The organism is Flectobacillus longus, assembly GCF_030056705.1.
Lineage (GTDB): Bacteria > Bacteroidota > Bacteroidia > Cytophagales > Spirosomataceae > Flectobacillus > Flectobacillus longus.
Map to the genome: position 1 here is coordinate 1 of NZ_JASHIC010000010.1, position 57671 is coordinate 57671.

The following is a 57671-nucleotide window of genomic DNA, read 5'->3' on the forward strand; positions in this document are numbered from 1 at the left end:
GCAAAAAGAAATACCATTAATAAAATGGAAGAAAAAAACCTCGAAAGTAAGTCCTTCCGAGGCTAATATTAATCAAATTTTATAATCTAATCCTTGTCAACTTTTTTCAGGACTAGACAATGACATGTTTACATTGAGCCTTTTTGCAACTTAATCATAGTATTGACGTTATAAAACTTTCAAATAAAGGTCTTAGATATATATGCGAAGGTTAATCGTTGTTTTTCTGGTTTTGATAAATTTTCAAAGTAAAGCAAATGACTTTGACTGGAATCCAGTATTACAAAAAGCTTATACTTCACTTTGGAAAATGCGATTGCAAGAATGTCGAACCTTATTAGCTTTGCAAAAAAATACCTCTGGAATAAAGCTATATCTTCAAAGCTACACCGATTTAATAGAGTTGATGGTTACGGAAGATAAAGCCGATTTTGAGCAGTTTCTAGATGCTCAAGCTACACGGATAAGTTTATTGGAAGATTTTCCTGATACTTCTCCCGAAAAACAATGGATTATAGCCGAAATGTACCTTCATTTGGCTACTGCAAAGCTCAAGTTTGGTCATGAGGTAAAAGGGGCTTGGAATTTGATAAAGGCCTCTAAATTGCTTGAGAATAACTACAAGAAGTATCCCAATTTTATTCCACAACAAAAATCGCTTGGACTAATTCACATCATGGTGGGGTCGATACCACAGAACTTTTTGTGGATAGCCAAATTTTTAGGACTTAAGGGGTCTATGAAAAATGGTTTACAGGAATTGAGAAACGTAAGCAAAAATGAACCTCGCTATGCCACCGAAGCCAATATAATGTATTATTTGGCTTATGCCTATATTCTAGGTTTTACCCCCGTGATTTTGCAGGATTATGAGCAATTTTTAGTTAAAAATGAAGATAGTCTTTTAATTCAATTTTTAGGTGTAACCACCTATATGAAAGAAGGAAATAGCAATCAAGCTAATGTATTGCTCAAAAAATGTGATGCCTTGAATGCTCAAACAGGTTATTGGGCATTTCCATTTTTGCAGTACCTACATGGTGAAATAGAGATTCAGAAAGGGAATTATACCTTAGCAAGTCGACACTATCAAGTTTTTTTACAACAGTACAAAGGCTTTAACTTTATCAAGGATACCTATTACAAATTGTTTTTATGTTTATGGCTTAATAATGAAGATACAAAAGCGATTGCCTACTTAGAAAAAGTAAAAACACAAGGCTCAACCATTGTGGAGTCTGACCAGTCTGCGTTACGTTTTGCTGAAAAGGTTAGGATTTCTACCAAAAGCAATGCTTCAAAAGCCTTAATGAAAGCTAGATTAGCCTTTGATGGAGGTTATTATCAAAAAGCAAAAGAAGGAATTTTAGACTTGAAAGAAAGTTATTTTTTTGATAATGCCGAAAAAGCAGAATATAATTACCGCAAAGGACGAATTCACCAGAAACTACATGAAATACCCTTGGCAGAAGAGCATTTTGAAAGAGCTATTGTACTTAGTCAGGACACCTCGATAAGTTATGGGGCATTAGCATGTTTGCAGCTTGGATATATCTGTCAAGAGGATGGACAAAAGATAAAAGCCCAATATTACTTCGAAAAAGTACTGACTTATGCAAAACATGAATACAAGAACTCTGCTGACAACAAAGCCAAAGCTGCCCTTAATACTTTGAATTAGTACTGTGTGAAGGATTAAAAAAACATTCATTTCGGATATTGGATGTTAGTGGAGTACTATACTCTAAAGTTTACACATAAAAGTATGTTACTTCATTTTCGAAATCAAAAATCTCAAATTTACGGGCGTTTGAAAATCCTTTGTACAGTCCTAACTACACATACCGAATAATAAAAATACTCTACTAAAACAAAGGAAATCCTTGAATAATTTACTTGTAACTAATACATTTTGGTGCAATTAAAAAAAGGATATCTTATGACGAATCTCACATTCAAAATTCAAGCAGAAGAGCAAGATTTTCAACATCTTCAAGCTGAATCTGCTAACTATGAAATCAGAAAATCTTTTGTCATACAACTGAATCAGCGTGGAGAAACTAAGACACAAGAATTTATTCTTGACAGAGGAGAATTGATTGAGTTTCACTACGAAGATGGCACGAATTGGATATGTGATGAGGATACTTTAGAAGAATTATTTCCAGATTATTACACCAATCAACAAAAAGGATTTTTTGAAATTCCATTAGAAATTACCGAAGAAGGTATATCTAATAGGGGTATTTTTAAGAAAATTTTGCTAAAGATTGTTAATATTTTGGCTAAGAAAGTGATTGAAGTAGGGATTAAAGAACTTGCTGAAAGGTTTGATGAATCTCAGGTAGGTGGAAAAAGTGGTCTTTTTTTATTACAAAATAACTTCGAACTTCTCGATCTTCCGAAAAATTTTGATTTGTCAAAACCCTATTTGTTATTTATACATGGAACAGCTTCCAACACCATTGGCTCATTTGGTAAATTAAGGTTCAATAATATAGATACCCCAGAATGGAAATTTTTACAAAATTTATATCCTAACCAGATTCTAGCCTTCCAGCATGAAACTCTCTCAAAGAGTCCTTTATTGAATGCTTTGGAGTTAGTAAAACAATTACCCAACGGAATAGTCCTTGACTTAGTGACAAGCTCAAGGGGTGGGCTTATTGGTGATATCATTAGCCTTTATTCGGCTACCAATATTGGAGTATCAGGTTTTAATCTTACTCAAAAGCAATTATTAGAAAAAGAAAAAAGAAAAAATGATTTAGAGAGTATAGACAAACTAGACAAGCTTTTTTCAACTAAAAAAATAACAATTAACCGTTTTGTAAGAGTAGGATGTCCAGCCGCTGGTACATCTTTAGCATCAAAGAGATTAAGTACTTTTTTTAACATATTGACTAATGTTATTGGTTTTACAATTGGCAATAATACTAATCCTATTTTTGTGATTCTGAAATCATTGTTGACAGAAATTATAAATACAAAGAACGAACCTGACGTCTTACCGGGTATTGAAGCTCAAAGGCTTGAATCTCCTTTTATCAAAGCTTTAAACTGTCCTACAGTAACAGGGACCTCTGACAAATTATTTGTTATTTCTTCAAATGCTGTTCCTAAGTTTAATTTAAGAGGTGTATTAATAGTTGTTTCAAGAGCAGTCTTTAAAGGGAAGAATGATTTAGTAGTTGATACCGAATCTATGTATCAAGGAGCTAGAAGAAGCCAAAAAATTCATTATCATTTTGAACAAGAGACAGATATTTATCATCTTGATTATTTTCACAATGCTGATACAAGAGCTAAGCTTCAATCAGCTCTTGAGCCTATCATCAACCTAAGTATCTTCAAAGAATTTTCGCAAGACGAAATTCCTAATACAGATAGAAATGTAGCATTACGTTTATTTGGAGCGCCCGGTGGCGGAATACACAACGATACTGTATCTTATAAACGTCCAGTATTGATTCTCATTCCTGGTATAATGGGGTCTGTTTTAAGTGAAAATAATAGTGTTATTTGGCTAGATTTCTTTAAAATCGTGGGAGGTCAATTGAATAGATTAGCTATAGAAAATAAGGATATTCGTGCGACAGCTATTATTGAATCTAGCTATGGTAAATTCTTGGATGCTTTCTCTAAAAACTACGATGTGATTACTTTTGGGTTTGATTGGCGAAAGTCTTTACAAGAAAGTGCTAATCTTTTTAATACTAGAATAAACGAACTACTAAAAAGTAATTTAAAAATTCAGATTGTAGCTCATTCTATGGGAGGGTTATTGTTTCGCGACTTTATTCTAAATCATCCAGAAACGTGGCAGCGCTTAAATTCCTCTCATAATTTTCGAATTATTTATCTAGGTACTCCATTCAAAGGTTCTTATAGAATTCCAGCAGTCCTAACAGGAAAAGATGATATTATAAAATCGCTTAGTTTGGTAGATTTAATTAATTCAAAAGCTGAACTAATTAGTACTTTTTTAAAGTTTGAGGGAATTCATAATCTTTTACCACTGACTACAAATGAAGGAAATGATTTTGCTCGAAAAGAAACATGGCTAAAATTGCAAAATGCCGCTAATGAAGGAAGTGAGCTATCAATTATATCAGATCTAGATTTAAAGAAATTTAGGGCTTACCGGACAAAAGTACTATCCACAATTGATAGTATAGACTATTCAAACATGGTATACATTGCAGGGAAAGGAGATAAGACAGCTGATAGCTATGAAATTATTGAATTTAGTAATCAGAAAAAAGAACTGAGATTTGGCTATACTTCGAATGGAGATGAAAGTGTAACATGGGAAAGCGGTATACCTCAAAAAATAAAGAATAACAATGCTGTATATTATGTAGATGTAACACATGGCTCATTAGCGAATACCTCTGGATTATTTGATGGAATAAATGATATTTTACGAACAGGAAAGACAAATAAATTTTCAAAAACTAATATTGAAGTATCTAAAGATCGAAGTATAAAAACTTCAATTCAACCAGAAATGACCTTTTTTGATAAGAGCCAAGTCGGTATCGAAAGGGCAATTCTTGGGTTAACGAAAAGTCCACAATATATTAATACACTTACTTCAATAAATGTTTCAGTTAGTAAGGGTGATTTGATATATTCCTCATATCCAATTATGGTAGGTCACTTTAAGGGGGATGGCATTTTGAGTGCAGAGTCTGTCATTGATAATTATTTAGAGAATATCCTTACCGAAAAAAGACAATTTGGGTTATATCCTGAGGAAATAGGTCAAAGTGAAGTTTTTATTTCAGGTAATACAAATATAAGCTTCAAAGGAGCAATTATTATTGGGCTGGGTGAAGTAGGAGAATTTACTTCTTCACAGCTAAAGGAAACCGTTGAACAAGCCATTACTAACTATTTATTTAAAATATATTTCAATAAAAACTCGAAGAAGAACAAAGAAATAGGAGTTTCAACATTGATAATAGGAAGTGGCTATGGAGGTTTACCATTAGAAACCTCTATTTGCTCTATAATTGAAGGGGTAAATCGAGCTAACGAAAAATTTAGAGTTGTAAAAAAAGAGGATGCTCCTACGATAAAATATTTAGAATTTATTGAAAGAATGGAAGATAAGGCATTGAGCTGTTTCCAGATACTTACTAAAATTGAAAAAATCAACTCAGAAAGGCTTCCCATTACTATAAAAGAGAGAAAAATAAAATCATTAGTAGGAGGCATTCAGAAAAGACTGACTTTTGAAAGTGCTACCAATGATTGGTGGAACATAATTACAGTTACTAACGAAATAAAGAATGGTAAAGAAGGCATGGCGTTTTCACTTTCAACGCATGGTGCAAAAGAGGATAAACGTTCAGTATTTGTAAATTCATCGATAATAAATGATTTACTCAAAACTATTTCTATAAAAAATCAATTCGATAAAAAGATCTCAAAGGCAATTTTTGAACAACTAATTCCGAATGAGTTTAAAGATTACTTGATGAATAATATCGATTTGATATGGATGTTAGATGAAAAAACTGCGGAATATCCATGGGAGCTACTTCAGTCAAGTTTAGACGAAAACTCTACTCCTCTTTCAGTTAGCTCTGGGATGATACGAAAATTGATAACAAGAAATGCTAGTTTTAAAAATACTGTTATTTCTGAGAATATAGCTCTTGTTGTAGGGGATCCAATATTAGATAATCAAAAATACAGACAGTTAGATGGCGCCAAAGATGAGGCAATATTTGTGACTAAAAAATTTGAAGCAAACTCTATTAAAACAGTTTCTTTGATTAGAGATGAGGCAAGTACAATATTAGTAAACTTATCAATAGGAGGTTATAAATATCTTCATTTAGCGGGTCACGGTCAATTTAGTGAAGACTCAAGTCTTAAAACTGGGATGGTGATAGGAAATAGTATTTTAACTGTAGACCAAATTAATCAAATTAGACCTGTTCCCGAATTTACATTTATTAATTGTTGTGAACTAGGAGAAATAAATAGTGTTTCAGAACAAAAGGCATTTGACGCATTTAGATTAGCGGCTAATATTGGAACGCAATTAATATTAAATGGAGTAAAAGCTGTGGTCGTTGCAGGCTGGTCTGTTGGGGATCAACCTGCGTTAACTTTTTCACAAGAGTTCTATAATTTTATGTTTGAAGGATATACGTTGGGAGAAGCTACTAGAAAAGCTCGTGAAAAACTCTTTGATGCCTATGGGTATGAGAATAATACGTGGGGAGCTTATCAGTGTTATGGTGATCAATTCTATAAATTTAATAATGAGAAGCCCTCAGTTAACATTGAGTATGACTATGCAACACCTGAACAAGCAGAATATGATTTATATAATTTTTTAGGTGATTTAGAAAGGGGAACGACTTTTAAAAATATTGATGTTGCTAATAAAGCATTTGAAAATATACAAACAAAGATTAACTTTTCTAGTGTTCGATCACCACAATGTACAGAACTTGAAGCAAAGATTTATTTTGAATTAGGTGATTATAAAAACTCAATATTAAAATACGAAGAGTTGATCAAGAATGAATCATCAACTTTCACAGTAAAATCATTGGAGGAATATTGTAACATAAGATCAAAATATTGCGTAGAACTTTTAGAGACTTCATTGGATAACATCAATGTAACCAATCAGTTGGATAGTGTAATTAATGATTTAAAACAACTACTTTCCATTTCTGAGACCTACGAAAGATTTAATTTGTTGGGTAGTGCCTTTAAGAGAAAGGGGCTAATAAGTAAAGAAATTGAAGCCAAAAAAGAATGTTATAAAACAGCACTTGGATATTATACAAAAGCAAGTAGGAGTGAAAGTGTCTATTCTTTATCAAACATATACAACCTAACTTATTTTCTGGAGGCTGACAGTATACCAGTAAATATCCATTTTATTCTTGGCTCACTACTTTCAAATTTAGATACAAGGAATTTAAGCTATTGGGATTTGGTAAGCAGATTTAATTTACTGTTGACTAAATATATTATTTGTAAAGATGTTGATTTTTCAGAGGTAAAAAACGAATATGTCGCGTTGAGAAGATATGCTGGGACAATTGGTAAAAAGAAAGCAGAAAAAGAAAATATAGACATAATTATGGATTTGCTTAAATCTTTTAGCCCAGGTGATATAGCCATTCAAACACTAAATCAATTAATACAATAAACTATAGAAAACATGAAAAAGATATTTATTGCGGGTGGCTATACTAGAGAAAATGGAGATTCATATACAGAACAAAAGGAGTTTGCATTTTTGCTAGGTCGTGAAATAATGCTTCAAAATCATATTCTTTTAAATGCTTGTAAAACTGAATTTGATAGTGAAGTTTGTAAAGGTGCAGCAGATGCATGTACAAATCAACGAGAAATGCAAAGTAGAATTATCAGTTATGTGCTAAAAGGCGAAAAACCAATTCATAATTACGGGGATGTAAAACAATCTCTATTGTCTAATTGGGATTTAGACGGGGATGATATAGATATACCTGAACCCATAAAATATGCCGATGTTATAATACTTGTTGGAGGGTTTGTAGGTACTAAAAGAGCTGCAAACTGGGCAAGGTTAAAAAATAAGCCCATATTACCAATAACGAGATTTAATGGAGAGTCTGAAAAAATTTATCATACAGAGCTCGAAAATTTTGATAAAAAATATTCCACAAGGATCAAGCAGGAGGACTATGAAGATTTGAATCAAATAAATTCATCTTCAGAAGACTTTAGTTCAAGAGTTGTTTCAATTGCGGAGGAAATCTCAACTCCAAGTTTCGCCTTTACAATTATGCCTTTTAAAGATACGCCTGAGTTGACAGATGTCTTTGATACGTTCCAAGAAGCTTGCCGACAATATAGATATAACTGCATCAGGATGGATGAAGTAATTAATACACAAAATATTTTTCCTGAAATGATGAACCATATTGAAAAATGTGCATTTGCCTTAATTGATATTACAGAGTCAAGCCACAATGTTTACTTTGAACTTGGTTATGCGTATGGTTTAAAAAAAGATTTTATAATTACCGCGAAGAGAGGCACTACTCTACCATTTGATATTCAGGATTTGCAAATTGTATTTTGGCAAAGCCAAGTAGAACTTAGATCAAGTCTGCTTAAAAGAATATCAATAATTGCAAGTGAACAAGGAAGGATTTAACGAATCTAAATGAAGAAGAAACTTATACACTTTGTGGGAATGTGACATTCCCAAATTCAAGATTTTATTATTGGAAAGTTATTGCATGTAATAATACATGAATTCATTGCTCAAAATAGTTCTTCTATTAGAGTATAGTCAGCTGTAGAAAAATTGGAAAAACATAATAATCACTCATTTGCTTTACAAACACAAACTCAATAAAAAAAGGATATGTCTGTAAAATTCATATCCTTTTTTATAAATAAAGTAATGCTTATTTCAACATATTGAACAAAGCTGTTAGCTTATCTTTTAAATCTTTTCTATCTACGATAAAATCCAAGAAGCCGTGTTCTAACACAAACTCAGCACTCTGGAAACCTTTTGGAAGGTCTTTACCGATAGTTTCGCGAATAACACGAGGACCAGCAAAACCAATTAAAGCACCTGGCTCAGAGATATTGAAGTCGCCCAACATTGCGTACGAAGCGGTAACACCACCAGTAGTAGGGTCTGTCAACAACGATACGTAAGGGATTTTCGCTTCAGCAAGTAGCGCTAATTTGGCTGATGTTTTAGCCATTTGCATTAATGAGAAACCAGCCTCCATCATACGAGCTCCACCTGATTTTGAAATCATCAAGAATGGAATTTTGTGCTTTAGAGCATAGTCAATCCCACGAGCAATTTTTTCGCCTACTACCGAGCCCATTGAACCTCCAATAAATGAAAAGTCCATGGCAGCAACTACCACCTCAACGTCATTCATTTTGCCATGTGCAGTACGAACAGCATCTTTCAAGCCAGTTTTCTTTTCTGTAGCTTTGATACGATCAGGATAGCGTTTGGTGTCTTCGAATTTGAGAGGGTCGCCCGACGACATGAAGGCATCTAGTTCTGTATAACGTGATTGGTCGAAAAGTAGCTCGAAGTAATCTTGTGAACCGATTTTTTCGTGGTAGTTACACGACGAACAAGTCCAAGCAAATAGGCGATGTTCGCGCGTATGCATTACTTTTTTACAAGAAGGACACTGATACCATAGACCATCTGGTGCTTCTCTTTTAGCTTCGGTTGGGGTCAAAATCCCCTTATCTTTTCTGGTAAACCAAGACATATTTCTTTTTCAATTAAAGATTTTACGTGTTTTTTAGGAAAAGAAACACTAGGTAAAATACTCGTTGTGAGTGATAATGAATCGCAAAGATAAAACTTAAGCGATCGAGAATTAACAAAAACTTGAATTTTATCTAAGCTTTTTCGTTTTAGGAGTGGATTTTAAGTCCAGAAATTTACAGATAAAGTGTTGATTTTGATAACATTTTCCGTAATTTATTGGTCATAAAACTAAATAAACTAATATGAAAAAAATTAGTGCACTTCTGTTTATGCTTGGGATAGCAAATGTCGGTATTAGTCAGATATATCTTGAGCGTAAAGATGGTAGAATTATTTTTGATGGTCAAGCTGTAGAGGCAGAAGGTACTGTATTTGTGCCACAGGAATTTACAAAAGGATATGTTATTCAAAACGGTAAAAAACTTGATATTGCAAAAGTAAGATTAAATACCTACGATAACCGTTTGGAGTATCAAGAAGGCGATTTAGTAAAGTTATTTACGTTGCCTGTAACCGAGTATGGATTTGATGGTGAAGACGGAGGAGTACGACTCTTTAAGCGAGGTTTTCCAAAGGTGGATCGTCAGAATGAAGATACTTATTATGAGGTGCTGTATGATGGCAAATACAAGTTGCTAAAATACTACAAAGCTCATAAATTGGATGTTACGAGCTATAATTCGGCAACTAAGATGGTTAAATTTGAAATTGGAGAAACACTCTATATACTTAGACCAGACAATAGCGTCCATAAAATAAAGAAAGATAAAAAGTCTGTACTAGAAGCATTAGGAAAAGAAGAGGAGGCTGTGAAAAGTTGGTGGTTAAAAGAAAAACCTAATCCAAAAGACGAAGCAGGTATTGCTGCCATAGTAGGCTATGTAGATTCTCTTTAAGTTATCATGTTGTATTTATTTTGAGCTATGATATTTTATTGACAAACTACTTTAGTGGAAATATTATATCAGGTTAAGTCCATTCTGTACTCTTTAGTGAAATTTGTGGGGACTTAAGTACATCCCCACAAACTTAGAGCTTAATGGTAAGTAATTAACTTTTTGACAAGAACTTTGTCGCCGACTACCATACGAAGGATGTATGTCCCTGAGGCTTGTTTACTCAAATCTATAACCTGAGAAAACTGAGTACCAATACCTTCATACTGATTATTGGCAATTTCTTTGCCCGTTATATCTATTATGTCTAATTTGACTTGATTAGCAGGTTTTTCGAAGGTGGCTTTAAGTAAAAACTGTCCATTAGTACTTGGATTTGGGCTAATATTAACGAGTTGTGTTTCGTCAAATTCAGATCCAAGCACTATCACTTTGGGCGCGTTAGGGTTTGGTCCTTGTATATTAAGGTTGTCGACTGCCCATCCCCATCCATTAGCACCTACGTCTGCTAATAATCTAAAGCGAATCAACACTTGATCACCAGCCTTAAAATCACCAGATTTTAACATATCTATTTCACGAGCTTTGAACATTGCCTGTGAGCCATTGGTAAGTGAATTACCTTTCGAATCAACTGAGGCATTCCATGCTGCCTTCCATGTTGAATTAGTATTAGAGTCCCATCCATCTTGAAACCATTTCCAAGTAATACCTCCGTCTTTAGAGCCTTCTACAATTACATAGTCAAAGAAGTTTCGATTTGGAACACCGCCAGTTGCAAAGCTCACCCCGTTATCACCAGGCTCAACTAATACAATCTCATCAAAATAAATTTTTGCCGTGTCAGATCTTAATATAATAGGTTTTTGAAGATTGAATGTAAAATTAGAGTATTTATCTGCTGGATCTGTTTCTGTAAAAGCAAATTCTGTTCCGTCTTTATATGGGTGATCCGAGTGCATGGCCTTACTTGTGAATCCTGTAGGCTGTGCAACACCAAAGCCTTTGGTATAAAAATCGTCCATAGGAATATTATCAAAGTTAGTAATATAAGAATTAACAGGAGTCAGAATTTTTTGAACCCTAAATTCATAGTAACCATTACTTGGGGAGTATGCTGTATTTTTTGCTTTACTTTTATCTTTTACAACAATTCGATACTGAATATTTTCACCTCCCTTCAACAAGCCACTTGCAAACGTAAATTTTCCTGAAAAAGCATAGGCCATTGCACCAGAAGCCAACTCGGCTTGATTGGTGCGTTTGAGAGCAAAAGCAGATTGAGCTTTTCCATCAATTAAATACTCAACGTAGGCTGTGTCGATATCAATGTTGTCGTACGCTAGTAATTCAGGTAGAGAAACCTCCAGTTCGCTTGAACGGATTAATGATAGATTATGTGTATAATCTAAGACTGGTTTGGTCGTATCTGCACCAATTTTAAACTTATAATAAGTAATATTCTCTAGTGTACCCGGAGCTTGTGCAGGAGTGGAAAATGTTTTTTTCTTAGAATCGACTGCTGAAAAGTAATAGCTAATATTTCTATCAGAAGTACTCGCAGGTAGCACATAGGTATATTCATTAGAATTGCCAATTCGACTCATCGATACCTGAATGGGTTTGTCTTTGGTGATGTCGCCCAAGGTATAGAATAGTTTTACAGAAGTTGAATCAAATCCCAAATCGCCATAAACTTTTGTATTAAATGAAATAGCTTTTGTGTTGTCTTCTGAATCTTTGATTTTTTTGTGAATAATACTGCTTCCTACCCATCCCATGTCGTTGAATAGAGCCAACGTAATGGGACCGGGGTTATGTGTGACTTCTCCGTTGGCAATTTGAGGCGTCATGAGGGCATTGATGGTTCCTCGTCTGTAGGAAGACTCATCTAAATGACTATAACTCGAACTTTCCTGATAAGTAGATGGAGCATAAACTTTAGCACGTAGACTATCATTGTTGGCAAGAATAGCAGGCGAGTTCAAATACAGATTTCCACCCGTTAATTGTGTTTTAAGCTCTACAGAAGGGTTCTTAAAAACGTTGGTGTTGAGGAGGCGTTGCCCCGCAGTACTTTCTGCAAAAATATCGTATATCATAGGAATTCCTCCATCTGTTATTACCCCTAGAGTTGCGTCAGATGTAGCTTGACGTAGCGTGCCGTAAAATCCAAGTCCATGACCAATTTCATGAAGAACAACCGATACCAAATCAGCACGATTGGTAGGTGTGTTTCCATCTATGCCATAATACCAAGTAAAGTCACTATTAAAGCGAGCAAAAATATCAGGATTGTCGCTATTGAGATTGGTATGTGCTATTTTTTCTGCCAATGCAATCGGATACCATGTTAATGGGTACTGTGCCCCAGCATAATCTCTATAAACACTTGCTGAATAGGCAGACCCTAATACACTAGAGCCCAGACTTTCCCAACTGGCGGTTATGCGAATAGGTACATCAGAAATAATAATGGATTGCCATATATCTACCGCTCTTTGAAAAGCGGCCTTAGCATTTTCTGGAAAATTGATATAAGTGACAATAAATTGCGATTTATCGGCTTCGGTACGAGTATGTTTATTGAATTTTTGCAAAAAAAGCTCTGGAGGAGCTACATAGGAGTGTACATAAGGAGAACTGAAGTCTGGTGCAGGACAAACTATTTCTCTAGTCTTACCTATTCTAAAATCGAGTTTTTGTTGAGACAAACCACCGTTGATCGTCAATAACCATAGCGCAAGCAGTAAAATTTTTTTCATAAGTATGTTTCGAAATACGAGTAAAGGTTATTCATATAATTAGGGATATTATGGCAAAGAATTACATTTGATTACACTTAATCGTCATTGTAAGCATTTAATTCGATTAGCTTTATCAATAATAAGATAAATATCATGTATAGGTTTACATAAGAGTATAGGTGAATCATAGTCTTGTAGAATACCTCGTAAGTGTTTTTGTTAAGAAGTGCTTTTTATGAAAGATGTACTTGTATATCTAAATTTAGGTATTTTTAAAGATAAATCAAGATTTCGAAAATGAAATATTAGTTGATTATAGTTATAAAAAAAGCAGCCAGCCAATTCAATAATCTAAACATTACTGAATTGACTGGCTGCAAAAATACTGATTATGAAAATTACAAATTGATTCTAAAACCTAATCTTTTATAGTTCTCATTAGGCTTGATATCACTACCATTTCCTTCTAAAACAAGTACAAGTAATACATTTGTACCTGTAGCTGATGGCGCTCTCAAAATGTTAAATTTACAATCGCCAAAGCTTGAATTAGCTGCAAGTGTAACTACACCACCTTCTAAGCTGTAATGTACGCCTTCAACGGCAGTTGATTCTTTTGTATCTACCGAAAACTTGATAGATTCTTGATTAGGTCTTTGACGTCCTACAAGATTGATACGACGAGTTTGAAGACCAGCTCCATTAGCAACACTGATAATTGGATAAGTTTTTCCAAGTGATGTTGCTGGAGATGTAACGACAGCATCCTGAAACTCTACTAGATAAGTTGAGTCAAAAACGGATTGGCTATCTTTGAAGCATGACGACATAAACAAAGTAGTCATCAGCGCTAATACAATACCAAATATTTTTTTCATGATAATTCGTTGAAATATAAGTTCTTGAAATGAATTAGACATAATCGTCAAACTAGTATCCTGCGTTCTGCTTCAAGTTGGCATTTGCCTGAATTTCACGTACAGGAATATTAGCTAGAATACGGAAATCGCTAAATGTTATACTTTGAACAGGTGCTGCCTTAACAATGTCAGAACCTAAACGTTTTAAATCAAAGAAACGATGACCTTCAAAGGCTAATTCTAAACGGCGTTGCTTTAATATTTCATTTATCAAGCTAGCTCCTGTCAAATCAGTAACAGTTGGTAACCCTGCGCGATTTCTAATAACATTTAAGTCTGCTAGAGCTCCAGCTACGTTTCCTGATTTGGCGAGAGCTTCGGCACGATTGAGGTACATCTCAGAAACGCGAATTACAGGAATATTATCAAGGTTGACTTGACCACTTCTTCCCAAGAATTTAGTACATTCGATTTCAGCGGTACCACGTCCTGCAGTTCCTAATTCATACATTTGACGTCTTACATCTGGAATTGTTGCTCCTGAGGCATCTTTTTCAGAATCGAATAAATCTAACAACGCTCTTGTTGGAACTAAGTCTCCAAAGCCACCAGTAGTTGTACGATTGCCCGGTGCAACCAATGTAGTATAGGTGGTTTGTAAAGAAGTGTTTACACCAATATTTTCGTTGGTTTGATATTGAATCTCGAAAATAGATTCAGGTTGGTTTGCTGAACGCCATGAAGCCACATAGTTGGCTGTTGTCTGAAAACGGCCAATACTACCAGTAGCCATTGCATCAGTAGCATATTTAGCAGAGTTAGTCCAGTCACCACGATATAATGCTACTCTTGAAAACAAAGCTTGAGTAGCAGTTTTATTTGCAAAAGCTGCAGTCGCTGTTCTACCAGAGCTAGTAAACTTAGCGATAGCTCCTGTCAAATCAGAGTATATAAAGTCATAAACTTCATTGATAGAAGCACGTCCTTCTAGCTTAATTTGAGTAGCATCAATTACACCTGATTTTATGATAGGTACACCGCCTTTGCTTACCTGTGTTAATTCAACAGATGGTTCGTAAGCATAAGCTCGCATCAGCTCAAAATACAACAAACCTCTGATAAACAATGCTTGAGCCTCAACAAAGTCTTTGTTAGCCTGTGACATTTTATCTATTTTAGGTAGCGCATCTAATACTAAATTAGCCTGATTAATAGCAAAATATGAAGTTTGCCAGTGAGCAAAATGAGCACCTACCTGATTTTGATATTCAGCATTTAAACGTCCTGATTTGTTAGTTGCTCTACCGTTGTCTGCAAGGGCTTCAGGTATTGCAATTAAATCTCGACCGTATAAGAAAGTAGATTGTAATCTATCATAAATACCGTTTACGGCAGCATTAATAGCATCTTCGGTAGTAAGAGCGGTCACAGAATCAATTGATGCTCTTGGTTGGACATCAAGCAGGTCTGAACATGATGCTAATGTTAGGCCTATTCCAATGGTTGCTATTTTTAAAAAGTATATTCCTTTCATCTTCTTATCAAATTAAATCTTATTTGAAGTATTTAAAATTATAGACCAAGTTGTACTCCAAAAGTGATAGTACGTGGTTGTGGAATAGTACCGTTATTTCCACTACCCAAATTGATAAATTCTGAGTCAAAACCAGTCCACTTAGTCCATGTATACAAGTTGTATGCTTGTACATATAATCTTGCTCTTTCAATTTTGATTTGCTTCAATAATGAACTTGGAACATTGTAGCCGAATGTTACAGTTTTCAAACGAATGAATGAAGCATCTTCATAAAAGCGAGAGCCTGCTGTTATGCCAGAGCCCAATGTCTCTGCGTTTCCGTTGTATGGTCTTGGTACCGACGTAATTTGACCTGGGGCTGTCCATCTGTTCTCATAAATAGAACGCAATGTGTTAAATGCACGACCACCGTTTTCGGCCATAAATGCAGATTGGTTATTGAATACTGTTCTACCAAATTCGTAGTTGAAAAATACTTCTAAATCAAAACCTTTGTATGAAAACGAGTTGGTTAAACCTCCATAGTATTTTGGAATTTGACTACCAATAATTCTAGAATAAGAATTAACATCACCCGCTAAACGATAAATAATATTACCATTATTATCATACCACATCGCACGCCCAGTAGCTGGGTTTACACCTGCATATTGTGCTGTGTAAATAGAGTTTACAGGATAACCAATTTTGATCCATCCATCAACCGCACGACCAGGAAGTGTTGTCAATGTATCGTATAGCTTAGTAACTTTGTTGTCGATATATGTAAAGTTGAATGAAGTAGTCCATTTAAAACCTTTGTTATCTGCTGATTTATCTACTGCAACAAGTTTTACATCCAATTCCAAGCCTTTGTTTTGTAGTTCACCAACATTCTCAGAGATAGTACTATAACCACTCAACCATGAAACAGGACGATCTAAAATAAGGTCTTTACTTGTTCTAATGAAATATTCAACAGAACCTTGTAAACGGTTATTAAACAAACCATAGTCTAATGCCAAGTTAGTGGTTACGTTTTGTTCCCAACGTAGATTAGGGTTGCTTAACTGCGTTGGAGCAATACCACTCACACCATTGTAGTTAAATCCACCACCAAATAATCCTCTTGAATCGAAGTTACCGATTTGGTCAGCTCCTAATGATCCATAACTAGCACGTAATTTTAATTGGTTTACAATTGAACTTGTTTTTAAGAAGTCTTCTTGTGCTGCATCCCATCCTACAGAAACTCCAGGGAAGAAACCCCAAAGGTTGTTAGAGCCAAATCTAGAAGAACCATCATAACGTGCGGTCAATCCTAGTAAATATTTTCCTGAATAGTCGTAATTAACACGTCCGAATACACCAGATTTTTTGTAACCTGACCAAGAAGCGAAAGTTGTAATAGGGTTTGCCGCAGCACCTGCTACAATAAATTGTGGAGTTGGAATACCCTCTGCCGTTTGCTGCACATTCGAAGACTGGTCATCTCTGTACTCAGCACCAACCAATGCACTAATGTTATGAACATTGTCAATTTGAGTACTGTAGTTCAAAACAGCATTGAATAATATGTTGATGTTTTCAGTATTTTGATCTTGAATTCTACCTTTCACATTAAAAGCATCAGCTGTACGAGGGTCTTGGAAATTATAACCTTTAATAAAGCGATAATCAATACTTGCCGAAGGACGGAACGATAACTTGCTATTGATTTTGTAGTTGATAGAGGTTGAAGCAATAGCTTGATTTACACGTGAATAAATTTTATTTAGCTCACTTACTTGCAATACGTTTTGGTTCAAAATACCAGCAAGACCACCATCAGCAGGTGTTCCATAATAAGTACCATCTTCTTTATAAAATGGATTTACAGGAATAATCAATGGAGCAGAGAATGTTGGAGAACCTAAGAAACTACCACCACCAGGGCCACCAAATTGACCTCTCTGAACAAATGAACTCAAGTTGATTGAGTTATCAATTGTAATACGGTTGTTAAGTTTGCTACTGATTTTGGCGTTTAAGTTACCACCCTTATAGTCTACGTTACGAACGTTTGCATCTGTTGAGTTATAAGTACCCGACAAATAGAAAGTACTTTTGTCACTACCACCACTTAAGCTAATGCTGTAGTTGTTAGTTCTACCAGATACATAAGACTCTTTTTGCCAATCGTAAGTAGGCAATGCTGCAATTTGATCAGCAGTCAAATTTGGATCTAAACGAATACTTGATAGCGTACTTCTCAAAGCAGCTCCAGCCTCAGTACCTTGATTAGTTATAGCTTCTGCACGAACTTTAATCCACTCTTGTGTATTTAATACATTCAAGTATTTGGTCGGTTCTACATAACCTGTATAATAATCAAAATTTACTTTTGTTTTTCCTGCTTTCCCTTTTTTAGTTGTTATCAAAACTACACCGTTCGCCGCCGCAGCACCATAAATAGCAGCCGAAGCAGCATCTTTCAATACCTCAATAGATTCGATATCATTTGGGTTTAGATAGTTCAATGGGTTACTGCTTGTAAATGCAGCCGAACCAGCATTAGAGTTGATTTGAACTCCATCAACTACATACAATGGGTCTGTACCTCCTTTGATTGTACCAACCCCACGAACACGAATTTGAGCTGCACCACCTGGTGTACCATTGGCTCCTAATACCTGAACACCTGCGGCACGGCCTTGAAGTGCTTTGTCAAAACTGTTAGTTGGCATTGTAGCAATTTCAGAACCTTTTACCGAGGCTTGAGACCCAGTTAGAGTTTTACGAGATTGAGTACCATAACCTACAACAACTGCTTCAGCAAGTTCTTGTGAAGTTGACGTTAATTGAACATCAACTGTCGAACGATTGCCAACAGAAACCTGACGAGCTTCGAAACCAACAAAGGTGAAAACCAATGTTGCATTGCCAGAAACTGCAATTTTGTATGTACCATTCGAGCTTGTTGTGGTACCTCGGCTAGTTCCTTTTACAGAAACGTTAACACCTGGAAGTGGTGAACCATCGTCTGATGATGTCACTTTTCCTGATACAGTTTTATCCTGTGCAAAAAGTTGTACACACATAAACACTGTAAGAAGAATACTGAGTAGAGATTTTCTCATCACCTGTTTACTTAGTTTGTTAGAATAGTTAAAGAATGGTTAAAAAATAATAAATAAAGTCTTTGTGTAAAAACTGTAGTTAGAACCAATATTAATTCATGCACAAGACCAAAGAGCCTTATTTTGATGCAGAAACTAGAAAAATATATTTTGTTGAAACATAGAATTCTCAGACGAAAGCAGCTAAGTGCTTCGACAAGTACTAAAATCTGGATTTTTTTGGCCGAAATATCATAGCACTTAAAGGAATCTAGTGCTAGCCAATGGAATTACTGCTTATTGCAGATTTTGAATAATTATAGTTTTAAAAATGGACTAATTGAAATGATTACAGACTATGTTTTAATTTGTTGATATGTGTTTGTAAATAATTACAGCATATTTTAAAGAAATTTTAGTTTGAATGTGTTAAAAAGCAAATGTACATACAGAAAATTGTTATAACAAAATTTTATGTGCCAAAACCGTAATATGTAGCAGTAAAATTTTCTCATAATGAGATATGATGTATAAAAAAATATTCATAATCGACAAAATTGCCATAATTTCAATAACTGCTCATATCTGACTATTTATACGAAGAGCTTTTAAAGAATTTTTTTCAAAATGTAGATAAGAACCCAAATATAAATCTCATATACACTTCTCAGTCTAAGAGAAATAGCTTTCTGTATTACAATCTTGCGTATTAGAAAATTTATAGCTTAAAGTAATAATATTGAATATGTTATTGCAAAATATACTTATAATATTTTGGATACTTTTGAAAATGGAGCGAGTGCAGAATACATACAATGTATCATATTACTGTATTAACTATGGGCAGACGTTAAATTCTTGTAGCTGTTACGATTTTACTACTTATTGTTATAACTAATACTTTCAAAAAAAGTTTTGAAATATATTATAATTTAAGGTTTCAATCTTCTTTCATAATAAGCTACTTTTTGTCTGTTTTAATCGCTTCTATGTTAAAAGTACAACTAAAGTTTGGTATTGAAATATGGGAAAAGAGAGTAGATTTTACTTCGTATGACTAAGTTTTTTAGTGACTGCAAAACGTAATTAAAATCAACTCCATTTTACGTTATTTATGAGAAATAAGTAATACAAACTATTCAAAACTTGGAATACTTACTCTAATCAAGTAAATTCATGAAAGTAGAATAGTGTATTTTGTGATTAAATCAATCAATTCATAACTATTATTCTCACTTTAGTAAAGTGTCATCACACAAACCTTAACACATTCCATGAAAAAAATAGTACTTTCTGGTGCTTTGCTTCTAGGCGCCTTTATGTCATTTGCTCAAACAGTAGCGCTCAAAGCTAAAGTAGCACAAAAAGCACAATCTCTTGAGTCTAAAGTTGTAACGTGGCGTCGTGACTTCCACCAAAATCCTGAATTAAGTAACCGTGAATTTAAGACCTCCGAAAAAGTTGCGGCTCATCTTCGTTCGCTGGGTATTGAGGTACAAACGGGTGTAGCCAAAACGGGCGTTGTTGGAATTTTGAAAGGAGGAAAGCCGGGTCCTGTAATTGCATTACGTGCCGATATGGACGCCCTTCCTGTAAAAGAAAGAGTAGACATCCCTTTTGCTTCCAAAGCAATGGGTGAATATAACGGACAATCTGTAAGCGTGATGCACGCATGTGGACATGATTCGCACGTGGCGATATTGATGGGTACTGCCGAAATTTTGGCTAGTATGAAAAGTGAATTGAAAGGTACCGTAAAGTTCATTTTCCAACCTGCTGAAGAGGGTGCTCCTGAAGGTGAAGAAGGCGGGGCTGGTTTGATGGTCAAAGAAGGTGTTCTCGAAAATCCAAAAGTAGATGCAATTTTCGGTTTACATATCAGTGCACAGGCTCCTGTTGGAACGATTCGCTACCGTCCTAAAGGTACAATGGCCGCTTCTGACTGGTTCAAAATTAAATTGAAAGGCAAACAAGCACATGGTGCTACTCCTTGGCAAGGTATCGATCCTATTGTAACTGCCTCGCAAATCGTGATGGGCTTGCAAACGATTGTTAGCCGTAATGCTCCTCTTACTGAGTCAGCAGCCGTGGTTACTGTTGGACAAATCAATGCTGGTGTAAGAAGTAATATTATTCCAGAGGAACTTAATATGAATGGTACGATTCGTACATTAGATACACAGGTGCAGGATATGATTCATGCTCGAATGAAGCAAGTAGCCACAAACATTGCTGAAAGTGCTGGAGCTATTGCTGAAGTAAGCATTACAAAAATGTGCCCTGTCACTTACAATGACCCTTCTTTGACAGAAAAGATGGTTCCAACGCTGGAAGCAGTTGCTGGAAAAGAAAATGTGTTCTTGACATCGGCGGCTACTGGTGCAGAAGACTTTGCTTTTTACCAAGAAAAAGTGCCGGGATTGTTCTTTTTCCTTGGAGGTGCGCCAAAAGGTAAGAAAGAATCTGAAACAGCCTCGCATCATACGCCTGATTTCTATATCGACGAAGGTGGTTTTGTATTAGGTATGAAAGCCATGACCAACTTAACGCTCGATTATATGGAAATGAATGCTGGAAAAGTGGTTAATGCAACAGGAAAGTAAACCAGTAAATTTAGATAACTGATTAATAAAAAGGGGATAATGACATCATTATCCCCTTTTTGTAATTTATGATTTTTTTAATCGTAAAGTTCTGTAAACCAGATTTGGGAAGAAGCGTTTGAGATATACGCCCATAACTTCATACCATCCACCGATATATACTTCCGATTTTTTGGCAATAATCGCTTCTACAATTTGGCGTGCACATTCATCCGGAAGCATCCCTTTTGCCTGATTGGAGTCCATTTGGTTATGTTTACTACCGTCCCCAGAAAGCGCATTAAACGAAATCTGTGTTTTGATATAGCCCGGGCAAATAACAGTTACATTTATATTATCAGGAAAAACCTCTGCTCTTAAGGAGTCAAAAAAGGCAATTACAGCATGTTTGGTGGCTCCATAACCACCACGTAATGGAGTTCCAATTTTGCCTGCCACACTGCTGATTGCTACAAAATGCCCTGACTGTCTTTGGGTAAAATGTGGTAAAATTGCTTGTGTTAAAGCTACTATACTAAAAAAGTTAATCTCCATTAAATCTCGATATACCTGAAAAACGGTATCTTTTACCATCGACCGCTGCGATATACCTGCGTTTTGAACAACAATGTCTATTTGCCCAAAATATGCAATAACCTCCTGAACTTTCTGGGGCATTGTATCTATAGCCAGCATATCCATAGGTAGTATCAAAAGGTCTTTGGAGGATAATCTCGTCAGAGAAGCGACTCGTTCCAACTCTTCTTTTCGACGAGCCGACAAGACTAATTTGACTGGAAATTTCGCTAATTCCAGTGCTAGCGCTTCTCCAATACCCGAAGAGGCTCCTGTAATCCAAATGACTTTTTGGTCGAGATACATAAGTTTTATAATGATCGTAATAAACGTATTTTTGAATTGCTTTTTTTGCTATCAGGTGATGCTAATGGGGGCTGCTTTTCATTTCAAAATTAATGTTTTTTGACAAATTATTTAGCCAAGAACCTGATAGCCTATCTGTTACACTAAACTTAGAATAAAGGCATAATCTCTAGCAACTTCCTTAAATCTTTGGAAGCGTCCTGATGCGCCACCGTGCCCTGTCGACATATCGCAGTGCATAAGCAAGATGTTATTATCAGTTTTTAGCTCACGAAGTTTAGCAACCCATTTTACTGGCTCCCAATACTGAACCTGCGAGTCGTGCAAACCTGTTGTAACCAACATATTCGGATATTCTTGGGCTACGACATTGTCATAAGGTGAGTAAGATTTCATATAGTCATAATACTCTTTTTCTTTGGGATTTCCCCATTCTTCCCACTCTCCTGTGGTAAGTGGAATAGTTTCATCCAACATGGTTGTAACAACATCGACAAAAGGAACAGCGGCCAAGATACCTTTGTATAGGTCTGGACGATAGTTGATAATAGCGCCCATCAATAAGCCACCTGCCGAGCCACCGTTGGCAAAAAGCTTATCTTTTGACGTCCATTTTTCTTGAATTAAATACTCTGAAACATCAATAAAATCAAAGAAAGTATTTTTCTTTTGAAGCATTTTCCCATTTTCATACCAAGGACGTCCCATTTCTTGTCCCCCACGAATATGTGCAATTGCAAAAGCAAAACCTCTGTCTAACAAACTCAAACGTGCAGCCGAGAAATACGGGTCAATAGAATAGCCATACGAGCCATACGCATACTGCAACAAAGGTTGCGAACCATCTTTTTTGAATCCTTTTTTGTACACAATTGAAATTGGTACTCGTACTCCATCACGTGCAGTCGCAAAAAGCCTTTCGGTCTGATAATCTTCTTTATTGAATACACCAAGGACTTCCTGCTCTTTCATAAGCGTCTTTTCCTGTGTATCCATATTATAGTCAAAAACCGAACTTGGAGTGGTCAATGAAGTATAGTGAAAGCGAAGTAAATCAGTATCAAAGTTGGGATTGTATCCAACACCTGCATCGTAGGCAGGTTCGCCAAAATTCAAATAATGTTCTTTTTGTGTACGTTGGTTAATTACCCTCAAATGAATTAGCGCACTGCTACGTTCTGTTAATACCAAATGATGACGAAAAACATCTATGCCCTCCAAATAAGTATCTTCACGGTGTGCGATTACTTCTTTCCAATTTTCAATATCATACGACTCATTTTCAGAGGCTTCCATTAGTTTGAAGTTAGTTGCATTACCCTCATTTGTACGGATATAGAATTTGTCTTCAAAATGTTCTATCGAATATTGTAACCCATGCTGACGAGGGTAAAACGCTTTAAATTCACCTTCGGGGTTAGATGCCTCTAACAAGCGATATTCTGTAGAAACGCCGTTATGGTCAGAAACCGAAACAATATATTTTTTAGATTTCATACGCCCCAATCCCATATAAAATTGCGGGTCTTCCTCTGTATATACCAAAACATCCTCTGAGGCTGATGTTCCTAATTTATGGCGATAAACTTTTGAAGCCAATAAAGTTTGAGGGTCACGTTGTAGATAAAAAATGGTTTGATTGTCGGCTGCCCAAGCATAAGCTCCACCTTCTGTATTCTCAATAGTTTCTGGGTACAGCTCGCCAGTTTGAAGGTTTTTGAAATAAAGCGTATAGTTACGACGGCTGATAGTGTCAATACTATACGCTAATATTTGATTATTGTCCGAAATATCATAGCCACCAATCGAGAAATAGTCATTTCCTTCTGCAAGAGCATTACCGTCTAAAAGGATTTCTTCTTCCGCTTCCATCGAGTGTTTTTTTCGACAATACAGAGGATATTCTCCGCCTTCGATATAACGAGAGTAATAGTAGTAATCTCCATCACGGTAAGGAACGGATTCGTCCTGCTCTTTTATTCGCCCTTTCATTTCTTCGAAAAGTTCTTCTTGAAAAGCTTTTGTCGGAGACATAACCTTTTCTGTATAAGCATTTTCTGCTTCAAGGTAGGCAATTACTTCTGGGTTTTCACGGTCATTTAGCCAATAATAATTATCAACACGAGTATCCTCGTGGATGGTCATAGGATAAGGTTTGATAGGAGCCTTTGGCGCTGGAATACCTTGAATGTTCATAGAATTTATGGAATTGTCAGACTGAGTAAAAACAATACAGTTTTTGATAAATAAAAAAACAAATGTAACCTCAATATAGGTCACGAGCTAAACGCATTATTCAAAGATAAAGTTTTCTTAGATAAATATTGAACAAGATATATGCAAGTTCAAAGTAGCCAATATTTAGAGGGAAGGTTCTAAAGAGAAATTAAGGCTCAGAAAAATCTTCTTTACTGCTAAGTCTCTGTGCTAAAGAGGTGCAAATCAATCGAGAAGAAAAATAGAAAGAATAGGCTTTTACATGAAAATTTTCCTTGTAATTATTTGTATATCGTCATGATATTCAGTAATTTTGCATTCCCATTTTCGACTGGATGCCCGTTCAGAAAGGAAATAAGGCAAAATCATTGAAAATCAGGTGTATTCCGTCATCTGTAAAAGATGATTCATAACATTAAAACTTAGAACAAAAGTGGATACTTTAAGTTACAAAACCATCTCAGCTAACAAAGCTACCGTAGAGAAGGGATGGGTAATCGTAGATGCAGAAAACCAAATCGTAGGTCGTTTAACTTCTGAGATTGCTAAAATCTTACGTGGTAAACACAAGCCAAGCTACACTCCGAATGTTGACTGTGGTGATAACGTTATCGTAATTAATGCTGATAAAATCCGTTTTACTGGCAAGAAATTAACTGATAAAGTTTACACTCGTCACACTGGTTATCCAGGTGGTCAGCGTTTTGCTACTCCAAGAGAAGTGTTGAGCAAAAACCCTAGAGGCGTAGTTGAAGCAGCAGTAAAAGGTATGCTTCCAAAAAACCGTTTAGGTCGTCGTTTGTTCACAAACTTGCACGTTTATGCAGGTACTGAACACCCACACGTAGCTCAACAACCAAAAGAAATTAAATTCTAATAATCGTTATTAGTTGTAGTTGGGAGCGCCACTACGACCGATAACTTCTCTATAAAACAATGGCAGAAGTAACTAATACATTAGGAAGAAGAAAAACGGCTGTTGCGCGTCTTTACATGACTCCAGGTAAGGGCGAAATCATCATCAACGGTCGTGAAATTAAAGAATATTTTCCATCAGAAATTTTACAAATCATCGTTAATCAACCTTTCGCTTTAACAAAAACTGAAGGTACTTATGATGTTAAAGTAAACGTTGATGGCGGTGGTATCAAAGGACAAGCAGAAGCAATCCGTTTGGCTATTTCTAGAGCATTGCAGGAAATTGATAGCGAATTGCGTCCTCCATTGAAAAAAGAAGGCTTCTTGACTCGTGACCCTCGTATGGTAGAACGTAAGAAACCAGGTCGTCGTAAAGCACGTCGTAGATTCCAGTTCTCGAAACGTTAATATTTTACGGCATTCGGCTACGAATATCAGCCCAGCAATGGGCTGCTTGTTATTCCTATGCCAAATGCTTATTGCTGTCAGGCTTGCAGTGACCGATGCCACAGCGATTATTTACTCATATTTTTTCATCATTTAGTGTTGAATCTAATTCAACAATATACAAATGGCACAATTAGAATACAAAAACTTATTGGATGCTGGTGTTCACTTCGGACACTTAACACGTAAGTGGGATCCAAGAATGGCTCCATACATCTTTATGGAGAAAAATGGCATTCACATCATCGATTTGAACAAGACTTTGGCTTGTTTGGACGAAGCATGTACTGCTATCAAAAGTATCGTTCGTTCTGGACGTAAAGTAATGTTCGTTGCTACAAAGAAACAAGCTCAAGAGATTGTTTCTGAAGAAGCACGTCGTTTGAAAATGCCTTTCGTTACTGACCGTTGGTTGGGTGGTATGTTGACAAACTTTGCAACTGTTCGTAAATCTATCAAGAAGATGGGACAGATTGAAAAGATGTTGAAAGACGAAGAAACAGTTAAGGCATTAGCTAAGCGTGAGCGTTTGATGATGACTCGTGACAGAGAGAAAATGGATAGAGTATTAGGTGGTATCACTGATTTGACTCGTCTTCCTGCTGCTTTGTTTATCGTTGACGTTAAGCGTGAGCACATTGCTGTTGCTGAAGCAAAACGTTTGGGTATCCCAGTTTTTGCTATGTGCGATACTAACTCAAACCCTGATTTAGTGGATTTCCCAGTTCCAGCAAATGATGATGCTTACAAATCAATCGCCTTGATTACCTTGGCTATTGGTAAAGCAATCGAAGAAGGTTTGATGGAGCGTAAGCAAGATAAAGACGATGCTCGTATCGCTGAAGAAGAAGAGGCAAAGAAAGCCGCAGAGGAAGAAGAAGCAGCACGCGAAGCAGCGAAATTAGCAGCTAAATACGAAAAAGAAGAAGAAGCTTAATAGCAGATGGGGCTATTAGCCTATAGACTTTCTTTCGTAAATTGACATTAATGTACTTAAGTTATTAAGTGTCAATGAAATAATTATTACCATTTGAATAGCCCATAGTTTTCTGTGGGCTATTCTGTTAGTTTTGGGAGGCTATTAAGAAATAAGTAATTGTTGCGAAAAGGCTATTACCAAAGGTATTAATACTTTCAAAGCTTAGAAGTTTAATAGAAATTTTAATCTTAAAATATACAAAACGATGGCTATTACAGCAGCAGACGTTAATAAACTAAGACAAATGACAGGTGCGGGCATGATGGATTGCAAAAAAGCCCTAACTGAAGCTAATGGCGATTTTGAAGCCGCTATCGATATTCTTCGTAAAGCTGGACAAAAAGTTGCAGCTAAACGTGCTGACAACGCTACTAATGAAGGAGTTGTATTGATTTCTATCAGCGAAGATGGTTCAAATGGTAAATTGCTTGCCTTAGCTTGCGAAACAGAACCTGTATCTAAGGTAGCAGATTTCAATAACTTGGCTTCTGCTTTGTTAGAAGCAGCGGTATCAAATAATGCTGCTACTAAAGAAGACGTATTAGCTGCTACATTGTCTGACGGACGTACTGCAGAAGAAAATATTATCGAATTGACGGGTAAAATTGGTGAGAAAATTACTATCGCAGGTTACGAAAATGTAACTGCAGAGAAAGTAGTTTCTTACATTCACTCGAACAACAAAATCGGTGTATTGGTAGCATTTGCTAATACTTCTGGTGCTGATGTTCAAGAAGTAGGTAAAGATATCGCTATGCAAATCACTGCAATGAAACCAGTTGCTTTGGACAAAGACGGTGTTGATGCTGTTACTATCGAACGTGAAATTGAAGTTGGTAGAGAGCAAGCTCGTGCTGAAGGTAAGCCAGAAGCTATGTTAGATAAAATTGCAACAGGTAGATTAGAGAAATTCTATAAAGAATCTACTTTGTTGAACCAACAGTTTGTTAAAGATTCTTCAATCAATATCAAACAATTGTTGGAGCAAACTCAAAAAGGTTTGACAATCACAGAATTCAAACGTATTGCTTTAGCTTAATCGCTTGAAGACCATATTTTTACTAAGAGCCTCTCAAAAAGAGGCTCTTATTTTTTATAATTAAAAATAAATTTATTAGTATAAATTTTATAGCTTTTATTTACTTTTTTCCTTACTTATCAATTATTTTATTCGATTAATTATATTATTAGATATAATTGTAGCATATTTGGTATTTTTAACGTCAATAGCTTTATAATCAGTAAATTATGAGTTGCTTAGTGATTAAATAACGGGTACATTAAATTATTTTTATACAAATACAAGTAGGAATACAACGACGCTTAATAAGATTCAGGAGATACTACCCTGTTTATATAAAGTTTTTTGTTAACTTGCCATCTTTATTTTATGTAGGCAAACAATAATAATTGACTAATAACCACTATCTTTTTCAGTAAAACTATATGAAACCCGCCTGAGCTAAATCAAAGTCTGCTAATGAAAGCTAATCTTAAAAAAGAAACTGATGAAAAGCTTGTAAAGCTTTTTATCGAAACTCAGAAAAATATCTATTTTGAACATTTATATGATAGATATTCTGATAAGGTATATCGCAAATGCCTCTCATTTGTGAAAGATGAAGCACGCGCCGAAGATTTCGCACATGATATCTTTCTTAAATTGGTAATGAACATATCATCGTATAAAGAAACTGCTAAGTTTTCTACATGGTTATATTCCATTACATACAATTATTGTATTGACCAGACTCGTTTGGCTAAACGTTATTCTGAAACCTTAATGGATGAAAACTTCGATATCGAAGACTATGACGAAGGAGCAGAAATGGCTGAAATGGAGGCTACTAAGCTTCGTGAGGCCTTGTCTCAGATGCAACCAGAAGAAAAATCTATACTGATGATGAAATATCAGGATGATTTGTCTATTAAGGAAATATCATCTACCCTAGACATATCTGAAAGTGCAGTGAAAATGCGCTTGCTTCGAGCCAAAGAAAAAATCAGAAAGGTTTATCTCGAATCCACTCTTATTTGGGGAATAATTATTGCTAAGGCACTTAGCTTGTTATTTGGAAATGACTAAATTTGGTTCCAAATACGCTAATTACTTAAATATATATGGCTGAAAATCCCTTTAAAGATTTAGAATCCTCAGAAAAGGCTCCAGAAAGTCTCAAGCGAGCTCTTGTATCAGAAATAGATACAATTCGCAACACTTCTATAATTATAGATTTGTATGTTGGTAATTTCATCAACACCATAACAGCTTCGTTGAATACTCGAAGTGATGATTCATCCATTACAACTAAAGATGAACAATAGCTCTTTACTTTCATAATTATAATCGCTTTTATTGACCATGCCAAATATCCAAGACATTTTAATTGATACATTTCGTAAATTATTAGAGCAGTTAACAGGCTTTGTGCCTAAGTTATTAGGAGCCTCTATCTTGTTGATTGTGGGTTCAATAATGTCAAAACTGGTAAGTAGAATATTAAAAACAGCCCTTGAAAAATCAGGGTTTGACCGTTTAGGAGACAAACTAAATAAAATTGACGTTATAGCTAGATTTGGAGAGCTGAAACTAAGTTTGATTGTTTCTAAAGTATTACAATACTTTATCATGTTGGTATTTATTACGGCCTCTACTGAAACGTTAGGCATGCAAGTACTGACAGATATGGTTGCATCTTTAGTTAACTTAATACCCAAATTGATAGCTTCGGCTATTTTGTTGTTTGCAGGATTAATGATTGCAGATACACTTAAAAATACAGTAATAAATTTATGCAATTCATTTAAAATTGATTCTGCGAAGCTTCTAGGCAATATTGTTTTTTTCTTCTTTTTTGTAATTGCGTTGATTGCCTCCCTTAAACAGGCTGGAATAGAGACTAGCCTATTGGAGTCAAGCTTCAATTTAATTATTGGAGGAGTGGTTTTAGCATTTGCGATTGGATACGGCTTTGCTTCGCGTGACGTTTTAATGAATATTCTGTCTAACTTTTATAGCAAAAATAAATTTAAAGAAGGACAAGTCATTGAAGTAAATGGTGTAAAAGGCACCATTGTTTCATTTGACACTACCTCCTTAACATTACAAACTGGCGAAACACAGACAATTTTACCTTTAAACGTTTTACAGAAGGAAAAGATTGAAATTTTTACACATGACTCATAGGTAGAATCAGACCTGTAAAGCCAGATTTGTGTTGAGAAGGAGAGTGGAAATTCTACAATCAATACATATTAGAGCCATGCTAAAAAAAATTTTATTAACACTCTCAATTTTAAGTGTAGGTTGTGCAACAATTGCACAAGAGGCAAAAAAGGATACTTCTTACTGGAAAAAAAAGACTGCTTTTGGTGCCAACTTTAACCAAGCTAGTTTTAATGATGCTTGGAGTTCTGTTCAAGGTGCGAAAGGATCTGTCGGATTCAACGTGTTTTTTAATGCAAAAGGTGAATATAATAGAGGAAAAGTCAACTGGGTAAATGATTTACAAATGCAGTATGGCTTACAGGATAATGGTAGTGGATTAAGAAAAACAATCGATAGAATATTTTTTGATACAAAGTTGGGTAGTAAAATTTCACCTCAATGGTTGTTTATTGCTAACCTCAACTTTCAAACGCAATTTTCAAAAGGATATAATTATGGTGCAGGAGTAGAGGTTGCTAATCCTGATGGAACAACCTCAAAGGCAGATTTGCTAGTGTCTAATTTATTCTCACCAGCTTATATTACCGAGTCGATAGGTCTTGAATGGAAGCCCTCAAAAGTATTTAATATGTCTTTTGCACCAGGCGCTCTCCGCCAAACTATTGTTGCAGATAATAACATTGCATTTACAAAAACTGGAGAAAGATATGGCGTACCAGATGGTAAAACTATTAAAAATGATGTAGCCTTAATGCAAATTGTTGCAACGTTAGATAAAGATGTCGCTAAGAATATTAATCTTAAAGCTCGTTATGCTTTGTTTATTAAATATAATGACTTAGCCGCAATGGATAATCGTTTGGATGCCAAGTTTACAGCGAAAGTGAATAAATATATTAGTACAACTTTTGATATTATTGCTATGTACTATCAAGATCAGAGTGCTAAGTTACAAGTAGCTCAAAATTTAGGCATAGGCCTTTTATATACATTTCCATGATACCTAAACTAAACAACCGATGTTAAAAGAATTTAAAAACTTTATCTCGCAAGGCAATGTGCTCGATTTGGCAATTGGGGTTGTAATTGGTGGAGCATTTAGTAAGATTACGACATCTCTCGTTGAAGATATTTTGATGCCAGTTGTCGGCTTGTTTTTAGGAGGGATTGATTTTTCTACTTGGAAAGTCATACTTAAGGCAGCTAATCCTGCCGAAAATCAAGTAGAGGTAGCAATGAAATTTGGTAATTTTGTTCAAATTTCGGTCAATTTCCTGATTGTGGCATGGGTTATTTTCTTGGTAATCAAAGCTGCTAGTAAAGTAGGAATGACAGACAAGAAATTTGAATAGATATTAGAATATTTTGCTTTTTAATAAAAGTCTGATGCTTGAGGTGTCAGACTTTTGTTTTTTATTTTTTAAAGCATATTTGGTAAAGCGCTTTTTGATTATTTTGCAATGTCAAAAAAGACTTTCACTCAGCAAAATTGAAATAATGAGAAATAAGTATTTTTTGATGAGGCTTAAAATGATAAATTAAAGTAAAATACAAAAAGAATTAAAGCTTTATCCCAAAAATAAAACTGTTATGAAAATTGTAATCTTAGGAGGTGGTGAAAGTGGCGTAGGTGCAGCTTTGTTGGCAAAAAGCAAAGGATATGAAGTTTTTTTATCTGATAAATCAGCTTTGTCTGACAAGTACAAAGAAATTTTAGAGAAAAATGATATTCCGTACGAAGAGGGGCAACACAATGAAGAGTTTATTTTGGATGCAGATGAAATTATCAAAAGCCCCGGAATTCCTGATAAAGTGGAATTAATTAAAAAACTGAAATCTTTACGTAAACCAATTATCTCTGAAATAGAGTTTGCATCGAGATATACGAAAGCCAAAATTATTGCGATTACAGGAAGTAATGGTAAAACTACGACGACTCTTTTGGTTTATCATATTCTCAAATCGGCAGGCTTAAAGGTTGGCTTGGCCGGAAATGTCGGAGAGAGCTTTGCTAAACAAGTTATTGAAGACACTTTTGATTATTTCGTGCTGGAACTTTCTAGTTTCCAGCTTGATAACTGCTATGATTTTAAGGCTGATATTGCAATTTTATTAAATATTACGCCTGATCACCTTGACCGTTATGAGTATAATTTTCAAAATTATGTGAATTCAAAGTTCAGAATTTTACAAAATATGACTCCTACGGATCATTTTATCTATTTTCAAGAAAGTGAAGCCTTGGCTAAAGAACTGATGGAGAAAACGTATCATGTGAACCACCTGCCAGTGTCGATTCAAGAAGAAGTTGAGCAGGGGGCTTTTGTTCAAAATGGTATTATTGAAGCTAAAGTTCATGAGCAGATATTCCAAGTAGAAATAGACCAATTACCGATTAAAGGAACTCATAATAGCATCAATGCAAGTTGTGCAGTATTGGCATCTCAAGCCATTGGCTTAAGCAACGAACAAATTACTAAGGGATTACTTTCTTTTCAAAGCGTAGAACATCGTTTAGAACCAGTAGGAATCATCAATGGGGTTTCATTTGTGAATGACTCAAAAGCCACAAACGTTGACTCTGTATTTTATGCACTGGGGAGTTTCAATGAACCCATAGTGTTGATTATGGGAGGGGTAGACAAAGGAAATGACTATAGCCAAATAGATGAATTAGTCGCAAGTAAAGTTAAAGCTCTTGTATGTATGGGAACAGATAATCATAAATTGTTTGATTATTTTGGCAAAAAAGTACCTTTAATTTTTGATACAAAATCAATGAAAGAAGCTGTAATAACAGGTGCAAATTTGGCTGTTGAAGGCGATGTCGTTCTATTATCACCAGCTTGTGCTAGTTTTGATTTATTTAAAAATTATGAGGACAGAGGACGCCAGTTTAAGCAAGCTGTCAAAGAATTATCAGACGTAAAATAATCCTTCTTTATCTTAATACCCATAGAATTCTATCAACTATGATAACTAATTGGCTAAAAAAAAACCTTGAAGGAGATTATCAGATTTGGACAATTGTGGCATTTTTATCGATGTGTAGCATCATTGTAGTATTTAGTGCTACAGGAAAATTAGCCATATTATCTGGTCAAGGCACTTTTTCATTTTTAGTGAAACACACCGCTATTGTGGTGGCAAGCTTAGGCGCAATGTGGTATTTTCATACATTTGATTATCACAAGTTTGCTACAGTCTCAAACTTTGGAGTAATTCTTTCTATTCTTTTATTGCTTTATACCTACAAGTATGGTGTTTCTATCAACGATGCCCGTCGCTGGGTACGTGTGCCGCTGATAGGGATGACTTTCATGCCATCTGATTTGGCAAAACTGTCATTGATTACCAATTTGGCAGGAATGTTGGCTAAGCGCCAACATGTTGAGTATACTTTTTTGGAGTTGGTACCTATGATTGCCAAAATCCTGATCGTCTGTACTTGTATTGCATTGACTAATGTGTCTACATCGGCGCTATTGTTTTCTACTTGCTTTATGTTAATGTTTTTTGGAAGAGTACCCTTTCAATATTTAATGTATACCATCATGGGACTTTTTATGATGGGTACAATTTTGGTAATGACAGGTACAGGTAGCCGTATCGAAACCGCTCGTAATCGTATTGTTAATTATGTAGACGGTATTAAAGGCAAGAAAAAACCTGGTGCTGACAAAGATAGTGACTATCAAATAGAAAGAAGTTTCTTTGCAATTGCCAATGGTGGTATAACAGGTAAAGGCCCTGGCAAAAGCCAACAAAGATATTTCTTATCTCAGGCCGATTCAGACTTTGTCTATTCCATCATTATTGAAGAGTGGGGAATGCTCGGAGGTGTTTTTGTGTTGGGACTTTATTTGTGGTTTTTGTATCGAGGTATGAAAGCAGTCGATAGTTCTGGACGAGCCTTTGGTGGGCTACTATCGGCAGGGCTTACTTTTAGTCTAGTTATACAAGCGATGGTTAATATGTCGGTAGCTACAGGCTTAGGTCCTGTAACTGGACAACCGTTGCCATTGCTTAGTTGGGGAGGAAGTTCTCTTGTTTTTACGGGTATCACAGTTGGTATCATTATATCAGTGAGTAGAGATAAAGTGAAAGATGCAGCACTCTAATAAGAGATTTATAAGGAATCATTATCTTTAAGGTTTAATTGAAAAATAATACAACTTGTGAAAGCCATAAAAGTAATTATTTCGGGCGGTGGTACAGGAGGTCATATTTATCCTGCCATAGCGATTGCTAACGCCCTCAAAGAACTTAATCCTAGTGTTGAAGTACTTTTTGTAGGTGCAGAAGGAAAAATGGAGATGGAAAAGGTTCCCAAAGCTGGGTATCCAATTATTGGGTTGCCAATTGCAGGTATTAATCGATCTAATATGATGGCAAACCTTGGTTTTCCAGTCAAATTAATTTCGAGCTTGTTGCAAGCCAGAAAAATTCTAAAGGACTTCCAACCAGATGTTGCAGTAGGAGTGGGGGGCTATGCGTCTGGCCCATTATTACTGACAGCTTCACTTGCTAATGTTCCTATTTTGATTCAAGAACAAAATTCCTATGCAGGTATTACAAATAAATTCTTAGCAAAAAATGCCAAGAAAATATGTGTAGCATATCCAAAAATGGAACAATTTTTTCCAGCATCTAAAATTCAGATGACAGGAAATCCAGTAAGGAAAGACATACTCAATGTGGCCTCAAAGCGCCAGCAAGCTTTTGAGCATTTTGGATTACAACCCGATAAACCAACGGTATTAGTGATTGGTGGTAGCCAAGGCGCCAAAACTATCAACGAAAGTATTGATGGGGGCTTGACTAGCCTCGTAAATGCAGGTTGTCAAGTTGTATGGCAAACAGGTAAGCTATATATTGAAAGAGCCAAAACTGCTGCCGAAGTCTTTGTTGGTAAAGTATATGTTTCTGATTTTATTTACGAAATGGATTTGGCTTATGCTATGGCGGATATCGTTGTCTCTCGTGCGGGGGCATTGTCTGTTTCTGAGCTTTGTTTGGCTGGAAAACCATCTATTTTAGTGCCTCTGCCAACTGCTGCTGAAGATCATCAAACAAAAAATGCGATGAGTTTAGTAGAAAATAATGCAGCTATACTTGTTAAAGATGTACAAGCTCGCGAAGAACTCGTAAAGGTCGCTTTGGATTTATTGCATGATAAAGAAAAACAGGCTAATCTCATCGATAATATTCTAAACCTAGGTAAACCTAATGCGGCTATCGAGATTGCTCAACAAGTTCTTAGCTTGGTAAAATAGAGAAGACTCATTTTATTTACTTTCGACTAAACTATGATAAATATAGCATTGGTGGGCTTTGGCCTTTCTGGACGTTATTTGCAAGCACCATACATTACAGCAAACGCTAATTATCACCTCAAAACTATTGTAACATCCAATGCCTTGGCAAAGGAGTTATACCCTGAAGCGCAGATTGTATCTTCAATTGAAGATGTTTTGGGAGATTCGTCTATCGATTTGGTGAGTATTGCAAGTCCAAACGCAACACATTATGAATATGCTAAAAAAGCTTTATTAGCTAATAAGCATGTTCTGGTAGAAAAGCCTCTTGCCAGTACTAGTCAAGAAGCTGAGGAGTTGATACTATTAGTAAAACAGCAAAATAAAGTACTTTCTGTGTTCCAAAATCGTAGATTTGATTCTGATTTTTTGACAGTACAAAAAATTTTGAAAGCCAAATTATTAGGTGATATTGTGAGCTATGAAGTAAGATATGACCGTTATAAACCCGTACTTAATCCTAAAAAATGGAAAGAAACACCATCGTCAGGAAGCGGTATTATTTATGACTTAGGACCACATATCCTTGACCAAGCTTTGGTATTGTTCGGAGTACCACAAAAAGTATGGGGACAAACCTATACTCAGCGCGAAGGCTCATTGATTGACGATGCTTTTGATATTTATTTATCTTATGACAATATGACGGTAAAGCTGTCATCAAGTTTATTAGTAAGAGAGGAAAGTCCACGTTATAGAATTAATGGTACAAAAGGCTCGTTTGTCAAATACGGAATAGACCATCAAGAAGACCATTTAAAGGCAGGTATAATGCCTCAAATGACAGGGTTTGGCGTTGAACCAATCGAAAATCAAGGAGCAATATATTCGAATATTGGTGATGTTATTATCAAAGGAAAAGTAGAAACGGAAGTTGGAAATTGGGGATTACTTTTTCAAAATCTATATGAAGCTATTGCTGAAGGAAAAGATTTATTGATTAAGCCAGAGTTGATACTAGAACAAATTAAGATCATTGAAGCCGTAAAACAACTATAAATCATGGCTGTAGAAATAGAAAGAAAGTTTTTGGTAAAGCATGAATTATGGCATGAATTGGATAAACCAATACCAAACTTCTTAAAACAAGGGTATCTTTCTACCGACCCTGAAAAAACATTAAGAGTTAGAGCTACCGATGATAAAGGCTTTATTACTATCAAGGGAAAAACTCAGGGAATGCGTCGCTTGGAGTTTGAATATGAGATACCCAAGGATGAAGCATTAGCTTTGTTAGATAATTTTACGGAGCAAAATATTGAAAAATATAGATACTTGATTACTTATAAAGAAAAAACTTGGGAGATAGATGTATTTCAAGGAGCCAACGAAGGCTTGATCGTTGCTGAGATAGAATTAAGTTCAGAAACCGAAGCGTTTGATATACCCATTTGGGCATATATGGAAGTTACAGACGACCCTCGTTATTACAATTCAAGGCTAAGCATAAAACCTTATTCGTCATGGCAATAATGCAAAAGTATAACTATTGAGGAACAGCTGTCGGCTATGGATATTTGGCAAAAATGTTTCCAATATTTCCTCAAATACACAGTTAAACTTTTAGCTTACAGAGCAGGTAAAATTAAATTTGCCACTTATTTAATTAACATTAATCCAAAACTGTATCGTGAATTTACAACAACTCAAATATGTATATTTTTTAGGAATAGGAGGAATCGGAATGTCGGCTATTGCTCGCTGGTTTATTGCAAATGGCTACCAGTTAGCAGGTTATGACAAAACACCCACTCCACTTACACAAGCTTTGGAAAAAGAAGGTGCCATAGTTCATTTTGAAGATAACATCAATCTTATTCCAAGTGAATATCTAGCAGATACTTCCCAAACGCTTGTCGTTTATACACCTGCTATACCAAAAAACCATACCGAGTTAAATTATTTTCAGGAAAAGGGCTTTACCTTGATGAAACGTTCGCAGGTGTTGGGACTTCTCACGCAGAATATGTTTACGATTGCAGTAGCGGGCACACATGGAAAAACTACAACTTCGTCGATGATAGCACATATTCTCAAAAATGCTAATCGTGATATTACGGCATTTTTGGGAGGTATTACGCAAAACTATGGTACCAATTTTTTGATTAGTAGCGCGCCAAATCCCTTAGCATGTGTTATTGAAGCTGATGAATTTGACCGTTCGTTTTTGACCTTGCATCCAGATGTAGCTATTGTAACTTCGACAGATGCCGATCACTTAGATATTTATGGAGATCACAATCATGTATTGGAGTCTTTTAGAATGTTTGTTGGACAAATAAAAGAAGGTGGTCAATTGTTTCAGCGCAAAGGTTTGGAATTGGAAAACTATACTAATCAATCAGCAGAGTTTTCGCTCAATGAAGGGCAGTATCATGTTGAAAACCTTCGTATCGAGAATGCAGAAATGGTTTTTGATATAGCCTATCCAGATGGAGAAATCAAAGACTGTAAACTACTTACGCCAGGTTTTCATAATGTAGAAAATGCTTTAGCAGCTACAGCAGCGTGCCTAACTGTAGGATTAAGTGCTGCTGAAATTCGTGATGGAATCAATACATTTAAAGGAGTAAAGCGTAGATTTGAATACCATTTACGTCAAGACAATATAGTGTTTATTGATGACTATGCGCATCATCCAACAGAAATTGAGGCCTTCCTGCGTTCAGTAAAAGCATTATATCCTACACGCAAACTAACGGCAGTATTTCAACCACATTTGTTTACTAGAACAAGAGATTTTCAAGAAGGGTTTGCCGAAAGCCTAAGTCTAGCCGACGAGCTTTTATTGTTAGATATTTATCCTGCTAGGGAGTTACCAATAGAAGGGGTTACTTCACAAATTATTTTTGATAAGATTACTATCAACAATAAGCAAATGGTATCTAAGGAGAGCTTATTAGATGTACTCAAAACGAAAGATTTAGACTTACTTGTAACTATTGGAGCTGGCGATATTGATACACTTTTAATTCCTATTAAGAATATGTTAACCATTCACTAAAAAAAGAGATATATCCTATAAAAAAATATTTTGCTTGATTTATTTTAATCACGAATTTATTGCACTTACATGATAAATTCGTTGATTAAAATGGGTTTTTTAGGGTTATTAAAAATTTTAATAAAATCCCTTTAAGTAAAACATAAGAAAAAAATACTAATTTCGTATAAATCTTGTAGCCTTAACAGATTGGCTAAAAAATAGGAACAAAGTGTAAACTCTAACCCCATATTGATTTGCCACTAAAAGTACAACTAAAGAGAACTATAGTGCTTATCGTATCAGTGGTAGCGGTGATAGTTGCCATTTTTGGTGCTAATCTAATTCATAGCAAACAAAAATGTAAAGAGATTAAGGTTGTAATAGAGAGTGAAAATAAAAATCTACTTGTAAAAGAGTATGATGTTCAAAATGTAGTCACTGGAATACCTAGCGAAAACCCTCAAGGTAAGCCCTTTAGTCGAATCAACTTAAAGGCTATTGAACGAAAAGTTTTAGCGAATCCTTTGATAAAATCTTGTCAGGCGCATCAAGGTTTGAGTGGACAAATGACTATTACAGTACAAGAACACACTCCTATTGCAAGAATCTTGTCGAGCAAAAGCCCCAACCATACGCAGTATGATAGCTACTTGGTAGAGGATGGTTCAATGATTGGACTATCGCCTCATCACACCGAGCGAGTCTTGTTGATTTCGGGAGCTTACTTTATGGGCAAAAAATCACTAAGTGATACCCAGAGTAAATCTATTATTGAGTTGATAAAGTTTATTCGTGATGATGAATTTTGGAAGTCTCAAATTACCCAACTCATCGTTGAAAAAGATGGCGGGGTAACCTTGATACCTGAATTTGGAAATCACTTTATTGAGCTAGGGTTAGCGATAGATTTAGAAGCAAAGTTTAAAAAAATAAAAATTTTATATAAAGAGATACTACCAGTAAAAGGATGGGATTTATATAAAAAAATTAGTGTTAAATATAAGAATCAGATTGTTTGTGAATAAGGTTTTCAGTTGTTAATCAATAGTGTTGTAGGGTGAAGCGTATTATGTAGTTTTTGCTATTACATTTATATCGGGGTTTATTGACTGAAGGATCACTAAAACTTCTAAATCGCATGAGTGAGATAATTGTTGGATTGGACATAGGTAGCAAGCAAGTAAGCGTTGTAGCTGGTAGACTCGATAACATGGGTAAGTTAGAGATACTAGGCTTGGGCAAAGGAGATACTACTGGTCAAGTTTCGAAGGGTGTTGTTTTGAATGTCAACAAAACAATAGATGCCGTTCGCAATGCGATTATGCAAGTTGAGCAACAAGCCAATATCGATATCCGTGGTGTTATTGCTAGTGTAGCAGGTCCAAATATAGTTGGAATCAAGCACAAAGCCATGATTACTCGTAACACCTCTGGTGAGGAAGTTACAGTAACAGATGTGGACCAAGTGGCTAGCGATGCCGAGCGTACCTTTATTTCTCAAGGTAACTCAATTGTACATACTTTACCACAAGAATATGTGGTAGACTCTAGTACAGGTATTCAGGAGCCTGTAGGTATTAGCGGTTTAAAGCTTCAAGGAGATTTTCTAATGATTACTTCTCCAACCTTGGCTTTGGATAAAACTAAGCGTTGTATTGAGCGTGCAAAAGAAAAAATGGAAATCGAAGGAGGTTTAGTATTTTCTCCTTTGGCGGCTTCATTAGCAGTACTTTCTGAGCAAGAAAAGAAAAGTGGAGTAGCACTCGTCGATATCGGAAGTGGTACTACCGAAATAGCGATTTTCTACAAAAATATTGTTCGTTATATTTCTGTATTACCCTATGCAGGCGATATTATTACGGCTGATGTTGAGCAGGGCTGTAATGTTTCTAATGAACATGCAGAAGTTATGAAAGTACGATTTGGTAATGCTTTGGCTTCCCAAGTACCTTTTGAAGAAACTATTTCAATTCCAGGTATCAATGGTCGTAAACCTAAGGTTGTTTCGGTCAAAAATTTATCTATTATTATTGAAGAACGCCTAAAAGAAATAGCAGCACTTGTAGTAGCCGAGATTAGCCGTTCAGGATTTGGAAACCGTTTGTCATGCGGAATCGTTCTTACAGGAGGCTCAGTACAAATGCCAAATATCTGTGAGTTGTTTGAAAAAGTAACTGGACGTGATGTTCGACTAGGTTATCCTAACGAGAATCTTGGTCGTACGATATCGGAAGAGGTAAAAAATCCATCCTTTGCTACGGCTGTAGGGCTTGTTTGGAACGGGCTTCGTTCGATTGACGAACGTGAAGATAGCTATAAAGTGTTACGCAAAACAGAACCTAAAATTGTACCACCAGCAGCTGTGCCTCCTAATATTCAGAGAAAACGTGAACCAGAAAAGGAAAGAGAGCAAAAATCCGTAAAAAAACAAGGCTCATGGTTAGATGGTCTCAAAAAATTTGGGAAAGGTCTTCTAGGTGATGATTTGGGTGAAGACGATAAGTATTAGTCAGGTTGATTTTTGATATTTTATAAAATCCTTACAAATAAAATTTCTAAAACCTTCACATCTGATGGCCAACATCGTATGTCGAAATATTATTCCAATTAAGATCTCAAGGACTTAATTGGAATATACGACCCTACATAAATGGCAATCCAGCTGACAATAAGCCCGATTAGGGAAGCAGGAAATTCCGTTTTCCACACAAAATTGCAAATAAACCAGGAACCAAATCCTAGTATCATTGAAGCAATACATCCTATTGTGTTGGCTTTTTTCCAATATAACCCTACTGTCAAAGGCACAAAAAGTGAAACAAGGCTAAATGCTGAGGATTCGCCAACTAGCTCAAAGATATTTTGTCTTGAGGTTGCCATCCATATACTCGCTATAGTCACCACAACTATAGAGCATCGAATCACAAAGAGCAATTGGCGATCTGTTAGTGTAGGATAGAGTGGTTTAATAATATTTTCTCCTATCACAGAGGCAGGTGCCAGTATTGCGCCACTGGTGGTGCTTAAAACCGCAGAAATCAACGCTCCAAAAAACAAGATTTGTACAAATGTATTGGTGTGCTCCATGACCATATTAGGTATAATCATGCGGGCATCATGCTGCAAAAGTTCAGGATGAAGGTATTTTGCCATTAAGGCAATAAATAAAGGGAGCATAGCTACTGATAAATATAGAATCCCAGCCGTTACCGATGAACGTACAGCCGTTTTTGCATTTTTGGAGGCCATCACTCTTTGAAAAATATCTTGTTGTGGAATAGAGCCTAATCCTACAGTAACCCAAGCAGTTAGATACGAAGCAGATTCTAGTAGTGTAAACCGCTTGGGAATTACCCTAAAAAAATCTTGTGGCGTAGAAGCTATCACAGGCTTAAGTCCACCAGTTTTGTCAAGCATAATTGCTGTTAGGATGATTAGTCCAATGATTAATAAAATATTGTGGAAAAAATCAGTTACCGACACCGACCACATTCCGCCCATTAGCGTATAAATCATAACTAAGATGGCACTAATTAATATTCCCGTATATAAGGGCCATCCGACTACCACCTCCAAAACCGTTCCCATTGCAATAAGCTGGGCAGCAATCCAACCAAAATAAGAAGGAACCATCAAAAATGCCGATACATATTCGGCAGCAACTCCATATCGTAATTTGAAATAATCACAAAAAGTAAGAATGTTCAGATTATAGAAAATTTTTGCGTAGAACAAACCTACCAAAATCAGGCATAATGCTGCCCCAAAAGGCTCTTCAATAACTCCCAAAATACCTTTTTCAATAAACTCTGCGGGAGCTCCCATCATAGTTTCAGAACCAAACCATGTAGCAAAAGTAACCATCGACGAAAGGCCAAAAGATAAACCACGTCCTGCAAGTACAAAATCTTCGGTACTCGATATTTTACTTGAAGCCCACCAGCCTACCAAAAGATTAACCGATAAATATCCAAGGATAAAGAAAAGGAGCATGTGTCGGAATTGAGGTAAATGAAAAATATGTAATCAAAAAGCCTTAAAAAACAGAAGCTGTCGGTAAGACAGCTTCTGTGATTAATGTTGCATCTGAAGTGTTACTCAACAATAGATTAGTATTGCTCAGTAGTTGCGAAGAAAAATGCACCTTCAATAGCTGCATTTTCGTCTGAATCAGAACCATGAATGGCGTTTGCACTCAAAGACTTTGCGAAGATTTTACGAATAGTACCTTCGTCAGCTTTAGCTGGGTCAGTAGCACCAATAAGCGTTCTGAAATCAAGAACAGCATTTTCTTTTTCAAGAATCATTGGTACGATAGGGCCAGAAGACATGTATTCGCAAAGATCAGCGTAGAACGGTCTCTCAGCGTGTACTTCATAGAATTTGCCCGCCTGAGCTGGAGTCAACAATGTTTTTTTCATTGCAATAACCTTGAAGCCTGCTTCCTCAATCATTTTGATAATTGCACCTGAGTTGCCATCTGCTACAGCATCTGGCTTAATCATTGTAAAGGTTCTGTTAGTAGCCATAAAATGGGTATTATATGATTTTTGTTTAATACAAAATTATATCTGATTATATCAAGTTCCAAGGATATTCTATTTACCATTCAAAGAAATAACTATACGGTTTTGCATGCTTGATATACTCTTTGCTTGATTTTCAAATGATTACCTAACTAATATAGCAATTTTAAGGCTAAATCACTCGAATATTTCAAAAATCTCCAAGTGATAAATCATAAACTGTAAACTATTCTCTAACTTTGTGGGCTAATTAACTTAAAATAAAACTCTTTTAGGAGAAATCACTAATAGAATGCAAAACTTCGAAGCCTTTCGTGAGATAATCGCTACCCCACAAAGGATTGTGATTACCACTCACTACAAGCCAGATGCCGACGCTTTAGGTTCGTCGCTCGGCTTGGCAGGTTATCTCAAGAAAAAAGGTCATCAAGTACAGGTAATCACTCCATCTGATTATCCTAGGTTCTTGAATTGGATGCAGGGAAATGATGAGGTTCTTAACTTTGAAGACTCAAAAGCTCAAAAGCAAGCCATAAAATATATAAACGAGGCAGACTTAATCTTTTGCCTTGACTTTTCTGCATTAGGTCGCATTGAAGCAATGGCCGAATATGTAGCAAAAGCAAAAGCTACTAAGGTGATGATAGACCATCACATCAATCCTGAAAGCTTTGCTACTTTTGTATATCACGACACCAAAGCTTCTGCAACAGCACAGTTGATTTATCAATTGATTGTATTATTGGGAGATAAAAGTCTCATCGATATTCCAATCGGTGAAAGTTTGTATGCAGGTATCATGACTGATACAGGTTCATTTAGACACCCAAGTACAACTCCAGAAGTACATCGTATTGCGGCTGATATTATGGAATTGGGAGTAAATACCAATCTAGTGCATCGTCGTATTTATGATAGTACCTCGGTAGAACGCTTGAAGTTTTTAGGATTTGTATTGTCCGAAAAAATGGTGGTATTGCCCAAATATCGCGTAGTATATTTTGTGCTAACAGCAGAGGAGCTTAAACGATATAATTCACAAACAGGTGATACTGAGGGTATTGTTAATTATGGATTACAGGTAGAAGGCATTGTGATGTCGGTAATTATCGTAGATCGCCCAGAAGCCGTAAAAATGTCGTTCCGTTCTGTTGAGCAATTTGCAGTAAATGGCTTGGCATCTAAATATTTTAATGGCGGAGGTCATAAAAATGCCGCAGGAGGAAAAACAACAGGATTAGGTGTTGAAGGCACGGTGGCTAAATTACTCTCAATTTTACCAGAGTATCAAGAGGAATTATTAAAAGTAGAATAGAATTAAAATCAATTTTTTACAATAATCAGAAAAATGCTTAAAAAACTTACCATGGTTATGGCTGCTGCTAGCTTAGTAGTTGCATGTAACAAAAATCGTGTAGAGGTAATCGAAAATGTGAAGATCCAAATTCACAATCATGACGACAAGGCGAAGAAATTAAAAGATGGCGATATCATCACTTTTACTGCCAAAATCTATAATAGCGCAGATTCATTGTTACAAGAGTCAACTGAAGCAAACCCAGCACGTGCTATGGTTCAGCCAGCAGGTGCATCAGGCTTTAAAGGTAGCTTCGAAGATGGTTTGAGATTACTTGCTCAGGGTGACAGTGCAACAATTTATGTACCAGTAGATTCATTGTCAAAAGGTGCACAACAATTGCCTCCATTTATCAAAAAAGGAACAGATTTGAAATATTCTGTTAAAATCTTGAAAGTACAAACTCGTGCTGATTTTGATAAGGAAATGGCTGCTAATGCTCAAAAAGAGAAGCAAGCTGCTGAAGCACGCAAGACAGAACTTCCAAAATTGATTCAAGATTATATCGCGAAATCAGGAAAAACATTCAAAACTACTGCTTCAGGCTTATACTATTCAATCACAACTGAAGGTACTGGCGCTAGTCCTAAAAAAGGAGACGTTTGTAAGTGTATGTATGTTGGTAAATTCTTGGATGGTAAAGTATTTGACCAAAGCAAACAACCAATTGATATGCCAATCGGACAAATGATTCCAGGATTTAACGAAGCATTGACATTGATGAAAAAAGGTGGAAAAGCAACATTCGTGATCCCTCCAGCAATTGGTTATGGCGAGCAAGGACAAGGCCCAATCCCAGGCAACTCTGCTTTGGTATTCGAGGTTGAAGTAATTGATTTCACAGCGTCAAAATAATATCAAGGTTGTAAGTAATTACGCGATAAAAGTGTAGGCGGTATTCTCGGATACATCTTACACTTTTGTCTGTTTTTGGAAATCCCTTCATTCTAAAGTGCAAAACTGCTAATTTTAACAGTTTTTAACAGCCAAGTAGCACTATTCCACAAATGCTTGTCGTTATTTTACACTATGAAAGACTGTCTATTCCAGTAAAGTGAATACTTTATGTTTAGGAGTTTTCAGTTAAAGATATTCCAAGCTAATTTTTAATCTAACAATCTGTAATTATCATCAAAGATGAAAAACATCAAAAGTTTATATGTGTTGGGGCTGTTTGCGATTGTAGTGCTATTGAGTTCATGCTTATCGACAATCGTCTTAGAAAATGACGAAATCGTAAAACAGAACGAAACCAAAATTCAGACATATTTAAGTTCACAGTCACTATCATTTACCAAAGCAACAAACGGTATTTACTATGCTGTTACGGCCGGTGATACGAGTGGGCGCAAATCCTTATCGACAGGAGATACTGTAAGAGTTCAATATGTTATATCGAGATTGGATGGATTTAAATTGGATAGCTCAACACAGACAAAACCATTTGTATTTATGTACGGTGGTAGTACCAGTATCTTTATGAAAATTTTACCTCTAATTCGTGAAAGCCAGAAAGCTACTTTTATTATACCATCAACACAGGCTTTAGGTTCACAAACCTTCCCTAATTTGCCCGCCAACTCTCCAATCAAAGTTGATGTCAGTTGGTTTAAAGCATATAGTGAAAATGCTGATATTGATAGATACGTACTTACCAATAAGCTGACGCTTACTGGTAATTATAGTAACGGCTTAAGATATATTCGTACACAAGAAGGGACTGGGGATTATATGGCTTCTGGAAAAATTGCAAAAGTAAAATATACTGGAAAATTTTTGAATGGAAAGATTTTTGATTCAAATGTGAATACTTCAGACTCTCTTAAAATAACGATTGGAGCTAGTAGCGGTTTTGTGACAGGATTTCAACGAGGAGTAGAGTTAATGAAAGTTGGAGAGAAAGCAACACTTATTTTCCCTTCTTCCATAGGTTACGGCACCACAGGAAAGGGAACAATTCCAGGGGAATCACCATTGATTTTTGATGTACAAGTAATTGCTGTAAGCGATAATTAATAGTAAATATTATTTAAAGAGTTAGAAATTAGAGTAAGTAATCCTTTCAAAGAGATAAAGTTATAAAGAATGGTGATTTGAATACAACCATTTTGCTAGCTTTGGTGTCTTTGGGATAAGATGCTCTAACATCTAACTCTTTATTTTTTGATAGCAGATGTATGCAAAGGCATAACATTTTGCAATTTTAAACCCCAATTATTGTATTTATTATGAAAAAACTTTTCTGGTTATTAACGATTGGCTACGCATTTTTGCTGACTTCTTGTATGAGTAATGGCGATCCAGACCCAGCTTCAACAGAGAAACTCAAACAAAATGAAGCAGCAGTAAAGAAATATATCACTGACAATAATCTTACTGTACAACAACACGTTTCGGGATTTTATTTTCAAATCAATAATTCAAACCCATCGGGTCGTGTTCCTGTGGTAGGTGACTTGTCGTCGATTAACTTTGTAATTAAAAATCTTGCAGGTACCATTGTTGATAGCTCAAGAGTTAATCAGAAAATTGCGTATGACTATATTTTTGGAGCCTACAACAGTGTATTCAATTATCCATTGAGTATCATGCGTGTAGGAGATAAAGGTAAATTTATTTTTCCTCAACTTCAAAGCAATGGCGATCCAGTGATTATTGAGATTGAATTATTGAATACCCTTACCGAAAATGAGAATATTGACAAGTATATCGCAATAAAATATCCTCAATTGTCATTTACCAAAACCTCTACTGATTTGCGTATTGCGATTACGACCCCTAACCCTACGGGAGTATCACTCACAGCAGGTAAAACAGTTACGTTGAAATATACAGGGAAGTTACTTTTTGAAATGAGAAAAGTGGATGCTAGCAACAAACTTTATTATGATGCACAATTTGATGCAGGCACTTTTGATTTAACCCTTGGTGCAAATGGAGCTATCAAAGGATTTGAAGAGGGTGTTTCAAGAATGAAAGTTGGCGAAAAAGCAATTCTTGTATTCCCGTCAAATATTGGATACTCAAGTAGTGGTAGTGTCAACCAAAGTACGGGTGTATATGTGATACCTCCTTATGCTTCATTACAATTTGAAGTAGAGGTAGTGTCAGTAAAATAAAGACAGTCAGGGTAGTACTCAACTGTTTTCTTTGTAGTTTTACAGAAAATACCAAAGCCTTCTTCTTAACAGAGGAAGGCTTTGATATGAAAGGTGTAGCCCGAAACTAAAATTTGAATGATTATTATGAAAAAGTTATGTTTTGCAACGAACAATGCTCATAAGTTGCAAGAAATTCAAGCCATGCTTGGCGCACAGTTTGAACTCGTCTCTCTTGAAGCTACAGGATGTAAAGAAGAATTACCTGAAACAGGTAATACCCTTGAAGCCAATTCTTTACAAAAAGCCCAATACCTTTTTGATAATTACGGCAATATCAACTGTTTTGCAGACGATACAGGTTTGGAAGTTGAAGCGCTCAATGGCGAGCCAGGGGTATATTCTGCCCGCTATGCAGGAGCTCATCGTAGCAATGCCGATAATATAGCATTGCTTTTTACCAATTTGAAGGATAAGGCAAGCCGTAAAGCAAGATTTAGGACAGTTATTACTTTGATACTAGACGGAATAATTCACCAATTTGATGGTATCGTAGAAGGACAAATAATTGATGAATTAAGAGGCGAAGGCGGTTTTGGTTATGACCCTGTATTTGTGCCAGATGGCTATGAACAAACATTTGCTGAGATGACTATGGAACAAAAGGCCAGTATGTCTCACCGAGGTCGAGCATTTCAAAAATTAGTCCAATTTCTGAAAGAAATTTAGAGAATAGTGAAAACTTCTTTTTGATTAGAGATAGAAAATAACCTCAATTTTTATTTAACTGAGTTGCATCCAAAAAGATATTCTACGCTCTTAGGCAACCTGTTATAACTTTTTCTTCGTACATATTCAATGTACAGCATATAAAAGGAATAAAGATTTGTGATAAAAGACTATAGACTTATCTTCAGTAAGTTAGAGGGAAAAGTGTCTTTTGATTGTCATACTAATAAATTGTATTTTTAAGTTTCTTTTTCCAAATTTGAATCAAAAATCTCTTTAAATTAATGGCTAGATTAGCCAACTATTAAGTTTTCCGTTTATAAATATCTAATCACAGATTTAAAACATTATCGCCATTTAGGTATTATCCGAGAAATGTTGGAATCAAAATCACTTGTCTTATACATGTGCACTAAAAACCTCTTTTTATTCACAAAAATTTTAACCATTATTATCTTAGCAACCCTAACTACAAAAGCACAGTATGTCATAAAAGGTAGAGTTACAGATGCAAAAAATGGTGATCCGCTACCTTTTGCCACAGTCGGTATCAAAGGTAAAAATATAGGTGCTCAAACCAATTTTGAGGGTATTTTTACGATTCGTGCAAAAGAGCTCGGCGACTCTTTGTATGTAAGTTCGGTAGGATACAAAACACGAACTAAGGCCATCGATAAAAAGTCAGTAAATCAATCCGTAGACTTTCAGCTAGTAGGCGAAGCCAAATCGTTAGATGAGGTATATGTTTATTCTGGAGAAAATCCTGCCTTTAAAATTCTTCGTAAACTTCGTGAAAATAGTGAAAAAAATGACCGTAAGCATTTGAGTGCCTATGAGTATGATTCCTATTCGAAAATGGAACTTGATGTAGATAATATTTCGGAAAAGTTCAAGAAGAAAAAGGTAATGAAGCAAATCCAAGGCGCTATTGATAAATTTGAAAAGATGGCAGGCGAAGATGGAAAGGCTGTTATCCCAACTTTTATATCAGAAACGGTTTCTAAATTTTATTATCGTGAAAGCCCTTCTCGCAAAAAAGAGATGGTATTGAAAAATAATGTAAAAGGAGTTGGGGTCAAAGAAGGAGGATTTGTGTCGCAATTGGTAGGAGGAAATCTTTTTGCCAACTACAACTTTTATAATAACTACGTTGCATTTTTAGGAAAAGATATTATTTCGCCAATTGGCGAAAACTGGAAAGGTACATACAAATGGTACTTGTCAGATACTACCGATATAGATGGGCACATTTGCTATGGAATGGAGTTTGACCCTAAAAATGATAAAGATTTGGTGTTTATCGGAAAAGCTTATATCGATACCACTACTTATGCTTTGGTTCAGATAGATGCAACAGTTGGTAAGGACGCAAATATCAATTTTATTGATAAGATTAAAATTTCACAGGAGTTAACTCAAACCACTGAAGGAGCATGGTTACCTGCCAAAACACGCTTTTTGATTGATATTGCTGAAATTTCAAAGAGTTCAGCAGGTATGCTCTTGAAAATGTATATTTCTAACAAAGACTTTGTGATTAATCAACCAAAGCCTCTTGCGTTTTATGATATTCCAGTCGAAGTAGCAGAAGATTCGAAAGAAACGGATCCTAAGTTTTGGGAACAAGCTCGTCATGAGCCTTTTAGTGCACAAGATGTTCTAGCATCAAAATTAATAGATACAGTGCGTAATGTGCCAATTGTAAGGACGTATGTCGAAATTGCTGAAATTATTGCTAGTGGATATAAACGTTTCAATGGGATTGAGATAGGCCCATATTTGTATTCTGTAGCTTTTAATCGTATTGAAGGCATGCGTCTAAGAATGGGTTTTAGAACTAATGCTGCATTTAGTAAACATTGGGTGTTTAGAGGATTTGCAGGGATTGGAACACGCGATGTGAAGATGAAATATGGAGGAGAGGTAAATTATATACTATCAAGAAGACATTGGACTGTAGCGGGCGTAAGGCATACTTATGACTTAGAGCGCATTGGCTTAACTCCAGACCTTATTGGCGACAATAAAATCTTCTATGCTTTTACTCGTTGGGGGCTTTATTCTGGAGCATTCTATCGTCGAGAAAACGAAGCTTTTATTAAGACAGAGCCTGTCAAAGGCATTACATTGTCTGCGTCTTTAATTCAGAGAAACTTTGATCCATTGTTTGCATTTAAGTATCGCACAGATCCCGAAATGGGAAAGTTGTCTCCATCGAGAGACTATTATGACGATACTTTTTTGACATTAGAGGCTCGTTTTGCCAAAAATGAAACTTATATCATGGACGGTAATGAACGTATTACCCTCGACACCAAGAGAGTTCCTGTTGTTACATTAAGCTATCAGCGAGGTCTGAAAGGGGTTTTGAATGGTGATTTTGATTATCATAAATTTACAGCAAAGGTATTCCAAACATTTAGATTGGGGACTCTAGGTCGCTCGTCTTATTTGTTACAAGCAGGATATACGCCATCAAGTTTGCCTGCTCCTTTGTTGTATCCACACTTAGGAAATCAAACACTATTTTTTAATAGAGCGGCATTCAATACAATGCATTACTTTGAATTTGTGAGTGATAAGTTTGTCTCTGTGCAATATAACCACAACTTTGAAGGATTGCTGTTTAATAGAATTCCTGCTATTCGTCAATTAAAATGGCGTCTTTTGGCAACGGCAAATATACTATATGGTAGCCAAAAGCAAGGAAATCAACAATTAATGGATGATGCCATGCCTATATTTAATCCTCGACATCCCTCAAATATGCTTGAGTCAAGATTTAATTTCTCTAGCTTAGATCCTAGTATTCCATTCGTAGAGGTGGGTTATGGTATTGATAACATCTTCAAAATATTCAGACTTCAGGCATTTCATCGCTTAACTTATTTGGATCATTTGTCTCCATCAGGTAGATTACCAGATAAATTTACGATAAAAGGCTCTGTACATTTTTCATTCTAAGTTATCTTCTCCTATTGAACGTTGTGTTTGATAGGAGTTTTTTTTGTTAGATACCTTGTTCTATTATACTTTACCAGACATCGAAAATGTCTTTAGGTAATATAGTTTTTTTGCGATAAGGTATTTACTTTGTACAAAAAGTTTGTTTCAATATAGTAAACCATAGAAAAGAAATGAACCTTTAGGGATATACGTATTGAGCAATGCGTATAATTAGATATTTTCCATTATTTAATATCATGTAAAATTATCAAGATTCCCCTCGGGTTCATTTTCTGCGGCCTATCGCCATTTATGTGCCTCCTAAAGCCAAAGAAATTAGCTGAAAATTTTGATGATTGACTGTCAAAAGTATCTTTTGACCAAATGATAACTTGCGATTTGATTTTTAAACTATTGTAGATTTATAATTTTATGTTTCGCATTTGGGCGGTTTTGCGAATATCTACAAATTAAGGATTATTATAATGATCAATGGGTGGTTATTAGAAATTTGATATAATCGACCCAGTATTGTTAGCGTCAAAATTGGAAATGATTGATCCCGTGTTGTAGTTAAGGCTACCTTGGTTTTTATTGAATTTTGCAACAGTAGATTTAGAAACAGAAAGTTTATTGTTAGTTGAGAGAGATTTCATGGCAAAATATTTTTAAGAATGTGAATGTTGTGTTAGTATAAATCCAATGGGCGGTTATTAGAAATTTGATATAATCGACCCAGTATTGTTAGCGTCAAAATTGGAAATAATTGATCCTGTGTTGTAGTTAAGGCTACCTTGGTTTTTGTTGAATTTTGCAACAGTAGATTTAGAAACAGAAAGCTTGTTGTTAGTTGAGAGAGATTTCATGGCAAAATATTTTTAAGAATGTGAATGTTGTGTTAGTATAAATCCAAAGGGCTTGATTAGAAATTTGATATAATCGATCCAGTATTGTTAGCGTCAAAATTGGAAATAATTGATCCCGTGTTGTAGTTAAGGCTACCTTGGTTTTTGTTGAATTTTGCAACAGTAGATTTAGAAACAGAAAGCTTGTTGTTAGTTGAGAGAGATTTCATGGCAAAATATTTTTAAGAATGTGAATGTTGTGTTAGTATAAATCCAAAGGGCTTGATTAGAAATTTGATATAATCGACCCAGTATTGTTAGCGTCAAAATTGGAAATAATTGATCCTGTGTTGTAGTTAAGGCTACCTTGGTTTTTATTGAATTTTGCAACAGTAGATTTAGAAACAGAAAGCTTGTTGTTAGTTGAGAGAGATTTCATGGCAAAATATTTTTAAGAATGTGAATGTTGTGTTAGTATAAATCCAATGGGCGGTTATTAGAAATTTGATATAATCGACCCAGTATTGTTAGCGTCAAAATTGGAAATAATTGATCCTGTGTTGTAGTTAAGGCTACCTTGGTTTTTATTGAATTTTGCAACAGTAGATTTAGAAACAGAAAGCTTGTTGTTAGTTGAGAGAGATTTCATGGCAAAATATTTTTAAGAATGTGAATGTTGTGTTAGTATAAATCCAATGGGCGGTTATTAGAAATTTGATATAATCGACCCAGTATTGTTAGCGTCAAAATTGGAAATAATTGATCCTGTGTTGTAGTTAAGGCTACCTTGATTTTTGTTGAATTTTGCAACAGTAGATTTAGAAACAGAAAGCTTGTTGTTAGTTGAGAGAGATTTCATGGCAAAATATTTTTAAGAATGTGAATGTTGTGTTAGTATAAATCCAAAGGGCTTGATTAGAAATTTGATATAATCGACCCAGTATTGTTAGCGTCAAAATTGGAAATAATTGATCCTGTGTTGTAGTTAAGGCTACCTTGGTTTTTGTTGAATTTTGCAACAGTAGATTTAGAAACAGAAAGCTTGTTGTTAGTTGAAATGTTTTTCATGGCAAAAATCTTTTATTTGATGAGTTATGTGTCTAGTAATTAGCTTCTTGCGAAGTGGTGATACAAAGTTGTTCAAAAGATTTTGGCCTATTTATTTTATCGGATTAATCCGTTTATTATCAATCCGAATAGGAAGATTGTCTATTTTAATTTTTTTAATTATCCTAAAAATTCTATGTTGAATCGAACAGCAGATACGGAGAAAGGGACTTCATTGGCTTCGAGAGAGGTAAGTACGCATGTAATAATTTGGGTTTTGTACACAATTTACTTTAGCTTACTGTTACATTTCTTTTATGGGGAGCCTATTACACTGAAGTTTATCCTGTCATCTATAGTGTATAGAATAGGTGATGCCATGCTGTTTTATGGTCTTGCACTAGGTGTTTTACCTAGATTCTTTTCAAAATCGAAAATTTTTCAGTTAATTCTATCATTCTTAGTATTGCTAGGGTTGTATCTGGGTTGGAGGGTAAGTATTGAGTATATACTCATACCAGGATTGTTTGGAGGAGTAAGCTCTAAATTGACGCAGCTTATTTCGTTGACGATCTTTAACGCTAATACTTATGTAATGTTTAGTGTTGGGTATTTCTTTGCTTTGAAGTCGATTAAACAGCAGAAAGAAATTGCTCATCAAGAAATTGCAATTGCGGAAAAAGATGCAGAAATTGCAAGACAAGACGCCGAATTAGCAATTTTAGCAAAAGAAAAAACGCTCGCCGAAATGGCCTTTTTACGTGCGCAAATAAATCCTCACTTTTTGTACAATACCCTAAATATGCTGTACAGCAAAGTACGTGGTGCATCCAAAGAAGCAGGAAATATTATCCTAACATTTGCCGAAATGATGCGCTATGCTACTAGTACTCGGATGCAGCAAGATACCGTCGACCTAGAAGGGGAATTGGATTTTGTCAAACAATATCTCGAACTACAAAGGCAACGTTTTAATAATAATATCTTTATTGATTATGAAGAACAAGGTGACTTCAGCTATTTTAGAATCATGCCAATGGTGCTGATTACCATTGTTGAAAATAGCTTTAAGCACGGTGAACTTCATGACCCAGAGAGCCCTCTTCAAATTCGTGCGATTCTCGAAGATGATGTGTTGACGTTCTCGACTTGGAACTTGAAAAGAAAAGATGATAACCCTATTACTGATAAAGGTCAAACAGGTATTGGTATCGACAACATCAAAAAACGTCTTAAGGTTGTTCATGGCGATGCCCAAGAATTGAGTATAATTGACGATAGGGATGATTATGCTGTTTTTTTTACCTTAAACTTTAACTATAACCCGAACGGAATATGATTAATTGTGTCGCAGTAGATGATGAGCAATCTGCCTTGGATATCGTGGTAGATTATATCAACGATACCCCATTTCTAAACTTAGTTGCGGCCACCACAAATCCCATGGAAGCGGTGGGTGTTTTACAAACTAAAGAAGTTGATTTGGTATTTGCAGATATTCAAATGCCTCGTATGAATGGCATGAACCTCGTGAGTCTTTTTGATGGTCGTATGAAATTTATTATGACTACAGGCTATCAAGAATATGCACTCAAAAGCTTTGAATATGGTGTCTTAGATTATTTAGTAAAACCGTTTTCATACCAAAGATTTTTGAAGGCGGTCAATAAAATGCCTTTTCACATGACCTTGGTTGAAGAGCCTAAGCCTGCAGCTGTTCCTGAGCCACAGCCAGCCAAAAAAGAGGAGTTTATTTTTGTGAAGGTAGATGTGAAAGGAAAATTTCATAAGGTGCTATTCAAGGATGTTGTGTATATGGAAGCTCAAAAAAATTATGCTTCTATTTATATGAAAGATGAACGTATTTCTACTAATCTAACATTGTCAGATTTAGAAAAACGTTTACCTTCAGACAGATTCATGCGTGTACATCGCTCATACATTATTTCGATGGAGAAAATTACAGGTATCGAGGGCGACGAAGTGCTACTCGACAAGGTAGTACGTATTCCGATTGGTGATACTTATTCAGAAGAATTTACAAAGGTTATCGAAGGAAGTATTTTCTTTAAAGATAAAGATAGCGCTACCTTAATTGATAAGAGGTTGACAAATTAAGGTTTGCTAAACATATAGGTTGTTAAAATTCTTTTTGAAGAATCACCAAATCAGGTACTTACTTTTTATTAGAAAACCTCATAAAACAAATCTAAAGGCATTTCTTAGTTTCAATATTCAAGGTCTAAAAAAAGCTGTTTTGTAGTAATACAAACAGCTTTTTTTATATAAGTACTACTTAATTTGTATTTATTTTGAACCCGTTGTATTATTCTAAGAACTTTTATTGCTTAATAGGTTTTGCATAAAGTTTCATTTATTTTTGTTTAGAGAGCAATTTATTATGCAACAAAAGTGCTAAAATTTGAAATCGGATAGGTAAGTAGTAACGAATAGGTTATAAGCTTAGAAATTCCAGTTGAACAGAAGTTATTCGGTGATTTTATGGTAAAAATTAGAGATAAATCTTTACTCAAAATGCACAAATGAAAATCTTCTTGTTTCGAGAACCCAGATGTTAGACATTGCTTTTATTACAACATTCCGATTTTTACTTAATAATCTACTAGCAAAAAATGTTAACCCTACTCGTTGTTGTTTGTACAGTACTTGCCTATTTGTTAGGTTCCATCCCAACGGCTATTTGGTATGGCGAAGCTTATTTTGGAATCGATGTGCGTAAGCACGGGAGTGGTAATGCTGGAGCTACCAATACTTTTAGAGTATTAGGCAAAAGAGCAGGAACTGTCGTATTGTTGATTGATGCCATCAAGGGGTGGATTTCTACCTCGTTAGCATTGATGCTTTATTATGGTCATGTAGTCGAATGGAACGAATGCCAAACATTAAAGCTTGTTTTTGGCTTTGCAGCGGTAATAGGTCATATTTTTCCTGTGTTTTCAAACTTTAAAGGAGGAAAAGGCGTAGCAACGCTCTTGGGTATGGTAATGTCTGTACATCCTGAGGCAGCTTTGGTTTGTATGGTGATTTTCTTTGTCGTGTTTATGTCTTTCCATTATGTATCACTAGGTGCTATTATTGCATCCCTTGCATTTCCGATATTGTTGCTATTGCGTACATTTGGTAAAGAAAATGAATTGGTTATTGTCTTTGGATTTATGCTTTTTGGGATGATTGTAATTACACATCGTAAAAATATTGTACGCTTAATGAGAGGACAAGAAAGTCGTATTTATCTTCGTAAAAAGAAAGAGTAATATTTTAACTGGCAATATAATTCTGATGTGGGTGTTTCATTATGATGATGACATCGGTTGATACCAAACTCGTAATGATAACTCCATAATAACTTACTATATTTGTACCTCCAATTACTTAGTAATTGGAGGTATTTTTTTGAAATCAATCATCAACGTCTATGCAAGGCTATATTGAGCAGAATAAGGAGAAGTTTTTGAATGAACTTCTTGATTTATTGAGAATTCCATCGGTGAGTGCCGATTCACAATTTAAGGATGATGTACGCAAAGCAGCAGAATTTGTAGCTGAAAAAATTCAGATTGCAGGAGCTGATTTAGTAGAGATATGCGAAACGGCAGGTCATCCAATCGTTTTTGGACAAAAAATCATTGATGAGTCACTTCCGACAATATTGGTGTATGGTCATTACGACGTACAGCCAGCTGATCCTTATGAACTCTGGAATTCTCCTCCATTTGAGCCAGTAGTAAAAGATGGAAAGATATACGCTCGTGGTGCTTGCGATGATAAAGGACAGTTTTATATGCACATCAAGGCTTTTGAAGCTATGATGGCAACAAGCGCCTTGCCATGCAATGTGAAATTTATGATTGAAGGTGAGGAAGAAATTGGTTCAGATAACCTTGGTATCTTTGTGGCTGCAAATAAGGATAGATTAAAGGCCGATGTAATCTTAATTTCGGATACTGCTATTATTGCAAACGATACGCCATCTATCGATGTTGGCTTACGAGGATTGAGCTACTTGGAAGTTGAAGTAACAGGACCTAATCGTGATTTACACTCAGGTGTATATGGAGGTGCAGTCGCAAATCCTATCAATGTGCTGAGTAAAATGATTGCCTCGTTACATGACGAAAATAATCATATTACTATTCCAACGTTCTATGATGATGTGGTAGACTTGACAACCGAGGAACGTGAAGCAATGGCTCAAACGCCATTCAATTTGGATGCTTATAAAGAAGATTTAGCCATTAATGAAGTATATGGCGAAGCAGGCTATTCGACTATAGAACGTGCTTCAATTCGTCCAACACTTGATGTAAATGGTATTTGGGGTGGTTATATTGGAGAAGGAGCCAAGACGGTTTTACCTTCTAAAGCATACGCTAAAATTTCGATGCGCTTGGTTCCTAACCAGCAATCTGATAAGATTACAGCGTTATTTACCAAACATTTTGAGTCTATTGCTCCTGCTGGAGTTCAGGTGAAAGTTCGTCCTCATCACGGAGGCGAACCTTATGTGACACCAACTAACTCGATTGAGTATTTGGCCGCAGAAAAAGCAATGGAGGAAGCATTTGGTAAAAAAACAGTTCCAACAAGAGGAGGTGGTAGTATTCCAATTGTAGCATTATTCGAAAAAGAACTACAAGTCAAAACGGTATTAATGGGCTTTGGATTAGACTCTGATGCGATTCACTCGCCCAATGAGCATTACGGATTATTTAACTTTTATAAAGGTATTGAAACAATCCCTTTGTTCTTTAAATATTACACAGAGATGGCTCAGTAATTGACTTCAAAAAGCTTTATTTTTTGCTGTAAGTACCAGCATATAGGCAATTAGCTAGCTTTTAGAAAATAGAATACACATTTTGCTTATGGTGTAATAGTGCAATTTGAATCTGCACTATTACACAATTCAGTATTTTTAGTTCCTACTTTGTACAACAATATCGTTCGATTCGATACTATGGCGGTTTAGGAGTGGGAATCTATTTCAAACCCTTCTAGAAGAAACAGACCCAATATTTTGTTTTGTAAAACTATGTCACAAGAAATCAACTTAGAAACACTCACAACCGAGGCAAGCTCAAAATATAATAACCTCGACGAAATGTCTATTACGACTATTTTGGAAGGTATTAACAATGAGGACAAAACAGTACCACACGCTGTTGAAAAGGCCATTCCACAAATTGAAGCGCTAGTCAGCCAAA

At 35.7% G+C, this 57671-nt stretch carries 42 protein-coding genes (1 of these 42 running past the window's edge); 33 read left to right on the forward strand and 9 right to left on the reverse strand.

What is annotated here, in order from left to right:
- The first annotated feature begins 202 nt into the window (after window positions 1–202).
- The 3 genes from QM491_RS08035 (at window position 203) to QM491_RS08045 (ending at window position 8182) form a co-directional block, all read left to right on the forward strand.
- Window positions 203–1681: a tetratricopeptide repeat protein gene (locus QM491_RS08035; RefSeq protein WP_283326991.1), complete on the forward strand. Its 1479-nt coding sequence runs from the start codon at window positions 203–205 to the stop codon at window positions 1679–1681.
- A 258-nt stretch (window positions 1682–1939) separates the two neighbouring features.
- Window positions 1940–7186 (forward strand): CHAT domain-containing protein, encoded by a 5247-nt coding sequence (locus QM491_RS08040; protein ID WP_283326992.1) that lies wholly within the window; start codon window positions 1940–1942, stop codon window positions 7184–7186.
- Between the two features lie 12 nt (window positions 7187–7198).
- Window positions 7199–8182 carry an LOG family protein gene (locus QM491_RS08045; RefSeq protein ID WP_283326993.1) on the forward strand — a complete coding sequence of 328 codons (984 nt, stop codon included), beginning with the start codon at window positions 7199–7201 and terminating at the stop codon, window positions 8180–8182.
- A 256-nt stretch (window positions 8183–8438) separates the two neighbouring features.
- On the opposite strand, the gene accD is transcribed toward QM491_RS08045, so the two are convergent.
- Entirely contained in the window at window positions 8439–9281 is an 843-nt protein-coding gene (gene accD / locus QM491_RS08050) for an acetyl-CoA carboxylase, carboxyltransferase subunit beta (RefSeq protein ID WP_283326994.1), read from the reverse strand.
- A 244-nt stretch (window positions 9282–9525) separates the two neighbouring features.
- On the opposite strand from accD, the gene QM491_RS08055 reads away from it, so the two are divergent.
- Complete coding sequence (locus tag QM491_RS08055) at window positions 9526–10179, forward strand: hypothetical protein (RefSeq protein WP_283326995.1); 654 nt, start codon at window positions 9526–9528, stop codon at window positions 10177–10179.
- Window positions 10180–10319: 140 nt separating this feature from the next.
- On the opposite strand, the gene QM491_RS08060 is transcribed toward QM491_RS08055, so the two are convergent.
- The 4 genes from QM491_RS08060 to QM491_RS08075 all read right to left on the reverse strand — a co-directional run bounded on the left by QM491_RS08060 (window position 10320) and on the right by QM491_RS08075 (window position 18421).
- Window positions 10320–12944, reverse strand: a complete 2625-nt coding sequence (locus tag QM491_RS08060; protein WP_283326996.1) for a T9SS type A sorting domain-containing protein — start codon at window positions 12942–12944, stop codon at window positions 10320–10322.
- Window positions 12945–13324: 380 nt separating this feature from the next.
- Complete coding sequence (locus QM491_RS08065) at window positions 13325–13804, reverse strand: DUF4843 domain-containing protein (RefSeq protein WP_283326997.1); 480 nt, start codon at window positions 13802–13804, stop codon at window positions 13325–13327.
- A 52-nt stretch (window positions 13805–13856) separates the two neighbouring features.
- Window positions 13857–15320: a RagB/SusD family nutrient uptake outer membrane protein gene (locus tag QM491_RS08070; RefSeq protein WP_283326998.1), complete on the reverse strand. Its 1464-nt coding sequence runs from the start codon at window positions 15318–15320 to the stop codon at window positions 13857–13859.
- Window positions 15321–15358: 38 nt separating this feature from the next.
- Window positions 15359–18421, reverse strand: coding sequence for a SusC/RagA family TonB-linked outer membrane protein (locus QM491_RS08075; RefSeq protein ID WP_283326999.1), 3063 nt, complete (start codon window positions 18419–18421; stop codon window positions 15359–15361).
- 1253 nt (window positions 18422–19674) lie between these two features.
- On the opposite strand from QM491_RS08075, the gene QM491_RS08080 reads away from it, so the two are divergent.
- The gene (locus QM491_RS08080) at window positions 19675–21003 is read left to right on the forward strand and encodes an amidohydrolase (RefSeq protein WP_283327000.1); all 1329 of its coding nucleotides are present in this window, start codon (window positions 19675–19677) and stop codon (window positions 21001–21003) included.
- Between the two features lie 66 nt (window positions 21004–21069).
- Here the strand turns inward: QM491_RS08080 and QM491_RS08085 are convergent, their stop codons facing one another.
- Together QM491_RS08085 and QM491_RS08090 are read right to left on the reverse strand one after the other, a co-directional pair.
- Entirely contained in the window at window positions 21070–21864 is a 795-nt protein-coding gene (locus QM491_RS08085) for an SDR family oxidoreductase (protein ID WP_283327001.1), read from the reverse strand.
- Window positions 21865–22002: 138 nt separating this feature from the next.
- The gene (locus tag QM491_RS08090; protein WP_310589558.1) at window positions 22003–24060 is read right to left on the reverse strand and encodes a S9 family peptidase; all 2058 of its coding nucleotides are present in this window, start codon (window positions 24058–24060) and stop codon (window positions 22003–22005) included.
- Window positions 24061–24514: 454 nt separating this feature from the next.
- Here QM491_RS08090 and rplM point away from each other — a divergent pair, with 454 nt between their 5' ends.
- The 17 genes from rplM (at window position 24515) to ftsA (ending at window position 40407) form a co-directional block, all read left to right on the forward strand.
- Window positions 24515–24958, forward strand: coding sequence for a 50S ribosomal protein L13 (gene rplM / locus QM491_RS08095; protein WP_095161345.1), 444 nt, complete (start codon window positions 24515–24517; stop codon window positions 24956–24958).
- Between the two features lie 59 nt (window positions 24959–25017).
- Entirely contained in the window at window positions 25018–25407 is a 390-nt protein-coding gene (rpsI, locus tag QM491_RS08100) for a 30S ribosomal protein S9 (protein ID WP_095161346.1), read from the forward strand.
- Window positions 25408–25570: 163 nt separating this feature from the next.
- Entirely contained in the window at window positions 25571–26383 is an 813-nt protein-coding gene (gene rpsB, locus QM491_RS08105; protein ID WP_283327002.1) for a 30S ribosomal protein S2, read from the forward strand.
- A gap of 247 nt (window positions 26384–26630) precedes the next feature.
- Window positions 26631–27464: a translation elongation factor Ts gene (gene tsf / locus QM491_RS08110; RefSeq protein ID WP_283327003.1), complete on the forward strand. Its 834-nt coding sequence runs from the start codon at window positions 26631–26633 to the stop codon at window positions 27462–27464.
- 441 nt (window positions 27465–27905) lie between these two features.
- Complete coding sequence (locus tag QM491_RS08115) at window positions 27906–28511, forward strand: RNA polymerase sigma factor (RefSeq protein ID WP_283327004.1); 606 nt, start codon at window positions 27906–27908, stop codon at window positions 28509–28511.
- A 35-nt stretch (window positions 28512–28546) separates the two neighbouring features.
- Window positions 28547–28750: a hypothetical protein gene (locus QM491_RS08120; RefSeq protein ID WP_283327005.1), complete on the forward strand. Its 204-nt coding sequence runs from the start codon at window positions 28547–28549 to the stop codon at window positions 28748–28750.
- 37 nt (window positions 28751–28787) lie between these two features.
- Entirely contained in the window at window positions 28788–29612 is an 825-nt protein-coding gene (locus tag QM491_RS08125; protein WP_283327006.1) for a mechanosensitive ion channel family protein, read from the forward strand.
- A gap of 76 nt (window positions 29613–29688) precedes the next feature.
- Window positions 29689–30594: a DUF3078 domain-containing protein gene (locus QM491_RS08130; RefSeq protein ID WP_283327007.1), complete on the forward strand. Its 906-nt coding sequence runs from the start codon at window positions 29689–29691 to the stop codon at window positions 30592–30594.
- Between the two features lie 19 nt (window positions 30595–30613).
- Complete coding sequence (mscL, locus tag QM491_RS08135; RefSeq protein ID WP_283327008.1) at window positions 30614–30946, forward strand: large conductance mechanosensitive channel protein MscL; 333 nt, start codon at window positions 30614–30616, stop codon at window positions 30944–30946.
- Between the two features lie 238 nt (window positions 30947–31184).
- Window positions 31185–32528: a UDP-N-acetylmuramoyl-L-alanine--D-glutamate ligase gene (murD, locus tag QM491_RS08140; protein ID WP_283327009.1), complete on the forward strand. Its 1344-nt coding sequence runs from the start codon at window positions 31185–31187 to the stop codon at window positions 32526–32528.
- Between the two features lie 38 nt (window positions 32529–32566).
- Complete coding sequence (locus tag QM491_RS08145; protein ID WP_283327010.1) at window positions 32567–33715, forward strand: FtsW/RodA/SpoVE family cell cycle protein; 1149 nt, start codon at window positions 32567–32569, stop codon at window positions 33713–33715.
- 66 nt (window positions 33716–33781) lie between these two features.
- Window positions 33782–34870, forward strand: a complete 1089-nt coding sequence (gene murG, locus QM491_RS08150) for an undecaprenyldiphospho-muramoylpentapeptide beta-N-acetylglucosaminyltransferase (RefSeq protein WP_283327152.1) — start codon at window positions 33782–33784, stop codon at window positions 34868–34870.
- A gap of 33 nt (window positions 34871–34903) precedes the next feature.
- Window positions 34904–35911 (forward strand): Gfo/Idh/MocA family oxidoreductase, encoded by a 1008-nt coding sequence (locus QM491_RS08155; RefSeq protein WP_283327011.1) that lies wholly within the window; start codon window positions 34904–34906, stop codon window positions 35909–35911.
- A gap of 3 nt (window positions 35912–35914) precedes the next feature.
- Window positions 35915–36385 carry a CYTH domain-containing protein gene (locus QM491_RS08160; protein WP_283327012.1) on the forward strand — a complete coding sequence of 157 codons (471 nt, stop codon included), beginning with the start codon at window positions 35915–35917 and terminating at the stop codon, window positions 36383–36385.
- 157 nt (window positions 36386–36542) lie between these two features.
- The gene (murC, locus tag QM491_RS08165) at window positions 36543–37916 is read left to right on the forward strand and encodes a UDP-N-acetylmuramate--L-alanine ligase (RefSeq protein WP_283327013.1); all 1374 of its coding nucleotides are present in this window, start codon (window positions 36543–36545) and stop codon (window positions 37914–37916) included.
- A gap of 269 nt (window positions 37917–38185) precedes the next feature.
- Window positions 38186–38923 carry a cell division protein FtsQ/DivIB gene (locus QM491_RS08170; protein ID WP_283327014.1) on the forward strand — a complete coding sequence of 246 codons (738 nt, stop codon included), beginning with the start codon at window positions 38186–38188 and terminating at the stop codon, window positions 38921–38923.
- A 113-nt stretch (window positions 38924–39036) separates the two neighbouring features.
- A complete protein-coding gene (gene ftsA / locus QM491_RS08175; protein ID WP_283327015.1) occupies window positions 39037–40407 on the forward strand; it encodes a cell division protein FtsA in 1371 nt (456 codons plus the stop codon).
- Window positions 40408–40505: 98 nt separating this feature from the next.
- On the opposite strand, the gene QM491_RS08180 is transcribed toward ftsA, so the two are convergent.
- Window positions 40506–41891, reverse strand: a complete 1386-nt coding sequence (locus QM491_RS08180) for a high affinity choline transporter 1 (protein ID WP_283327016.1) — start codon at window positions 41889–41891, stop codon at window positions 40506–40508.
- A gap of 116 nt (window positions 41892–42007) precedes the next feature.
- The gene (locus QM491_RS08185) at window positions 42008–42427 is read right to left on the reverse strand and encodes a nucleoside-diphosphate kinase (protein ID WP_095161360.1); all 420 of its coding nucleotides are present in this window, start codon (window positions 42425–42427) and stop codon (window positions 42008–42010) included.
- A 289-nt stretch (window positions 42428–42716) separates the two neighbouring features.
- Here QM491_RS08185 and QM491_RS08190 point away from each other — a divergent pair, with 289 nt between their 5' ends.
- From QM491_RS08190 to murQ, 11 genes are all read left to right on the forward strand, one after another.
- Window positions 42717–43739, forward strand: a complete 1023-nt coding sequence (locus QM491_RS08190; protein ID WP_283327017.1) for a DHH family phosphoesterase — start codon at window positions 42717–42719, stop codon at window positions 43737–43739.
- A 33-nt stretch (window positions 43740–43772) separates the two neighbouring features.
- Window positions 43773–44636 (forward strand): FKBP-type peptidyl-prolyl cis-trans isomerase, encoded by an 864-nt coding sequence (locus QM491_RS08195; protein ID WP_166550009.1) that lies wholly within the window; start codon window positions 43773–43775, stop codon window positions 44634–44636.
- A 282-nt stretch (window positions 44637–44918) separates the two neighbouring features.
- Window positions 44919–45797 carry an FKBP-type peptidyl-prolyl cis-trans isomerase gene (locus QM491_RS08200; RefSeq protein ID WP_283327018.1) on the forward strand — a complete coding sequence of 293 codons (879 nt, stop codon included), beginning with the start codon at window positions 44919–44921 and terminating at the stop codon, window positions 45795–45797.
- Window positions 45798–46009: 212 nt separating this feature from the next.
- Window positions 46010–46900 carry an FKBP-type peptidyl-prolyl cis-trans isomerase gene (locus QM491_RS08205; RefSeq protein WP_283327019.1) on the forward strand — a complete coding sequence of 297 codons (891 nt, stop codon included), beginning with the start codon at window positions 46010–46012 and terminating at the stop codon, window positions 46898–46900.
- A gap of 126 nt (window positions 46901–47026) precedes the next feature.
- Window positions 47027–47608, forward strand: coding sequence for a non-canonical purine NTP diphosphatase (locus QM491_RS08210; RefSeq protein ID WP_283327020.1), 582 nt, complete (start codon window positions 47027–47029; stop codon window positions 47606–47608).
- Window positions 47609–48013: 405 nt separating this feature from the next.
- Entirely contained in the window at window positions 48014–50572 is a 2559-nt protein-coding gene (locus QM491_RS08215; protein ID WP_283327021.1) for a DUF5686 and carboxypeptidase-like regulatory domain-containing protein, read from the forward strand.
- A gap of 2070 nt (window positions 50573–52642) precedes the next feature.
- Window positions 52643–53785 (forward strand): sensor histidine kinase, encoded by a 1143-nt coding sequence (locus QM491_RS08220; RefSeq protein ID WP_283327022.1) that lies wholly within the window; start codon window positions 52643–52645, stop codon window positions 53783–53785.
- A complete protein-coding gene (locus QM491_RS08225; RefSeq protein ID WP_283327023.1) occupies window positions 53782–54564 on the forward strand; it encodes a LytR/AlgR family response regulator transcription factor in 783 nt (260 codons plus the stop codon). The genes QM491_RS08220 and QM491_RS08225 overlap by 4 nt, the downstream gene beginning before the upstream one ends.
- Window positions 54565–55079: 515 nt before the next feature.
- Complete coding sequence (gene plsY / locus QM491_RS08230; RefSeq protein WP_283327024.1) at window positions 55080–55721, forward strand: glycerol-3-phosphate 1-O-acyltransferase PlsY; 642 nt, start codon at window positions 55080–55082, stop codon at window positions 55719–55721.
- Window positions 55722–55882: 161 nt separating this feature from the next.
- The gene (locus QM491_RS08235) at window positions 55883–57244 is read left to right on the forward strand and encodes a dipeptidase (RefSeq protein WP_283327025.1); all 1362 of its coding nucleotides are present in this window, start codon (window positions 55883–55885) and stop codon (window positions 57242–57244) included.
- A 255-nt stretch (window positions 57245–57499) separates the two neighbouring features.
- Window positions 57500–57671, forward strand: partial view of an N-acetylmuramic acid 6-phosphate etherase gene (gene murQ, locus QM491_RS08240; RefSeq protein ID WP_283327026.1) — the 5' portion only. 665 nt of this gene lie beyond the right edge of the window; the window shows 172 of its 837 coding nt (coding positions 1–172); it begins with the start codon at window positions 57500–57502; its stop codon lies beyond the right edge, outside the window.

Coding starts and splice junctions, on each gene's coding strand:
- QM491_RS08035 (WP_283326991.1), top strand. CDS start 203: ATGCGAAGGTTAATCGTTGTTTTTCTGGTTTTGATAAATTTTCAAAGT.
- QM491_RS08040 (WP_283326992.1), top strand. CDS start 1,940: ATGACGAATCTCACATTCAAAATTCAAGCAGAAGAGCAAGATTTTCAA.
- QM491_RS08045 (WP_283326993.1), top strand. CDS start 7,199: ATGAAAAAGATATTTATTGCGGGTGGCTATACTAGAGAAAATGGAGAT.
- accD (WP_283326994.1), bottom strand. CDS start 9,281: ATGTCTTGGTTTACCAGAAAAGATAAGGGGATTTTGACCCCAACCGAA.
- QM491_RS08055 (WP_283326995.1), top strand. CDS start 9,526: ATGAAAAAAATTAGTGCACTTCTGTTTATGCTTGGGATAGCAAATGTC.
- QM491_RS08060 (WP_283326996.1), bottom strand. CDS start 12,944: ATGAAAAAAATTTTACTGCTTGCGCTATGGTTATTGACGATCAACGGT.
- QM491_RS08065 (WP_283326997.1), bottom strand. CDS start 13,804: ATGAAAAAAATATTTGGTATTGTATTAGCGCTGATGACTACTTTGTTT.
- QM491_RS08070 (WP_283326998.1), bottom strand. CDS start 15,320: ATGAAAGGAATATACTTTTTAAAAATAGCAACCATTGGAATAGGCCTA.
- QM491_RS08075 (WP_283326999.1), bottom strand. CDS start 18,421: ATGAGAAAATCTCTACTCAGTATTCTTCTTACAGTGTTTATGTGTGTA.
- QM491_RS08080 (WP_283327000.1), top strand. CDS start 19,675: ATGAAAAAAATAGTACTTTCTGGTGCTTTGCTTCTAGGCGCCTTTATG.
- QM491_RS08085 (WP_283327001.1), bottom strand. CDS start 21,864: ATGTATCTCGACCAAAAAGTCATTTGGATTACAGGAGCCTCTTCGGGT.
- QM491_RS08090 (WP_310589558.1), bottom strand. CDS start 24,060: ATGAACATTCAAGGTATTCCAGCGCCAAAGGCTCCTATCAAACCTTAT.
- rpsI (WP_095161346.1), top strand. CDS start 25,018: ATGGCAGAAGTAACTAATACATTAGGAAGAAGAAAAACGGCTGTTGCG.
- rpsB (WP_283327002.1), top strand. CDS start 25,571: ATGGCACAATTAGAATACAAAAACTTATTGGATGCTGGTGTTCACTTC.
- tsf (WP_283327003.1), top strand. CDS start 26,631: ATGGCTATTACAGCAGCAGACGTTAATAAACTAAGACAAATGACAGGT.
- QM491_RS08115 (WP_283327004.1), top strand. CDS start 27,906: ATGAAAGCTAATCTTAAAAAAGAAACTGATGAAAAGCTTGTAAAGCTT.
- QM491_RS08120 (WP_283327005.1), top strand. CDS start 28,547: ATGGCTGAAAATCCCTTTAAAGATTTAGAATCCTCAGAAAAGGCTCCA.
- QM491_RS08125 (WP_283327006.1), top strand. CDS start 28,788: ATGCCAAATATCCAAGACATTTTAATTGATACATTTCGTAAATTATTA.
- QM491_RS08130 (WP_283327007.1), top strand. CDS start 29,689: ATGCTAAAAAAAATTTTATTAACACTCTCAATTTTAAGTGTAGGTTGT.
- mscL (WP_283327008.1), top strand. CDS start 30,614: ATGTTAAAAGAATTTAAAAACTTTATCTCGCAAGGCAATGTGCTCGAT.
- murD (WP_283327009.1), top strand. CDS start 31,185: ATGAAAATTGTAATCTTAGGAGGTGGTGAAAGTGGCGTAGGTGCAGCT.
- QM491_RS08145 (WP_283327010.1), top strand. CDS start 32,567: ATGATAACTAATTGGCTAAAAAAAAACCTTGAAGGAGATTATCAGATT.
- QM491_RS08155 (WP_283327011.1), top strand. CDS start 34,904: ATGATAAATATAGCATTGGTGGGCTTTGGCCTTTCTGGACGTTATTTG.
- QM491_RS08160 (WP_283327012.1), top strand. CDS start 35,915: ATGGCTGTAGAAATAGAAAGAAAGTTTTTGGTAAAGCATGAATTATGG.
- ftsA (WP_283327015.1), top strand. CDS start 39,037: ATGAGTGAGATAATTGTTGGATTGGACATAGGTAGCAAGCAAGTAAGC.
- QM491_RS08180 (WP_283327016.1), bottom strand. CDS start 41,891: ATGCTCCTTTTCTTTATCCTTGGATATTTATCGGTTAATCTTTTGGTA.
- QM491_RS08185 (WP_095161360.1), bottom strand. CDS start 42,427: ATGGCTACTAACAGAACCTTTACAATGATTAAGCCAGATGCTGTAGCA.
- QM491_RS08190 (WP_283327017.1), top strand. CDS start 42,717: ATGCAAAACTTCGAAGCCTTTCGTGAGATAATCGCTACCCCACAAAGG.
- QM491_RS08195 (WP_166550009.1), top strand. CDS start 43,773: ATGCTTAAAAAACTTACCATGGTTATGGCTGCTGCTAGCTTAGTAGTT.
- QM491_RS08200 (WP_283327018.1), top strand. CDS start 44,919: ATGAAAAACATCAAAAGTTTATATGTGTTGGGGCTGTTTGCGATTGTA.
- QM491_RS08205 (WP_283327019.1), top strand. CDS start 46,010: ATGAAAAAACTTTTCTGGTTATTAACGATTGGCTACGCATTTTTGCTG.
- QM491_RS08210 (WP_283327020.1), top strand. CDS start 47,027: ATGAAAAAGTTATGTTTTGCAACGAACAATGCTCATAAGTTGCAAGAA.
- QM491_RS08215 (WP_283327021.1), top strand. CDS start 48,014: ATGTGCACTAAAAACCTCTTTTTATTCACAAAAATTTTAACCATTATT.
- QM491_RS08220 (WP_283327022.1), top strand. CDS start 52,643: ATGTTGAATCGAACAGCAGATACGGAGAAAGGGACTTCATTGGCTTCG.
- QM491_RS08225 (WP_283327023.1), top strand. CDS start 53,782: ATGATTAATTGTGTCGCAGTAGATGATGAGCAATCTGCCTTGGATATC.
- plsY (WP_283327024.1), top strand. CDS start 55,080: ATGTTAACCCTACTCGTTGTTGTTTGTACAGTACTTGCCTATTTGTTA.
- QM491_RS08235 (WP_283327025.1), top strand. CDS start 55,883: ATGCAAGGCTATATTGAGCAGAATAAGGAGAAGTTTTTGAATGAACTT.